This is a genomic window from Sunxiuqinia sp., from assembly GCF_055140945.1.
Window position 1 is genome coordinate 1 of record NZ_JBSQYS010000018.1, and the last position, 57,671, is coordinate 57,671.

General features: G+C 40.3%; 51 protein-coding genes (1 of these 51 running past the window's edge). 28 read left to right on the forward strand and 23 right to left on the reverse strand.

Annotated elements, in window-relative coordinates; genetic code table 11:
- Nucleotides 1-468: 468 nt before the first annotated feature.
- Both ACTB00_RS10185 and ACTB00_RS10190 read left to right on the forward strand, forming a co-directional pair.
- The gene (locus tag ACTB00_RS10185) at nucleotides 469-1,818 is read left to right on the forward strand and encodes an OmpP1/FadL family transporter (protein WP_463299813.1); all 1,350 of its coding nucleotides are present in this window, start codon (nucleotides 469-471) and stop codon (nucleotides 1,816-1,818) included.
- A 105-nt stretch (nucleotides 1,819-1,923) separates the two neighbouring features.
- Nucleotides 1,924-3,294 (forward strand): C1 family peptidase, encoded by a 1,371-nt coding sequence (locus ACTB00_RS10190; RefSeq protein ID WP_463299814.1) that lies wholly within the window; start codon nucleotides 1,924-1,926, stop codon nucleotides 3,292-3,294.
- A 97-nt stretch (nucleotides 3,295-3,391) separates the two neighbouring features.
- Here ACTB00_RS10190 and ACTB00_RS10195 read toward each other — a convergent pair whose 3' ends face one another.
- From ACTB00_RS10195 to ACTB00_RS10205, 3 genes are read right to left on the reverse strand one after another with little or no spacing between them, the layout of a single operon-like run.
- Nucleotides 3,392-3,940, reverse strand: coding sequence for a hypothetical protein (locus ACTB00_RS10195; protein WP_463299815.1), 549 nt, complete (start codon nucleotides 3,938-3,940; stop codon nucleotides 3,392-3,394).
- Nucleotides 3,933-4,409 carry a hypothetical protein gene (locus ACTB00_RS10200; protein ID WP_463299816.1) on the reverse strand — a complete coding sequence of 159 codons (477 nt, stop codon included), beginning with the start codon at nucleotides 4,407-4,409 and terminating at the stop codon, nucleotides 3,933-3,935. The genes ACTB00_RS10195 and ACTB00_RS10200 overlap by 8 nt, the downstream gene beginning before the upstream one ends.
- On the reverse strand, nucleotides 4,402-5,655 hold the full coding sequence (locus ACTB00_RS10205) for a serpin family protein (protein WP_463299817.1): 1,254 nt from the start codon (nucleotides 5,653-5,655) through the stop codon (nucleotides 4,402-4,404). The genes ACTB00_RS10200 and ACTB00_RS10205 overlap by 8 nt, the downstream gene beginning before the upstream one ends.
- Before the next feature lie 245 nt (nucleotides 5,656-5,900).
- Between ACTB00_RS10205 and ACTB00_RS10210 the strand changes: the two genes are divergently transcribed.
- Entirely contained in the window at nucleotides 5,901-6,455 is a 555-nt protein-coding gene (locus ACTB00_RS10210) for an RNA polymerase sigma factor (protein ID WP_463299818.1), read from the forward strand.
- The gene (locus tag ACTB00_RS10215) at nucleotides 6,452-7,945 is read left to right on the forward strand and encodes an outer membrane beta-barrel protein (RefSeq protein ID WP_463299819.1); all 1,494 of its coding nucleotides are present in this window, start codon (nucleotides 6,452-6,454) and stop codon (nucleotides 7,943-7,945) included. The genes ACTB00_RS10210 and ACTB00_RS10215 overlap by 4 nt, the downstream gene beginning before the upstream one ends.
- A 101-nt stretch (nucleotides 7,946-8,046) precedes the next feature.
- Here the strand turns inward: ACTB00_RS10215 and ACTB00_RS10220 are convergent, their stop codons facing one another.
- Together ACTB00_RS10220 and ACTB00_RS10225 are read right to left on the reverse strand one after the other, a co-directional pair.
- Nucleotides 8,047-9,057, reverse strand: a complete 1,011-nt coding sequence (locus ACTB00_RS10220) for a fasciclin domain-containing protein (protein WP_463299820.1) — start codon at nucleotides 9,055-9,057, stop codon at nucleotides 8,047-8,049.
- A gap of 369 nt (nucleotides 9,058-9,426) precedes the next feature.
- Nucleotides 9,427-10,374, reverse strand: coding sequence for an NmrA/HSCARG family protein (locus ACTB00_RS10225; protein WP_463299821.1), 948 nt, complete (start codon nucleotides 10,372-10,374; stop codon nucleotides 9,427-9,429).
- 240 nt (nucleotides 10,375-10,614) lie between these two features.
- On the opposite strand from ACTB00_RS10225, the gene ACTB00_RS10230 reads away from it, so the two are divergent.
- From ACTB00_RS10230 to ACTB00_RS10250, 5 genes are all read left to right on the forward strand, one after another.
- Nucleotides 10,615-12,147: a bifunctional GNAT family N-acetyltransferase/carbon-nitrogen hydrolase family protein gene (locus tag ACTB00_RS10230; RefSeq protein WP_463299822.1), complete on the forward strand. Its 1,533-nt coding sequence runs from the start codon at nucleotides 10,615-10,617 to the stop codon at nucleotides 12,145-12,147.
- 156 nt (nucleotides 12,148-12,303) lie between these two features.
- Nucleotides 12,304-13,056, forward strand: coding sequence for a hypothetical protein (locus ACTB00_RS10235; RefSeq protein ID WP_463299823.1), 753 nt, complete (start codon nucleotides 12,304-12,306; stop codon nucleotides 13,054-13,056).
- Between the two features lie 14 nt (nucleotides 13,057-13,070).
- Nucleotides 13,071-14,375: an LVIVD repeat-containing protein gene (locus ACTB00_RS10240; protein ID WP_463299824.1), complete on the forward strand. Its 1,305-nt coding sequence runs from the start codon at nucleotides 13,071-13,073 to the stop codon at nucleotides 14,373-14,375.
- A 248-nt stretch (nucleotides 14,376-14,623) separates the two neighbouring features.
- Nucleotides 14,624-14,878: a DUF4212 domain-containing protein gene (locus ACTB00_RS10245; RefSeq protein WP_159517897.1), complete on the forward strand. Its 255-nt coding sequence runs from the start codon at nucleotides 14,624-14,626 to the stop codon at nucleotides 14,876-14,878.
- Nucleotides 14,879-14,892: 14 nt separating this feature from the next.
- Nucleotides 14,893-16,593 carry a sodium:solute symporter family protein gene (locus ACTB00_RS10250; protein ID WP_463299825.1) on the forward strand — a complete coding sequence of 567 codons (1,701 nt, stop codon included), beginning with the start codon at nucleotides 14,893-14,895 and terminating at the stop codon, nucleotides 16,591-16,593.
- 268 nt (nucleotides 16,594-16,861) lie between these two features.
- On the opposite strand, the gene rbr is transcribed toward ACTB00_RS10250, so the two are convergent.
- The gene (gene rbr, locus ACTB00_RS10255; protein ID WP_463299826.1) at nucleotides 16,862-17,437 is read right to left on the reverse strand and encodes a rubrerythrin; all 576 of its coding nucleotides are present in this window, start codon (nucleotides 17,435-17,437) and stop codon (nucleotides 16,862-16,864) included.
- Nucleotides 17,438-17,654: 217 nt separating this feature from the next.
- Here rbr and ACTB00_RS10260 point away from each other — a divergent pair, with 217 nt between their 5' ends.
- Entirely contained in the window at nucleotides 17,655-18,077 is a 423-nt protein-coding gene (locus ACTB00_RS10260) for a SufE family protein (RefSeq protein ID WP_463299827.1), read from the forward strand.
- A gap of 11 nt (nucleotides 18,078-18,088) precedes the next feature.
- Nucleotides 18,089-18,394 (forward strand): iron-sulfur cluster assembly protein, encoded by a 306-nt coding sequence (locus ACTB00_RS10265; protein WP_463299828.1) that lies wholly within the window; start codon nucleotides 18,089-18,091, stop codon nucleotides 18,392-18,394.
- A gap of 90 nt (nucleotides 18,395-18,484) precedes the next feature.
- On the opposite strand, the gene ACTB00_RS10270 is transcribed toward ACTB00_RS10265, so the two are convergent.
- Nucleotides 18,485-19,777 (reverse strand): UDP-N-acetylmuramoyl-tripeptide--D-alanyl-D-alanine ligase, encoded by a 1,293-nt coding sequence (locus ACTB00_RS10270; protein WP_463299829.1) that lies wholly within the window; start codon nucleotides 19,775-19,777, stop codon nucleotides 18,485-18,487.
- A gap of 64 nt (nucleotides 19,778-19,841) precedes the next feature.
- On the reverse strand, nucleotides 19,842-21,296 hold the full coding sequence (locus ACTB00_RS10275) for an SUMF1/EgtB/PvdO family nonheme iron enzyme (protein ID WP_463299830.1): 1,455 nt from the start codon (nucleotides 21,294-21,296) through the stop codon (nucleotides 19,842-19,844).
- Nucleotides 21,297-21,519: 223 nt separating this feature from the next.
- On the opposite strand from ACTB00_RS10275, the gene porU reads away from it, so the two are divergent.
- The 9 genes from porU to ACTB00_RS10320 all read left to right on the forward strand — a co-directional run bounded on the left by porU (nucleotide 21,520) and on the right by ACTB00_RS10320 (nucleotide 32,249).
- A complete protein-coding gene (gene porU, locus ACTB00_RS10280) occupies nucleotides 21,520-25,242 on the forward strand; it encodes a type IX secretion system sortase PorU (RefSeq protein ID WP_463299831.1) in 3,723 nt (1,240 codons plus the stop codon).
- A 115-nt stretch (nucleotides 25,243-25,357) separates the two neighbouring features.
- On the forward strand, nucleotides 25,358-26,509 hold the full coding sequence (gene porV / locus ACTB00_RS10285; RefSeq protein WP_463299832.1) for a type IX secretion system outer membrane channel protein PorV: 1,152 nt from the start codon (nucleotides 25,358-25,360) through the stop codon (nucleotides 26,507-26,509).
- On the forward strand, nucleotides 26,506-26,991 hold the full coding sequence (gene ispF, locus ACTB00_RS10290) for a 2-C-methyl-D-erythritol 2,4-cyclodiphosphate synthase (protein ID WP_463299833.1): 486 nt from the start codon (nucleotides 26,506-26,508) through the stop codon (nucleotides 26,989-26,991). The genes porV and ispF overlap by 4 nt, the downstream gene beginning before the upstream one ends.
- A complete protein-coding gene (locus ACTB00_RS10295; protein ID WP_463299834.1) occupies nucleotides 26,988-27,353 on the forward strand; it encodes a CoA-binding protein in 366 nt (121 codons plus the stop codon). Before ispF ends, ACTB00_RS10295 begins: the two co-directional genes overlap by 4 nt.
- On the forward strand, nucleotides 27,354-27,686 hold the full coding sequence (locus ACTB00_RS10300) for a thioredoxin family protein (protein ID WP_463299835.1): 333 nt from the start codon (nucleotides 27,354-27,356) through the stop codon (nucleotides 27,684-27,686).
- A 59-nt stretch (nucleotides 27,687-27,745) separates the two neighbouring features.
- Nucleotides 27,746-29,911, forward strand: a complete 2,166-nt coding sequence (locus ACTB00_RS10305; RefSeq protein ID WP_463299836.1) for a tetratricopeptide repeat-containing sensor histidine kinase — start codon at nucleotides 27,746-27,748, stop codon at nucleotides 29,909-29,911.
- Between the two features lie 467 nt (nucleotides 29,912-30,378).
- Nucleotides 30,379-30,972, forward strand: a complete 594-nt coding sequence (locus ACTB00_RS10310) for a LemA family protein (protein ID WP_463299838.1) — start codon at nucleotides 30,379-30,381, stop codon at nucleotides 30,970-30,972.
- Nucleotides 30,973-30,992: 20 nt separating this feature from the next.
- The gene (locus ACTB00_RS10315) at nucleotides 30,993-31,433 is read left to right on the forward strand and encodes a TPM domain-containing protein (RefSeq protein WP_463299839.1); all 441 of its coding nucleotides are present in this window, start codon (nucleotides 30,993-30,995) and stop codon (nucleotides 31,431-31,433) included.
- Between the two features lie 6 nt (nucleotides 31,434-31,439).
- A complete protein-coding gene (locus tag ACTB00_RS10320; protein WP_463299840.1) occupies nucleotides 31,440-32,249 on the forward strand; it encodes a TPM domain-containing protein in 810 nt (269 codons plus the stop codon).
- A gap of 250 nt (nucleotides 32,250-32,499) precedes the next feature.
- On the opposite strand, the gene ACTB00_RS10325 is transcribed toward ACTB00_RS10320, so the two are convergent.
- From ACTB00_RS10325 to ACTB00_RS10340, 4 genes are all read right to left on the reverse strand, one after another.
- Complete coding sequence (locus ACTB00_RS10325) at nucleotides 32,500-33,279, reverse strand: zinc ribbon domain-containing protein (protein ID WP_463299841.1); 780 nt, start codon at nucleotides 33,277-33,279, stop codon at nucleotides 32,500-32,502.
- 24 nt (nucleotides 33,280-33,303) lie between these two features.
- Nucleotides 33,304-34,401, reverse strand: coding sequence for a Nif3-like dinuclear metal center hexameric protein (locus ACTB00_RS10330; protein WP_463299843.1), 1,098 nt, complete (start codon nucleotides 34,399-34,401; stop codon nucleotides 33,304-33,306).
- A 66-nt stretch (nucleotides 34,402-34,467) separates the two neighbouring features.
- On the reverse strand, nucleotides 34,468-34,806 hold the full coding sequence (locus tag ACTB00_RS10335; protein WP_463299844.1) for a MerR family transcriptional regulator: 339 nt from the start codon (nucleotides 34,804-34,806) through the stop codon (nucleotides 34,468-34,470).
- A 12-nt stretch (nucleotides 34,807-34,818) separates the two neighbouring features.
- Nucleotides 34,819-35,790: a M23 family metallopeptidase gene (locus ACTB00_RS10340; protein ID WP_463299845.1), complete on the reverse strand. Its 972-nt coding sequence runs from the start codon at nucleotides 35,788-35,790 to the stop codon at nucleotides 34,819-34,821.
- A 179-nt stretch (nucleotides 35,791-35,969) separates the two neighbouring features.
- Here ACTB00_RS10340 and alaS point away from each other — a divergent pair, with 179 nt between their 5' ends.
- Nucleotides 35,970-38,594: an alanine--tRNA ligase gene (gene alaS / locus ACTB00_RS10345; RefSeq protein ID WP_463299846.1), complete on the forward strand. Its 2,625-nt coding sequence runs from the start codon at nucleotides 35,970-35,972 to the stop codon at nucleotides 38,592-38,594.
- Between the two features lie 54 nt (nucleotides 38,595-38,648).
- Here the strand turns inward: alaS and ACTB00_RS10350 are convergent, their stop codons facing one another.
- Nucleotides 38,649-38,891: a putative signal transducing protein gene (locus ACTB00_RS10350; RefSeq protein ID WP_463299847.1), complete on the reverse strand. Its 243-nt coding sequence runs from the start codon at nucleotides 38,889-38,891 to the stop codon at nucleotides 38,649-38,651.
- A gap of 135 nt (nucleotides 38,892-39,026) precedes the next feature.
- Nucleotides 39,027-39,233, reverse strand: coding sequence for a YgaP family membrane protein (locus tag ACTB00_RS10355; protein ID WP_463299848.1), 207 nt, complete (start codon nucleotides 39,231-39,233; stop codon nucleotides 39,027-39,029).
- Nucleotides 39,234-39,616: 383 nt separating this feature from the next.
- Here ACTB00_RS10355 and ccsB point away from each other — a divergent pair, with 383 nt between their 5' ends.
- Together ccsB and ACTB00_RS10365 are read left to right on the forward strand one after the other, a co-directional pair.
- Nucleotides 39,617-42,664 (forward strand): c-type cytochrome biogenesis protein CcsB, encoded by a 3,048-nt coding sequence (gene ccsB / locus ACTB00_RS10360; RefSeq protein WP_463299849.1) that lies wholly within the window; start codon nucleotides 39,617-39,619, stop codon nucleotides 42,662-42,664.
- A 141-nt stretch (nucleotides 42,665-42,805) separates the two neighbouring features.
- On the forward strand, nucleotides 42,806-44,680 hold the full coding sequence (locus ACTB00_RS10365; protein ID WP_463299850.1) for an AMP-dependent synthetase/ligase: 1,875 nt from the start codon (nucleotides 42,806-42,808) through the stop codon (nucleotides 44,678-44,680).
- 8 nt (nucleotides 44,681-44,688) lie between these two features.
- On the opposite strand, the gene ACTB00_RS10370 is transcribed toward ACTB00_RS10365, so the two are convergent.
- From ACTB00_RS10370 to ACTB00_RS10390, 5 genes are all read right to left on the reverse strand, one after another.
- Nucleotides 44,689-45,477 carry an SDR family oxidoreductase gene (locus tag ACTB00_RS10370; protein ID WP_463299851.1) on the reverse strand — a complete coding sequence of 263 codons (789 nt, stop codon included), beginning with the start codon at nucleotides 45,475-45,477 and terminating at the stop codon, nucleotides 44,689-44,691.
- Nucleotides 45,478-45,514: 37 nt separating this feature from the next.
- Entirely contained in the window at nucleotides 45,515-45,955 is a 441-nt protein-coding gene (locus tag ACTB00_RS10375) for a hypothetical protein (RefSeq protein WP_463299852.1), read from the reverse strand.
- 78 nt (nucleotides 45,956-46,033) lie between these two features.
- Nucleotides 46,034-46,459, reverse strand: a complete 426-nt coding sequence (locus ACTB00_RS10380; protein WP_463299853.1) for a VOC family protein — start codon at nucleotides 46,457-46,459, stop codon at nucleotides 46,034-46,036.
- Between the two features lie 4 nt (nucleotides 46,460-46,463).
- The gene (locus ACTB00_RS10385) at nucleotides 46,464-46,730 is read right to left on the reverse strand and encodes a TfoX/Sxy family protein (protein ID WP_463299854.1); all 267 of its coding nucleotides are present in this window, start codon (nucleotides 46,728-46,730) and stop codon (nucleotides 46,464-46,466) included.
- A 23-nt stretch (nucleotides 46,731-46,753) separates the two neighbouring features.
- Nucleotides 46,754-47,194 (reverse strand): bacteriohemerythrin, encoded by a 441-nt coding sequence (locus ACTB00_RS10390; RefSeq protein WP_463299855.1) that lies wholly within the window; start codon nucleotides 47,192-47,194, stop codon nucleotides 46,754-46,756.
- 206 nt (nucleotides 47,195-47,400) lie between these two features.
- Here ACTB00_RS10390 and ACTB00_RS10395 point away from each other — a divergent pair, with 206 nt between their 5' ends.
- From ACTB00_RS10395 to ACTB00_RS10415, 5 genes are read left to right on the forward strand one after another with little or no spacing between them, the layout of a single operon-like run.
- Entirely contained in the window at nucleotides 47,401-48,171 is a 771-nt protein-coding gene (locus ACTB00_RS10395; RefSeq protein WP_463299856.1) for an ATP-binding protein, read from the forward strand.
- 1 nt (nucleotide 48,172) lies between these two features.
- On the forward strand, nucleotides 48,173-49,348 hold the full coding sequence (locus ACTB00_RS10400; protein ID WP_463299857.1) for a radical SAM protein: 1,176 nt from the start codon (nucleotides 48,173-48,175) through the stop codon (nucleotides 49,346-49,348).
- A 6-nt stretch (nucleotides 49,349-49,354) separates the two neighbouring features.
- On the forward strand, nucleotides 49,355-50,923 hold the full coding sequence (locus ACTB00_RS10405) for a polyprenyl synthetase family protein (RefSeq protein WP_463299858.1): 1,569 nt from the start codon (nucleotides 49,355-49,357) through the stop codon (nucleotides 50,921-50,923).
- 8 nt (nucleotides 50,924-50,931) lie between these two features.
- Nucleotides 50,932-51,759, forward strand: coding sequence for a hypothetical protein (locus tag ACTB00_RS10410; RefSeq protein ID WP_463299859.1), 828 nt, complete (start codon nucleotides 50,932-50,934; stop codon nucleotides 51,757-51,759).
- A 12-nt stretch (nucleotides 51,760-51,771) separates the two neighbouring features.
- Nucleotides 51,772-53,565, forward strand: a complete 1,794-nt coding sequence (locus ACTB00_RS10415; RefSeq protein WP_463299860.1) for a hypothetical protein — start codon at nucleotides 51,772-51,774, stop codon at nucleotides 53,563-53,565.
- Here ACTB00_RS10415 and ACTB00_RS10420 read toward each other — a convergent pair.
- From ACTB00_RS10420 to ACTB00_RS10435, 4 genes are all read right to left on the reverse strand, one after another.
- Nucleotides 53,562-54,665, reverse strand: a complete 1,104-nt coding sequence (locus ACTB00_RS10420) for an alanine racemase (RefSeq protein ID WP_463299861.1) — start codon at nucleotides 54,663-54,665, stop codon at nucleotides 53,562-53,564. The two genes, ACTB00_RS10415 and ACTB00_RS10420, sit on opposite strands and share 4 nt — an antisense overlap.
- Nucleotides 54,666-55,037: 372 nt before the next feature.
- On the reverse strand, nucleotides 55,038-56,312 hold the full coding sequence (locus ACTB00_RS10425; RefSeq protein ID WP_463299862.1) for an adenylosuccinate synthase: 1,275 nt from the start codon (nucleotides 56,310-56,312) through the stop codon (nucleotides 55,038-55,040).
- A gap of 187 nt (nucleotides 56,313-56,499) precedes the next feature.
- Complete coding sequence (locus ACTB00_RS10430; RefSeq protein ID WP_159523182.1) at nucleotides 56,500-56,940, reverse strand: Fur family transcriptional regulator; 441 nt, start codon at nucleotides 56,938-56,940, stop codon at nucleotides 56,500-56,502.
- A gap of 69 nt (nucleotides 56,941-57,009) precedes the next feature.
- Nucleotides 57,010-57,671, reverse strand: the end of a protein-coding gene (locus tag ACTB00_RS10435; protein WP_463299863.1) for a RelA/SpoT family protein. Its footprint extends 1,585 nt past the window's final position; only the last 662 of its 2,247 coding nucleotides appear in the window; its start codon lies beyond the right edge, outside the window; it ends in the stop codon at nucleotides 57,010-57,012.

Genomic DNA, 57,671 nt, shown 5'->3' on the forward strand with positions numbered 1-57,671 from the left:
GCGGCCATCAAGAACCTGCTGAGATTAGAATTATTTGATAAAAACATTTTGCTGGTTCCAATATCCAACTCATACGGTGTGTAGAAAATCAGCAGACCCTACTTTAGATGGTATTCAGATATGTTCTGATGCTTTCTATTCGCCCAAAAGCTAGGCACAGTAAAAAATGCACGGCTTGAAGAAATGTAAAATTACTTGCTTACGATATAAAATCAGCACACTGCTTGTCAGGGTGCTGATTTTTTGTTTCTGAATGTAGCAAATGAAATTAAACAGTAGATGATACAATTAAAACTAGTTTGGCTTTCATCTTATCTGTTATTAAAGTAATGTCGACAAATTTCTATTCGCACGGAGGAATCAAAATATCGATATTTTTCGATAAGCTGTTTTACATCAGGTATGCATTGTTTAAAAATGAAATAGTATACTTTTGTTTGCTATACTAATCTTTAAACAAAAAAGAGCATGAAAAAATCAACTTTGCTAACCGTTGTTTTTTTGGGGCTCATACAATCAGTATGGGCAGGTGGTATCTTAACAAATGCGAACCAAAGCGCGCAGTACATCAGGATGCTTTCCCGAAATGCCTCAACCGATATCGATGCGGTTTACTTCAATCCGGCAGGACTAGTAAAGCTAAACGACGGCTGGCATTTTTCGTTCAATAATCAAAGTATTTTTCAAACTCGCACGATTGAAAATAAGTATCCCCTGTTAAATGATGAAACCTATGAGGGAGGAGTAACTGTTCCGGTATTCCCGACTCTTTTCGCAGCATATAAAACTAACAAACTTGCTTTTTCGTTTGGTTTTGGAATTAATTCCGGTGGAGGTACTGCAGAATATGAAAATGGTTTGCCATCCTTTGAGATACCATTTTCAAATCTACCATCACTTATTTCTGGAATGGGAGTGCCAACCTTAAATTATTCTGCCGATCTTTTTTTTAATGGCAGTTCTGTTTTTCTTGGTTTTCAATTTGGCTGTTCATACGAAATCAGTGATTTTATGAGTATTTCCGCTGGAGGACGACTTTTAGACGCTGTAAATGATTATGAGGGTCACATACAAAATATTTTGATTAACCCTCAGCATCCGGTCGTTAACCCCGATGGGGGGTTTATTCCCGCTACATCTTTTTTTGACGCACTAGGTCAAGATGGCTATGCTCAACTAACAACAAATAAGGAAGTTGATGTGCAGCAAAAAGGGTTTGGGATTACTCCAATAATAGGATTGAATTTAAATTCTGGAGAAAAGTTAAATATTGGCATGCGGTATGAATTTAGGACAACTTTAGAAATGGAAAATGAAACCGAGATTGATGGGACTGGACAGTTTCCTGACGGGGAAAAGTTTAGGAATGATATACCGGCTATCTTGGCAGCAGGGATCGACTATCAATTGCTGGATAATTTCAAACTATCCGGATCGTTCAGTAATTATTTTGACAAAGCTGCTGACTGGTCAGGAAAGGAAAATGACATTGAGAAAAATTACTATGAGCTGGCAGGAGGTTTGGAGCTTCAACTCAACGAGGTAACCACAATCAGTGCCGGGGTAATGCATTCTGAAACCGGTGTAGGTCGGGGGTATCAGACTGATATCAGTTATAGCTTGAGTTCGAACTCTGTTGGATTGGGTGCAAAGTTTAAAGTAAGTGACGCTTTTGATATGGATTTGGGTGTGCTTAACACAGTCTACGAAAATGGTTATAAGGAAATTGAATATGCGGGAGTAGGAACTTACAAAGAGTTGTACGATAAATCGAACCTGGCCTTTTCAATTGGGTTAACCTATCATCTTTTGAAATGAGATATTGATGTTGAATAATGAAAGGCCTCTGCGAGGTCTTTTTTTTGCTAGTGAATTATTGATAATTTTGAGCCCTTACAACTGAAAACTTTAGAATAACGTTTTATGAAGAAATGGACATTTTTTATAGGCCTTATGTTGCCATTGTTTGCTGTCAGCCAATCGGTTGATCAACAGAGCCTGGATAAAATCAGGTCGTCGTTTGTTAAAGACAACTATACCACCGGAATGCAAAACGCATTATCGGCAAATCCAATTACCCAATTAGCCTGGAGTCGCGAAAATGAAGGTTCGGCCGATCATTATTTCACCTATCGGGTTGATGTCTCGGGAATAACCAACCAAAAAAAATCAGGTCGTTGCTGGCTGTTTACTTCGCTGAATGTTTTTCGTCCAATGGCGATATCTCATTTTAAAGTTAGCTCTTTTGAGTTTTCTGAAAACTACCTCTATTTCTGGGATTTGTTCGAGAAAGCCAATTTGTTTCTGAATAATATTGTGGCGACCGCTGACCGGGAAATTGATGATGAGAAAGTACGTTGGTATTTTCGTTCGCCGGTTGACGATGGCGGGCAGTGGATCAACTTTGTAAACTTGGCTAATAAGTATGGTATGGTTCCGCGCGAAGCGATGGAGGAAACCTACTCGAGCGAGAATACAGCCTGGATGACAAAACTACTCAAGCGTAAGTTGCGCGAACAGGCATTGGAACTTCGAGAATTGAAAAGCGCCGGTGAAAACAAGCAAGCCATTGAAGATCGGAAAGTAGAAATGCTTTCGGTTGTTTATCGGATGTTGGCTCTCAATTTGGGCGAACCTCCTGTAACTTTTAACTATCGCTACAAAAACAAAGATGGCGAGCTTGTTGAAGCAGGTAATTTTACGCCAAAATCGTTCATGAACGAAGTGCTTGGAGAAGTTAAACTCAACGATTATGTGATGTTAATGAACGACCCGACTCGCCCGTTCTGGAAGCACTTTGAAATTGAAAATTATCGTAATGTTGAGGAAGGCGCAAATTGGCACTATGTGAATTTGCCAAATGATGTGATTAAGGAATTCTGCATCGAATCGATCAAGAACAATCAAGCCATGTATGCCTCATGCGATGTGGGCAAACAGTTGCGTCGTGATTTTGGAGTGCTGGACGTTGATAACTTTAACTACGAAGCGGTTTATGATGTTCCGTTCTCTATGACAAAAGCCCAGCGAATTCAAAGTCGCGAAAGTGGTTCAAGTCATGGAATGGCACTGATAGCTGTTGAAGTAGATGAGGATGAGCAACCGCTGAAATGGCAATTTGAAAATAGTTGGGGTGAAAAAACCGGAGAAAAAGGGTATCTCACTTTTACCGATGAATGGTTTAACGAATACATGTTCAGAATTGTGGTGCATAAAGATTTTATTAGCGAAAAAGTATTGGGTATTTATGGCGAAAAAGCTGAAATGCTTCCGCCATGGGATCCGATGTTTTAAGTGGAAACAATACAACTAAAAACGGGCAGCTTTAAAGCTGCCCGTTTTGTCTGGATTAAATTAGAACGTGTGGGGTGAAATTGATACTGTTTCACTATTAAAAGTTGTCATCGGGGAAGCCGTCCGTCCCGCGAAAATCAATGAGCCATTCGGTGATCTCGTCGGAGGCGCTGGTTTTATTTTTTTGGTAAACATCGCCGCGTTGTTGGAGTAGATGTCTTGTTAATATATTGTCGCCGACAGTAGCAGTATAGATGGCATAAACCTCAGCTCCGGCATCAGCCATCACTGATTTCTGTTCGGTTAAATCTCCATACCTTGCTTGTTTTGCAAGCTTCGTCATTTCTTTAATGTCACTTCCATCCAATTGGGCAAGCCGGCCTTCTGCTTTGGAAAGATTGCTTTCAAAAGCACTTGTGCTAATTTCGTTATTTTCAGGCCACACCCAATCATCTGGTTTCTCATAGTCATAAACATTGCCCTGCTGATCGATAATGAATCCGTTATGTTGAAATCCCCAGGCATGGTTCACATACTCAAATTGAAAAAAGACAACAATATCATCGTCAACTGCCACATCATCGTGAATACAAGCTGCAGAAATCAGAAAAGGGAATACCAGTAGCAGTATTTTAAATTTATTCATAGCTGTAATCTAAGTTGGTTTGAAAGTATTCGTCGTTATGTTCATTTGCTGAAAAGCTGATCGTCACCGGGCTGTCTTCACTTTCTTGTAGTCGGCTGATGTTGAAGGCTAAGGTGTCTGTGATCCAAGCTTCGCATGCATCGCCGTTGGCATTGTGTTTGAGTTGAAATGTTGGTGGAGGAAGAGGCGGTGTGCCACACGAAGGATGAATTCGAGCCAGATTGAATTCGTGCTCAGCGCAACCACCACTATAACTTAAGTTGACAATGAGCAAGTCGCCTTCAATCAGCACTTCATTGATTGTAACCGGATCGTTCTCCAGACTATCGAAATTATAAAAATACAGATCGACATAATCTTTGGTTTCTGACTGAGAAATACTCTTGTATTTAAAATCATCAACCGGTGTGGCTTGTTCTTCACAACCAAGTAGGAAAACAAACAAGGCGATATAGATTAGTTTATTCATTAAGCAGCGGATTATTAACTTTTCCCATAAATAAAATAGCGTTCGTATCTTTTTCGCGGATAGCGAAAACAAAAGGTCGGTTGACATCAAAAACAGGTTCCGGACCAACAGAAGTCAAATCAAAGGTTACGCCTGTAACAGCTGCGGCCTCAGTGCCCTCTTCGTCGACTTTAATATAGCTTTTATGTTTTACTTCCGAAATATATAAATCTGGAATGTCCGAAATACCTGAGAAGTCAGAAAGAGAAGCGAAGAACGCATCATTCATGCCTAACGCTTTCAGGTTGTCAACTAAGCTATTTGCGTATGCAAATTCAAACTTGGGCAAGTATACTTTTAAATTGCGTTCGTGCAAGTTCTCAAGCAAATCATTCAAATTAGACTGATTCATTTCTGCAATAACATCATCGGTCGAATATTCGTCGGTAGGTAAAAGGATGAGCATGCTGTATTTCTCGCCTCCGTAAGGTAATTCCAGTAATTGAAATTGGTTTGTGCCGGTATAGTTTAATGTTGTCTCATCCAGCATCATCGTTGGAACTTGTAATTCGTTCCCGTTTTCAGTATAAAATGCACGGTCTGCTGTATTGTCTTTTTCAAACTGGTAGGTCCACTGACCTTTAAAATAAATGGCATTCATCAAATACATTACATCATTGGGGGAAACCTGATCGATTATTTTTTCAATCTTATTGTTGGTTTTATCTTTTACCCAACCATTTACCCGGTCGAGCGTAGCAGATGAATTGTTGAAATCCAATTCGTCAACCTCAGCATCGTAATACGTTTGGTTCGTTGAAATGAAATCAGATTTTACACTGAAATCTTTATCGTAAAAAATGGCGTTTGCAATCGATAGTTTTACTTTCGGATCATGATCGGCTAAAGACTCCACCAACGTTTGGTAAGCTGTGTTTACCTGATCGGCCGTAAAACCTGTTTTATGCAACATGGTTTCCATTTGGCTTTTGGTGTCGCCATCGGCTCCATTGTATACCATGGCCAGTGCAAGCGAAATACTCAAGGGTGAAATCATGAGGTTTTTGCCTTCATCCAACTCTGCATTTACCTCTTTAAACAGGTCAAGTCCAAAAGCGTTGTCGGCTTCAATCAGCTCTTCCGATTTCAAATCCAAGTCAATATTGGTCACTTCTCCATCTTCCACAATAATCGAACCTGAGTCGGAGCACGAATTTAGAAGTGGTGAAATCAAGAATAAGCCGCAAATAAGAATAAGGTGTTTCATCGTTCTAATGATTTATTCGAAATGATTTACGTTAATCTAGACTGACGATGGGTGGGAAAGGTTGCGTTTGAGTTTCAAAAAAATAGTTGACAAACTACGCAACCTTTCAGTGGTTTCACCCATCACCATACTGAAATCACCCATTTTGACTGTTGTCAGAGTAAATTAATTAGAACGGATTACGGAATTAATTGCAAACTATGCGGGCATTCTGTTAATTTTGATCTTAATCAATTGATAGTGTTTTGAAAGATCTCAAGCAGATTATTATCGATAGTGCTGCTGGTAAAACGAAGGCACAGGCCAGGTTGTACCAGTATCTGGCTCCAAAAATGTTTGGGGTATGTCTGCGATATTCGAAAGATGAGACTGAAGCAGAAGATAATTTGCAGGATGGCTTTTTAAAGGTCTTTGAAAAAATTGGTTCATTCAGGCACGAGGGGGCGTTTGAAGGTTGGGTGCGACGAATAATGGTAAATGTTGCCTTAGAACGTTACCGAAAAAATCATTTGATGCACCCGGTTGAAGACATGGGGATTTATGATGAGCCTGAGCTAAATGATAATATCATTGCTGAATTGTCAGCAAAGGATTTGCTAAAGATTATTAATGAATTGCCACCACGTTATCGAATGGTATTCAACCTATATGTTATTGAAGGCATGAATCATCAGGAAATAGCAGACGAAATGAAAATCTCGGTGGGAACATCTAAGTCGAATCTGGCGCGTGCCAGAGGAATATTGAAGGACAAAGTGGTGAAGGTTTTTGGAGAAACAGAAAATAATTATTCTGCATGAAAAAGAATAATGATCAATTGGATGAGTTGTTCCGTTCGAAATTAGAGAATTTTGAACAAGAGCCGCCTTCATATATTTGGAGTCGGATTCAGGAGCAGCAGGCGGGGGCGAAACGACGCACTATTTTCTTTTACTTAAAAGGAGCAGGAATCGCAGCAGCTGTTTTATTAGCCTTTTTGTTAGGTTGGCAGTTGCAGCATCCGCATGAAACGGATGTTCCGATTTTAACGGAGCAAAATGAGACGGTTGAAAAACCGTTGTCCAAACCGCTTAACAAGGCGGAAGAAGTTGTTGGAGCTGAATCGACGGATGAATTGAACGAGGAGAAGGATCCGGTTTTAAGCCAGGAGGCACCGATCTTTGCAGAATCCGACCAGAAAGATGAAAAGACCCAGATCGCAAACAACGACGAAGCGAGTATAAATACGGCGGCGAGTTATAGTGCAATCGCCGATGTCTCAAAGGATGAACGACTAATTGTAAACTCCGGAAACAGGAAACAGGAAACGAAATCATTTAGCCTCCTCCAGTTAATCGGAGTAGAGCTAGATGATTCTTTTAAGAAACAAGCTCAATTAGCAGAAACAAATAGAAATTTGCAAACTGAGTCGTTGTTAAGCCAGGTAGAGCTTTCCATGGTTGAGGAAAATGCGCGCTTGCTGGCAGCAAACAAACAGAATGTAGAGTCAGCAGGTTGGCAGGTTGGAGCTATGTTAACACCGGGTTTTGCTGTTAGTCAGAGTTCGCAAAGTAAAGAGTATGCCAGCGCAATGACCTACGACAATTCAAGTGAAGATTTAAACGTAGGAGGTGGAATTTCAGTTGAGTACAAGACCAACAAACGATGGAGTGTGCAGAGTGGGGTTTTCTATAGTAAACTCGGACAAACTTCTTCCAATCAGGCCTATCGCTCATCTGACTTGTTTTATTCTCCGGCGTCTCCCACGGAAGGGGTTCAAAATGTAGTTGAGGATGCTGGATTTTTCAATACGGCTGTTGCGGTTCGCTCAGGAGAAGTAACGATGAACACAGCTGCAGGGGTTATTGCAATAGAAAACCTACCACCCAATGCTAAGCTAAGTAGTGGTTTTGAATCAGCTGATGCAAGTCGTAATATATTGCTTACTGAAACCGAGTTTGAGCAAGATTTTGAGTATATTGAGATTCCGCTAATCTTTCGCTATCAGCTTGTTGATGCTGTTTTTAAAATGCAGTTGTTGGGAGGTTTCAATACGAGTGTGTTAATCGGAAATGAAGCTTATGCCAATAGTAAGGATGGGCGACAGCGAATTGGAGAAACAAGAGATATGAATTCGGTTAATTACAGCACCAGTTTCGGGCTGGGTTTTGGTTACGGAATTACCGATAAGATAAGTGTCCGAATTGAGCCGCAGATAAAGCATTTTTTAGGGTCGTTAAATAGTAATTCTTCAGTCGATTATAAGCCCTATACGGTTGGTGTTTTTACCGGCTTAACCTACGAGTTTTAATGCTTGATGCTCAAGAGAAATATGCTAACAAACAAGCGAGCATTCTAATTTGAATGCTCGCTTGTTTTGTATAATTTCTTATGGCGTATTTCTGTTTCCTACTATGGTATGATGACTTTGTCAATCGCATGAATCACTCCGTTTGTTGCTTGTACATTTGGTATTTCAACAGTTGCGTCATTGATCATCACTCCGCTCGATAAGTCAACTTCAATCGTTTTTCCATTTAAAGTCGGCACCATTCCGTTTGTCAGATCCATTGAGAATACGCTGCCGTCCACAACATGGTAAAGTAAAATTTGAACAAGCATGTCCGGATCAATATCGTCTAAACTGTTTACTTCGGGACCCAGATCGTTAAGTAAATCCAGAAATGCTTGATTTGTTGGAGCAAATACTGTATATGGTCCGCTATCCGCCAGTGTTTCTGCAAGTCCTGCTTTGGTAACTGCCTCAACAAGAATCGAGAATTCAGGATCAAAACTTATTGCTTTTTCAACTAAGTTCATGGACGGGGGGAGTAATACTTTATCAATAACATGGATAACACCATTCAGAGCTTTAAGGTCAGCGATTTCAACTGTCGCATCATCATTAATCATTACACCCGATGAAAGGTCAACTTCTATGTATGCGCCATTGACTGTTTCTACTAGTCCGTTGGACAGATCGCCCGACATGACGGTTCCTGAAACGACATGGTATAGTAAAATGGGTGTCAGTTGTTCTGCTGTTAAGTCATTGATGCTACCTACTCCGAGCTCGTCAAGAAGTTGTTCGAAAGCTTCGTCAGTTGGTGCAAAAACGGTAAACTCGTTTTGAGCTACAGTACTTACTAATCCAGATTTTGCCAATGCAGTAATAAGGTTTTTAAACTTCGGCCTTTGACTTTTAATACTTTGCTTTTTCAATTCAGAATTGTCTCCGTTGTAAGTATCTGGGTCGTCTGTGATTTGTTGAAGAGTTGTTGCAATATCAACAGAAACTGGTGCTTCAGGTACGACAGGATCTTCATCATCATTACAACTGGTAAAAGAGAGTGTGATTAGAGCTAAAACTACTAATGAAATGTACTTGAAAGAATTTGATTTTTTGTTCGCTTGTGTTTTCATGATATTCGTGTTTAGAATTTGTAAGTAAAACACGTAGAACTCACTTGGTGTTTACTGTTTATTTTAAAACGTTAAACAAAAAATATAAAAACACAATAAGTGTTTAATGTTTATAGGCTTTTTTATTAGTTATTTATATTTGTTAATAAATGTGAATATGGGTGGGTTTTATTTTTTTAAAGTCTGATTTGTTTCAATAGTGGGGACTGGATGGCAAGGGGAATCTTCTTAATTCAAGAGATTGTATTGTTGTAGTTGGTCGATTTACAGTAGATTGGATATTGACTCAGGAAAGGGCGAAAGTCACAAGATGTGAGAAAGCGAAATAAATTCTAAGAATAGGTTTTTTGTTTGATGTTTAGCTAAGACTTAGGCCTCAATTTTATCTTGGTTTTTGCTTAGCCATTCTTCAAAGCTCAGTATGTCCGGATTGAGCTGTTTTGAAAATCCTACATCACGCTTGCTACAAAAATCATTTTGGAAATCATGCTTAAACTGGAACATATTCCCAAGATCTTCAGCACCGGGAAAACCAAAGGTGCGATAAACTGCTGCCGGAATATCGTTGTAAACTACAGGTTTTCCTAAAAGTTTGGAGAAACCATCTGCTATTTCCTGACCTGTTAAATGCTGACCTGAAATTCCCACCGATTGGTTCTGAAACCGATCTCCTGCCTTGAAAATACCATAGGCACATTTCCCTATGTCCTCAGCAGCAATGCCTGGTAGTTTTTTATTACCCATCGGAAAAGTGATGGCTAATTTTCCGTCCTGACCTTTTTGTGGCCCCATTCCAAAATAAATGAAATTGTCCCAATAAAAAGAAGTATACAGTAAGGTGTATGGAGTACCGCTCTTCTCAAAATATGAATTGGATTCGCCCTTGGCATCAAAATGTGGAACCTTGTAGAGATCCATTAAGGTTGGCATGCGGTCATCGTCCAATGGAACCCATTTTCGGGTGTCTTCAAGGGTCGACCAAATAACATGCTTTATTCCTACTTTGTTTGCTGCTTCGGCCATGTTTTTTGCATGGGCTTTTTCTTTCTCAGGTGAAAAATGTTCCCAAAAAAAGGTGACACAGTAGGCTCCATATGCGCCTTCAAATGCTTTTGCCAGGCTCTCAATATTATTAATATCAGCCTCGACAACTTCAGCACCAAGCTCAGCTAATTCTTTTGCTTTATCCGATTTGGCATTTCGAGTAATTGCTCGGGCTTTAAATTCGCCATCCGGATCATTTAATATTGCTTTTACAAGTCCACCGCCTTGAGAGCCGGTTGCACCAACAACTGCGATTATCTTTTGATTAGTCATAAGTATGTGTGTTTATTTTAATGGTTTAATAAATAGCAAGTTAGTTTAAAAAGACTACATGGTCAATATAAAAAGATCTAAATATCCGGAAATGTAAGAATGCCCTGCTGATTTTGCTGAGAATATTGTGAAATATTGCATGAATGATGCACTTATTTTTATATTACTAAATAGCTACGATAACTTTAAATAGGGATTAGCTGTTATCTTTGTGGTTGCTATCTCAAAATAATATGGATCATGGTGAATACAAACGAAATTGAAAATATAGAACTTAGTTTTCTGCAACTGAAAGATTATCAGGAGTTGAAGAAGGCGTTGATCGAGTCTTACCCGGAAATGCCTGATTCCTATTGGTTGCGTCCGCAGTTGAAAACATTAATAAATCTGTTCCCCGAAGGTCAGGTGGTGATCCGTGTGAACGGTCAGATTGCAGGTTGTGCATTTTCTATTATTGTCGATTTAAGCAAGTATGAAACCCAGCATACCTATAAACGAATCTCGGGTAATTATTCATTCAACACGCACGACCCGGATGGCAATACACTGTACGGGATTGAGATTTTTATTCGACCTGAGTATCGTGGTTTGAGGCTGGGACGTCGTCTCTACGATTATCGAAAGGAGTTGTGCGAGCGGTTGAACCTGAAAGGAGTTGCTTTCGGTGGACGAATTCCGAGTTATCATAAGTACTCTGATCAAATGTCTCCGAAAGAGTATATTGCCAAAGTTCGTTTAAAGGAAATTGTTGATCCGGTATTGAACTTTCAAATGTCGAATGATTTTTATCCGTCTAAAATTTTAAAGAACTATTTAGAAGGTGACGAGGAGTCAAATGATTATGCGGTGTTGCTTAAATGGGACAACATATACTATGAGAAAGAAACCACGAAGCAACCGGTACTAACGAAAAAAATTGTCCGTCTGGGGTTAATACAATGGCAGATGCGACCATATAATAATCTGGATGACTTGATGAACCAGGCAGAGTATTTTGTTGATGCGGTATCGGGGTATCGTTCTGATTTTGCGTTGTTTCCTGAGTTTTTCATGGCTCCGTTGATGGCGGAAAACAACCACTTGAGCGAGCCGGAAGCAATTCGTGAGCTAGCGAGCCACACCGAAGAAATTACCCAGCGGTTTTCGGAGCTGGCCATTTCTTACAACATCAATATTATTACAGGGAGCATGCCTGAAATAATAAACGACCGTTTGTATAATGCCGGTTTTGTTTGTAAGCGAGATGGATCGGTTGAACGATTTGAAAAATTGCATGTAACACCTGATGAGGCCAAAGTGTGGGGGATGCAGGGCGGTTCAAAATTGAAGGCTATTGAAACTGACTGTGGAAAAATTGGGGTGTTGATCTGCTATGATATTGAATTTCCGGAGCTGAGTCGCCTGCTGGCAGACGAAGGCGTGGATATTATTTTTGTGCCTTTCCTGACCGATACTCAAAATGGTTATTCCCGGGTTCGCAATTGTGCGATGGCGCGAGCAATTGAAAATGAATGTTATGTAGTAATTGCCGGAGGAGTAGGGAACTTGCCCAAAGTGCATAACATGGATATTCAGTTTGCCCAGTCGATGGTTTTTACTCCGTGCGACTTCGCTTTCCCGGTAAACGGAATCAAAGCCGAGGCAACACCCAATACCGAAATGATACTGATTGCTGATGTTGATCTGGACTTGCTTCGGGAACTCAATCAGTTTGGAAGTGTGCGGAACCTAAAAGATCGACGAAAAGATATTTTTCAGCTAAAACGACTGTAGTAAAAGTGTCTCCGTTTTAGGGGGTTAAAAAGAAGAGAATTGGAATAATCGCACGGTTGTTCCAATTTTTTTTGCGCATAATACTACTAATTTATGTTATTCACGCAACCCTTAATGGAAGTGTGCATCATAGGTCAGTAACCAACCTCAAAAAAAATGAAAAAAATCATTTATCTTTTAACACTCTTGTTACTTGCCGGCAGTGGTTTTGCCCAAAAAAGTAAGCGAGAGGTGATTTACCTCAAAAATGGATCGGTCTTAAAAGGGCAGCAAACCAGAGTTGACGATGAAAAAATTGTTGTCCGTTCCGGAAAGAATCTCTGGGTAATCAAGGAATCAGAAATTGATACAATAGCTGGTAGTTGGATTCCAGGCACCTACGAAGACACGGGGGATTCTTATTTCTTCAAGGCCACTATTGGCTTGCTGGCCGGTAGTCCGAACAGTGCAAAACCGAGTCCTTTTTCGTTTGATGCATCGGTAAATTTTCGTGTTCAGTCCAATTGGTACGCCGGAGTGGGACTCGGCATCGATTTTTTGGAAGAGTCGTATTTACCCGTTTTTGGCAATTTGGAATATCATTTTAGAGAGTCGCGTTTTACCCCATTTTTAGGTTTGAAAGCCGGTTATATGATTCCATTGGATGACGGTTTTTATACCAACAGCGGTATTTATTACGACGTGATGCCCTGGTCTTCGTACTATTACTCTCAGGATTTTGTGGATGCGAAAGGTGGCGTAATGATTAATCCATCCTTTGGTTTTGTTAGTCAGCTGAGTCCAGACCTTGGGTTGATGCTTTCATTTGGCTATCGCTTCCATCAAAATCAATTTGAAGGAGAAGATGAATATGAATTGGAGCGGGAATACAATCGTTTGACAATTCGTTTAGGCATTCTTTTCAACTAAAAAAAACGATAGAAATGAAAACAACTTATACAACTGTTATTTTGCTGTTTATTGCAGTAGTGTTCTCGGGCTGTGAAGATAAATACTACGAAACTTTTGTAGGAAATTCTCCGGTGTACATGTCTTATGAAGATTTACGCTCGGCAGTCTTGCTTAGTCCCAGTCAGGAAATCGAAAAACCGGGAAAGATCTATTTCAAAGATAATTATATATTTATCAATGAAATCATGAAAGGCATTCATGTGTTGGATGTTAGTGATCCGGCAAGCCCTGATAATATTGGCTTTATTAAGGTCCCGGGAAATGTTGATATTGCCATTAAGGAAGATGTACTTTATGCCGATAGCTACATTGATTTGGTAGCCATTGATGTATCAGATTTGACCGATATTCATGAAGTTGGTCGGGTTGAGGATATTTTCCCATATACTCTTCCGGAATACGACACTGGCTACCGTATTGGGGAAATTGACGAAGATCAGGGCGTTGTCATTGGTTGGGAGGTTGAAAAGATAAAACAAGAAATCGAGCAGTATCATTATCCGGTTTATTATGGCAGAAGTTATGCTGAAGATGTATTTATGGACGGTGGTTTTGCGACAACAAATACTTCAGGAGGCGTTGGTGGTGGTTCAGGGACAACTTTTGGAGTCGGAGGATCGATGGCTCGATTTGGACTCTACAAAGATTACCTGTACACGGTAGACAATAGCAGTCTTTATACGTTTCGGATTTCAGATTTGACTAATCCGACTGAAATTGGGTCGAAGAATATTGGTTGGAATATTGAAACGATGTTTATTTATGATGATCACTTGTTTTTTGGGACAAGATCCGGCATGTTGGTTTTTGATCTGGAAATTGAAGTGAATCCCACTTATGTCAATCAGTATTCTCACATTACAAGTTGCGACCCGGTGGTTATCCAGGATGATTTGGCCTATGTTACTTTACACGATGGTGGTTCATGTGGTCGAGCGGTCAATCGCTTGGATGTTATTAAAATGAATGACGATTATTCCGAATTGAACTTACTGGCCAGCCATTCGATGGCCAATCCTCACGGGCTCGGCATTGACGACGACATTCTGTTTATTTGCGATGGAGCTGCCGGCTTAAAAGTTTTCGATGCGTCTGACCCACTAACGATCAACCAACATAAACTGGCGGAATTCCCTGATATCAATACTTACGATGTTATTCCACTTAATGACTACCTGTTTATGATTGGCGATGGTGGATTCTATTTATACGATTATTCAGATATTCAAAATATTGCCTTGCTTTCGACAATTCCCATTTCAACAGCAGGTAATTAAGCAGTTAATTCAGCAAAAAATCCGGCTTCTCCAGCCGGATTTTTTTTTGTTTCAGTCTATCCGGTTCAGGGAACTATTTGTAATTTTTTCGAAAAGGATGAGGTTAATCTCGTCCTTTTTTTCCTCTGTCAAACTCGGCAAGAATAGCTGGATTGCATATTAGGAAAAAAAGATAAAAATATCTAAATTGACATCTGTTTGAAATGCTAACACTAACACAATCCGAATAATAACTAAACGAATACAGCATGGAGAAAACAAAAAAGAAGTACTGGCAACGGAATTTAACCTACCTGGCCTACTTACTTTGCATTTGGTTTATTGTGTCATTTGGCGCAGGCATTTTATTTGCCGATTTCCTCAATAACTTTCACATGGCAGGCTTTCCGCTTGGTTTTTGGTTTGCCCAGCAAGGGGCGATCTACGTATTTGTAGCCATCATCTTTATCTACGTTTTTCTGATGAACCGGCTAGACAAGGAATTTGATCTTGATGAACAATAAAACTTAAATCAATTATGGATTCTCAAATCTGGACCTATGTCATCGTCGGGGTGACCTTTGTTTTGTATATCATTATAGCAGGTCTGTCGAAGGCTGGCTCGACAAAAGAATTTTATGTGGCGGGTGGCGGTGTCCATCCAATTGCAAACGGAATGGCAACCGCTGCCGATTGGATGTCGGCAGCTTCTTTCTTGTCTATGGCCGGCTTAATTTCTTTTATGGGTTATGGCGGATCGCAGTATTTATTGGGCTGGACCGGTGGCTATGTTTTACTGGCTCTTATGCTAGCTCCGTATTTGCGGAAGTTTGGAAAGTTTACGGTACCCGATTTTATTGGCGAACGGTATTATTCGAAGAATGCCCGATTGGTCGCTTTAATTTGTGCGCTATTTGTTTCTTTCACTTATGTGGTTGGGCAGATGAAAGGAGTGGGAGTGGCGTTTGCTCGTTTTCTCGATGTGTCCTTTGAGTCGGGAGTATTAATTGGCATCGGCATTGTATTTATTTATGCAGTTTTGGGTGGAATGAAAGGAATTACCAACACTCAAATTGCTCAATATTGTGTAATCATTTTCGCATTTACAGTACCTGCAGTTTTCATTTCCTTGCAAATGACCGGAAATCCTATTCCGCAGCTTGGATTTGGTGGAAAAACAGCAGATGGAACCTATCTACTGGAGAAACTGAATCAACTTTCAGTGGATCTCGGCTTTGACGAATATACCAAGGTTGATAAGGGAAATACGGTAAATATGTTTTTTATTACGGCTGCTTTAATGTTTGGAACTGCGGGATTACCACACGTGATTGTTCGCTTTTTTACCGTTCCGAGAGTGAAAGATGCGCGAATTTCGGCGGGCTGGGCTTTGTTGTTTATCGCTTTGTTGTATACAACTGCTCCAACGGTGGCGGTATTTGCCCGTACAAACTTAATCAATACGCTTTCTGAAAGAGAATATGCTGATGTTCCGCAGTGGTTTACCAACTGGGAGAACACCGGGTTACTGGCCTTTGATGATAAAAATAATGATGGTAAAATTCAATATTTGGCGGACAAAGAAAAGAACGAATTAATTATTGATCGGGATATTGTTGTGTTGGCCAACCCCGAAATTGCGAACCTCCCCGGTTGGGTAATTGCCTTGGTGGTGGCAGGCGGTTTGGCTGCTGCCTTGTCAACTGCTGCCGGATTGTTGCTCGTAATTTCCACGTCGATTTCGCATGATCTGCTTAAGAATTACTTAATGCCTGGAATTTCGGAACGAAATGAGCTTTGGGCTGCCCGGATTAGCATTGCTGTGGCAGTTGTTGCGGCCGGACTTGCCGGGTTGAATCCGCCTGGTTTTGTTGCACAGGTAGTTGCGCTTGCATTTGGGTTGGCTGCTTCTTCGTTTTTTCCAGCTATTATTTTGGGAATTTTCGATAAACGAATGAACAGACAGGGCGCAATAAGTGGGATGATTGTAGGAATTGTATTTACAGCAATTTACATCATTTATTTCAAGCCGCAACTGGGAGGGCCGGGCACGCCCGAGGGCTACTGGTTTGGCATTGCTCCTGAAGGAATTGGAACCTTGGGAATGATACTGAATTTTGTGGTCGCGATGGTTGTTTCACGAATAACTGCTGCACCTCCGAAATTAGTTCAGGATTTGACAGAAAGCATTCGCTACCCAAGAGGTTCCGGGCAGGTTCATGAGATTCACATTCATTAAATGAAACGAGCATGTAAAAATATTTACACACAGGAGCATGATTATTTAAAGCGAGTTCCATGTGTTGCAAAAAATAAACAATTATAAACACATGAAATAGGCTGTTCAAAACGTAGGTGAAAAAGTCATTCCGAACTTGTTTCGGAATCAGTCTCTAGAGGAGTTTTTCTTTAATCTACACAGATCCTGAAACAAGTTCAGGAGGACGGACAGAAACGTTTTGAACAGCCTATTATTAATCTGCTGCTTGCAAATTCAGCTTCAAAGCCTAGTAGTTTGTTGCTTCAATTTCAAAATATTCTTGAGCGTGTTCGCAAGATGGGCATTTAACCGGTGGCTTGCTTGATTCGTGAAGAAAACCACAAACACGACATTTCCAGGTTACTTTACCTTCTCGCTCAAACACTTTACCTTCTTCCAGATTTTTGCACAATTTGCGGTAGCGCTCTTCGTGGTGTTTTTCAATTTTTGCAATGGTTCTAAAAACCACTGCGATGAGTTTAAAACCTTCCTCTTCGGCAGCTCGGGCAAACTCAGGATAAAGATCACTCCACTCTTCGTTTTCACCGTCTGCCGCTGCTGTCAGGTTTTCCATGGTGGTTCCAATTACTCCAGCTGGGTAGCTGGCTGTAATTTCAACCACGCCACCTTCTAAAAAGCGAAAGAAACGTTTGGCGTGCGCCTGCTCGTTGATGGCTGTTTCTTCAAAGATTGATGCAATCTGGTGCAGTCCTTCTTTGCGTGCTTGTTTGGCGAAAAATTCGTAGCGGTTTTTTGCTTGAGATTCACCGGCAAATGCTTTTAGCAGGTTCTTTTCTGTTTGTGTTCCAACTATTGAAGTCATGATTTTTTTATTTAAATAATTACTATTGTTGATTTTTGGTAATGTGAAGATAAGCAATTGCCAATGGATAAGCTGATTCTGGGTGGAATTTAGAATCATTCAAAGAAACTCAAAACTGCTTTTTAAATTAAGTATAATTCTTTGGTCGAGGTGGAAGTGAATTTTGTGTGATTCGTAAAAAAATTACGACCTTTACGTCTTTTAAAAAGAAAGATTCATGACGATAGAAAATATACAACAAGAAATTGTAGAAGAATTCTCGCTTTACGAGGACTGGATGGACAAATACGGTTACTTGATTGAACTGGGAAATGACTTGAAAGAGTTGGACCCAAAATTAAAAAATGATCAACATCTGATAAAAGGATGTCAGTCGCGTGTGTGGTTGGCTCCTGAATTTAAAGATGGAAAAATTTTTTTCCAGGGAGAGAGTGATGCCGTGATTGTGAAGGGCTTAGTTGCCCTTTTGCTGCGTGTTGTTTCGGGGCGTACGCCAGAAGAGTTAATGAATAACGAACTCCATTTTGTCGACGATATTGGTTTGAAACAACATTTATCACCAACACGATCAAACGGACTGGTCGCAATGATCAAACAAATTAAGTTATATGCTGTTGCTTATAACAAGATTTCTAGTTAGGAGGAGAAGCCATGGATGCAAGAATAGATTTAATTATAGACAATTTAAAGGAAGTTTATGACCCGGAGATTCCGGTAAACATATACGATTTAGGCCTGATTTATAACATCGATATTGATGAAAATAATAAGGCTAGTGTGATTATGACCCTTACTGCTCCCGGTTGTCCGGTTGCCGATATGCTGGTGGAAGACACCCGGCAGGCAGCTATAACAGCCGAAGGAGTAGATGATGCCCACGTGGAGTTAACATTTGATCCGCCTTGGGAAAAATCGATGATGAGTGAAGAAGCCCGCCTGGAGTTGGGTTTCTTTTAAGAAGATTTAATTTTCGTGCAGCTATACTCCACAACTAACGGTTTTGGTAAATTGGTAAAGGGGAAGCCCAATTGCCGCCTTGGGGTGATATTAAAGTGTTTCGAGGATTCGTTCGAGCTTAATTCCGCGAGATCCCTTAATTAAGGTCAAATTAATTCCTGTTGGTTTGTTTTGATCGAGGTAGTCAGAAAGAAGTTCGACAGTATCAAACTTCTTTATTTTTGCATCAGCCGAAGTTTTTGCAAACTCTTTTCCTACCAAAAATATTTTATCCAAATCCATCGTACCTATAATGTCAACAATATTTTGGTGTTCAAAATCAGTTTGATTTCCAAGTTCCAACATATCTCCTAAAATCACCATCTTCCCTTTTTGATTGATTGCATCAAAATTTGATAAGGACGCAGCCATACTTGTTGGATTCGCATTATAGGCATCCATGATAATCTTATTTTTGCCTTTTACAACCAATTGCGATCGGTTATTCGTCGGAGAATAGTTCGCAACAGCATCCTGTATGGCTATTGGGTCGACTTTAAAATGTAAGCCTACACGAGCAGCAGCCAATATATTTTCAAAGTTGTAGGCACCAATTAGTTTTGATTTTAGATAGAGCCAGCCTTTGGGGAAGAGAGCTTTTACGGTAAGGTAATAGGCAGACTCCTGCAGTTCTCCACGAAGCTGAGCCTGCTCTGATTGTCCGTAAGTCAACAGTTCAATTCCTTTGGCTTGATTTAGCAGTATTTCGTTGTCAATATGTATAAAAGCCGAGCCTGATTTTTGTTTTAGGTGCTTGTATAGTTCCGATTTCGTTTTGATGACACCTTCAAACGATCCAAAGCCTTCTAAATGAGCTTTCCCAATGTTGGTAATTAAACCGAAATCAGGATCTGCAATTTGACAAAGCTCTGCAATTTCTCCCGGGTGATTCGCTCCCATCTCCACAACACCAACGTCGGTGTTTTTATTCATCTTTAATAGTGTCAGTGGGACTCCGATGTGGTTGTTTAAATTCCCTTTGGTGGAACTTACATTGTATTTTTTATGGAGGATTGCAACGATCAGTTCTTTTGTTGTTGTTTTGCCGTTGCTACCTGTGATTCCCAAAATCGGAATCCCGAGCGATTTACGATGATAGGATGCTAGTTTTTGTAGCGTTTGCAGAACATCTTCTACCAGAATGAAATTTGAATTTTCGGGTAGCTTATTATCATCCACGATCGAAAAAGCTGCTCCTTTGTTCAATGCATCAGCAGCATATTTGTTCCCGTCGAAGTTCGGACCTTTTAGTGCAAAAAAGAGACAGTCATTTTCAATATTCCGACTATCAGTTGAAACTGCAGGATGGTTTAAGAATAGCTCATAAAGTAGTTCTATCTTCATATTCTGGAAAAAAATAAAACCCCATTTTTACAAATGAGGTTTAGGTGTTGAAATAAATATCTTTTTAGAATCCTTTCGGACTTCCAACTCGTGTCATTGCACAGCGGAACCCAAGGTCGTTGGTGGCTTTATCCTGCTCCAAATATCTCCTTGTTCCAGGAATCAACCAATAAGGACGATCTCTCCATGATCCACCTTTATAAACACGCACATTGTCTGAGATAAGCGAAGTAAATTCTCCTGATTCTTCTCCTTTTATATACATATCTTCAGTTGACAATTGATCTTCCATAGCTTCCCAGTCCGGGCCTTCAATAATTTGAGACCGATAGTCGCCGTCTTCGTAATTTCTGTAGTCTGCTATTGTATCTGCGATAAGCTCACCGAATTCATTTCGAATTAAGTTTCCATCACCATCTCTTTTGTATTCGGTATATACTGTACCTCGAAATGGTTGGAATTCTTCCACATCTTGTTGGCTTAAAGGACGATATACATCGGCAACCCATTCGTTGACATTGCCAGCCATACAATATAGCCCGAAATCGTTCGGATTGTATGAATTGACAGGTGCCGTGATATCTGCATTGTCATTTAATGCACCAGCCATACCCATCATGTCACCACGTCCGCGAACAAAGTTAGCCATCATTTGTCCACGATCTTTTTTCGAATCATCTCTCAAGTAGCTTCCGTTCCACGGGTATAATTTACGTTCGGTGAGTAGTTCACCTTCTGTATTTCCAATGAGGCCATAAGCAGCATACTCCCATTCTGCTTCGGTCGGTAACCGATAGCTTGGCAGTAAAGCTCCATCTTCCCATTTTAATCTTCTTGGATTTCCAGCTGCATCTTCAATTGGGTCGTCGCCTTCAGTACCTTGATAAAGTCCGGCCAGGTATGTGTTCGAAGTGAAAACATTCTGTCCTCCTTGTGTATTGTCATGTTGCAATACGCCACGGTCGACCAGTATTTTTTCGTTTACACGATCGGTTCTCCACTTACAATAAGCTTCTGCTTGTTCCCAGCTAACGCCAACAACAGGATAATCGCTGTAGGCAGGATGCCTGAAATAGTTTTGAATGTAAGGTTCGTTATAAGCCAATTCTTTTCGCCAAACGAGAGTGTCGGGCAGTGCTTGCTCAATTTTTTCCTTATTTTCAGGATAAACACGATTAAGCCAAAAAATATATTCGCGGTAATCAAGGTTGGAGACTTCGGTTTCATCCATGTAGAATGAAGCAACTGTTACCCTGCGAGGCATGTTGTTCCAGTCGTACATAACATCTTGTTCAACTCGTCCCATGGTAAAAGTACCGCCCTCTATAAATGTTAAGCCAGGTCCGGTTACTTGGTTAAAGTCCCCATCAGCTTGGAAACCTCCATTGTCTGGATTGTTGTATTCCCATCCCGTTTTACTGGAAGCTTCATTGCCTCCTTTTCCACCTTTGCCCAACATTCCGCAGCTTGCCACCAAGACAGCCAAACCTAAAAATAATATGGCTTTAAATTTCATCATCAGTATTTTCAGTTTGTTTTAATATGCACAAATATAACTAAATTGTTCTATTCTTATTGTTTGGACAGAACAACTTTTTAATATGAAATAATCCATTAGTCTTTGTACTTTTGCTTTCTTTCGAGAAGAAGTATTGTTGTCTGAAGTCGGGAAATCGCTGTCCTTTAGTTGCAATATTGTAAGAATTGAAGCGTTTATCATTATAATTTGAGAGTTTATTTTAATGAAAAATAGTTTACTTTTTATTTTGGTTTTTTCGTTGTCAGCCGCTGTTTTTGGTCAAAAACAGAGTCGTTATATATCATGGGTTGACTCTGTTCGTAGCAACACCAATGCTCCTTTCGGGCAGTTTGCAGATGCTATTTTGGATGACAATAGTGTTCCCCATTATCAGGAGGTTATTGAGTTGGATGATGCGAACGAACGTGTTGAGATTACTGATTTAGTTTTTTCAGTATTTCAAGGTGCGAACGATATCGCTGAGCTTTCAATAAATGATCAGCTTGATATTTCCATTGAATATATTGGGTCAAAATCTGGTTTTCAGGCAATACTCGATTTTGTTCCAATCGTGGTTGATAACGAAGGTACGGCAAGACGATTGGTTTCTTTCACTATTAAAGTTCGTTCGGTGAATGAAAAGAAGTCTGTCCTTTTAAGCCAGGAAGACTGGAAAAACTCTTCAGTTTTGGCATCGGGTCAGTGGGTGAAGCTCAGAACTTCGGAAGCGGGAATTCATAAAATCACCTATTCACAACTTCAAAGTTGGGGTTTCTCGAATCCCGGCAGTGTGCATTTATATGGCAATGGTGGATATATGTTGCCGAAAATGAACGATGACTTCTACTATGACGATTTACAACAGAATGCCATTTATCATGGTAAAGACGGGAGCGGGAATGACTGCATTTTCTTTTACTCAACAGGCACTGTTCACTGGAGTTTAGATGAAGTAAAAGGTCAGTTTTTTCAAGAGTTAAATGACTATTCAGACTATGCGTATTATTTTTTGAGCGACCAAGGGAGTGAAAAGAACGTTGAGGAAGCACAAGTTGTGAGTGCAGCGGTAACAAATCAGGTTAATTATTCTGATGACCATGTATTTCACGAGTCGGAAGAGCATAACCTGATAAAATCAGGAAGGCGATGGTTTGGAGAAAAGTTCATCAATGGTCAAACTAAATCAGTTACACTGAAATTAGAAAATATTGTTAATGGAGAATCAGCAAAGATAGATATTGAGGCTGCCGGTCGTTCGGGTAGTAGCTCCAAGATGGAGGTGAAGATGAATAATTCTTCGGTTGATGCGCTAAACTTTTCACCGGTTAATACGACTGATCCGTTAGTTCTTTATGCAGACCTGGGAAGTAATGAATATGAGCTTAGCAATCCGACAAATTCGCTGAAAGTGGATTTAAAGTATGTGGCAGCTAGTAGCAACACCAATGCATGGTTGGATTACATTACTATAAATTATAAACGAACGCTTGACGTTGATGATCAATTATTGTTTAGGGATATTGAAAGTGTTGGAGAAAATGGGGTGGCTCAGTTTAATCTGTCGGCTTCCGGCACCAACCTTAAAATTTGGGATGTCACTGACTATACGAATCCTGTATCGATGCCTTTTTCGATTAGTGGAAATCAAACATCTTTTAAAATTGAAACTGAATCTTTGCATGAGTTTGTAGCGTTTAAAACCGATGGAAACCTGCCCGAACCTGAATATGTTGCAGCGGTTGACAATCAGAACTTACACCAACTTTCCGGGATGGATATGATGATTGTTTCACATCCTGACTTTTTGAATGAAGCTAATGAGTTGGCACAATTTCATCAAGCAACGGATCAGTTATCAACTCAAATCGTAACGCCTTCAAAAATATACAATGAATTTTCAGGTGGAGCGCCTGATGTTGCGGGAATCCGGAATTTTCTGAAAATGCTCTATGATAAACCAGGATCATCGCTGAAATATGTTTTGTTATTTGGCGACGGAAGTTTTGATAATAAAAATGTAAGTGGTGAAGCAAATAATTTCATTCTAACCTACCAATCGCCGAACTCGTTAGTGCCAACTTCGTCATTTGTGACAGACGATTTCTTTGTATTGTTGGACGATGGCGAAGGCGAATATAGTGGAAAAATTGATTTGGGAATTGGGCGACTTCCGGTTAAAACAGCTACTGAAGCCCAGATTGTGGTTTCAAAAATAAAAAGTTACGCAAGCACTGCTGCTTTAGGGGAGTGGCGAAATGTAGTTTGTTTAATTGGTGATGATGAAGATAACAACACACACATGAGGCAGACCAATCAATTGGCTGATATTGTTAATGGAATGAACCCCGCATTTTATACCGACAAAATATATTTTGATGCTTTTGAGGAAAAGTCTACAACTGCTGGCGATCGTTATCCCGGGGTTACCGAAGCAATCAACAATCGGGTAAAAGAAGGAGCTTTGATTTTAAATTATACCGGGCATGCCAGTGAAACATCGTTGGCTCATGAAAAAGTTCTTGGAATAACAGACATTGATAAGTGGTCGAATTACAATAGGCTGCCAATTTTTGTGACTGCTACTTGCGAAATTAGTCGATTCGATGATGAAGAAAATTCGGGAGGTGAGCATATCCTTTTTAATCCTAATGGTGGAGGTGTCGGATTGTTTAGTACCACTCGGGTAGTGTACTCAGGGCCTAATTTTATTATAAATAAGGAATTCTATGAGCATGTATTTAGCCAGGATGAAAATGGGGAAAAACTCCGGATGGGAGATGTGTTACGACTTTCAAAAAATGGAATTAATACCGGGATTAATAAACGAAATTTCACACTACTTGCCGATCCTGCGTTGAGTTTGGCTTTCCCGAAATATCAGGTTCAAACGAAAACAATTAATGGCGCCCCGGTTGATCAGATGACAGATACGATTGGTTCATTGTCTACAGTTACAATCACTGGTCAGGTGGCCGATCAGACCGGCGCTTTACTGGCCGATTTTGAAGGCGATTTAGTTATTGACGTTTACGACAAAGAATATGATGTTGAAACATTTGGTAATGGAGGAGAGCAACCATTCAATTTTAAGGTTCAGGATCGTATCATTTATAAAGGAGTAACTACAGTGTCCGGTGGAGAATTTGAATTTACTTTCATTGTTCCAAAGGATATCTCGTATGCTGTGGGCGAAGGGAAGATTTCTTATTATGCCAATAATGGAGAGGTCGATGCTCAGGGCGTTTTGAAGGATTTTTATATTGGGGGTGCTTCAAATAATACAATTAATGACAGCCAGGGGCCGAATATCAATTTGTATTTAAATGATGAACATTTTCAGTCAGGAGACGAGGTTGGCAAAAACTCAATTCTAATAGCTGATGTCGAAGATGAAAACGGAATCAATACGATTGGTGTGGGCATTGGACATGATATCACGGCTATTTTGGATAATGATTACTCAAACATTCAGGTGCTGAATGATTATTATTTAAGCGAAAAGGATAGTTATAAAAAAGGACAGATCATCTATCCTCTTAATGGCTTGTCAGTAGGTGAGCACACCTTGAAACTTAAAGTTTGGGATGTACTCAATAATTCAACGGAGGTTGAAATTCAATTTGTGGTTGATGAAAAGCTTGAAATTGTGGAAGTGGAAGCCTATCCGAATCCGGCTACCGAATTTACAAATATTGTTTTTACACATAACCGACCAGACGAATCCTTCGATGCCAAGTTGGAGATTTTTAATTTCTCGGGGAGTCTCGTCGAAGTGTTGGAGCAGCAATTGGCGTCAAATGGTGCCAAAAGTTTACCCATGAAATGGCAAATCAACGAGAACCAATTATTAATCAGAAATGGCGCTTATTTATATCGCGTAACTATTATTGCCAACGACGGATATTCTGCCAGTAAATCAGGTAAAATTATTATTTCCAGATATTAGTATTGACAAATACATACTTTTTAAGAATTTTTTACGTTCTCAATCTTGTGCTTGCAGCTTGGTAACTCTGCTGCAATGATATATATTTGCAACTCAATTTTTTGAAACAGAAATAATGGAAAGACGATTCGCGGTTCTTATAACCTTAATTGGACTAGGTTTATTGACAAACAAAACTTTTGCTCAAACAAATTCGACAACAGGTGCTAATACAATTTTAACGGGGGTGCCATTTCTACAAATTGCTCCCGACTCGCGTGCTGGTGCTATGGGAGATGTTGGTGCTGCCACCACACCTGATATGAACTCTCAGCACTGGAATGCTGCAAAATATGCTTTCATCGAAAGTGAAATGGGTGTTGCCTTATCATACACTCCTTGGTTGCGAAATTTGGTTGATGATATTAATGTGGCATACCTGGTTGGTCATAAAAAGTTAGATGACTTGCAATCGTTTAGTGCATCTCTTCGTTATTTTTCGTTGGGTGATATTTCTTTTATGAGCAATGAAGGTACATTTCAGGGAACACAAAGTCCGAACGAATTTGCATTTGATGTTGCCTATACCCGTTTGTTATCCGACTACTTTTCAGGATCTGTTGCCTTGAGGTATATTCATTCTGATTTGGCTCCCGGACAGGAAGGAATTACACCGGGAAATTCATATGCTGCCGATATCTCTTTTTATTACCAAAATGAAATGAGAGTGAATCGCAAAGAATCAACTATTTCAGCAGGTGTTGCAATCACTAATATTGGTAGTAAGATATCGTATACTGATGGTGAACAGAAAGATTTCATTCCTACAAACTTAAGGTTAGGGGTTGGTTATAAAACCGAAATGGACAGGTATAATACCATTGGTTTTTATTTTGACATTAATAAACTACTTGTTCCAACGCCAGCGTTGGATACTGTCGGTATTTTCGGCGATCGTTATGGTGAAGATAAGTCTCCTATTGCGGGTATATTTAGTTCATTTAATGATGCTCCGGGCGGATTTTCTGAAGAACTTCAGGAAGTTAACCTATCCTTTGGTGCTGAATACTGGTACAACAAGCAATTTGCCTTACGTGCAGGATATTTCTATGAGCATGAGAATAAGGGTAACAGAAAATATTTTTCTGCCGGAGCAGGACTAAAGTTGAATGTATTTGCATTGGACTTTTCGTACCTCATGCCTACGGAGCAAAATCATCCGCTGGCAAATACCCTGAGATTTACGCTTTCGTTTGATTTCGAATCGTTTAGTAATCAACGACGATGAACCCTTTTCGTATCGGTTATGGCTACGATGTGCACCAAATGGCAGATGGAGAAAGCCTTTGGCTAGGTGGTGTTCAAATTAAGCATGACAAAGGGACTGTTGCTCATTCAGATGGCGATGTGCTGATTCATGCGCTTTGCGATGCCATGTTGGGGGCTGTAAAACTTCGCGACATTGGGTTTCATTTTCCGGATAACTCGGCAGACTACAAAAATATTGATAGTAAAAAGCTGTTGGCTAAAGTAAAGGATCTGATTGAATCAAAGGGTTATGTGCTAGGCAATGCCGACATTACAATTGCTGCTCAAAAACCCAAGTTGATGAATCATATTCCGGCAATGGAAAAAACACTTACAGATGTGCTTCAATCCGATGCTGAAGCAATTTCAATAAAAGCCACCACCACTGAAAAATTAGGTTTTGAAGGGCGTGAAGAAGGAATCTCTGCTCATGCGGTTGTTTTACTAATGAAAAAGACATGATGAAAAAAAAGACATTGGTAATTGGTGCGAGTGAGAAACCTGAAAGATATTCCAACAAAGCGATCAGGGCTTTGAGAAAGCATCAGCATCCGGTAGTTGCCATTGCTCCGAGAGCTGGCCATGTTGATGATGTTGAGTTTGATACCGACAAGTTATTGTATGATGATATAGATACGGTAACACTTTATGTAGGGTCTCGGCATCAGTCCGGCTACTACGATTACTTGATCGACTTAAAACCCCGGCGTGTGATTTTTAATCCGGGAACTGAGAACGATGAACTTGCTGGTCGATTGTCCGACAATGGCATCGAAGTTCAGGAAGCTTGTACCTTGGTGTTGTTGAGTATCGGAGCCTATTAAATGTACACGCCTGTTAAAACACTCGAACAATATAACGATCTGCTTCGAAAAGAGCAGGCGTTATTGTTTTACTTTTCTACCGACGAATGTCAGGTTTGCAAAGTTATAAAGCCCAAAATTGAAAAATTGTTGAGTGCCAATTTCCCGAAAATCAAATTGTTTTACATCAACTTAAACACTTCTCCTGAACTATCGGCACAAAATAGGATATTTGCAGTGCCAACGATTCAGCTTGTATTCGGAGGACGTGAATACTTTCGCAAAAGCCGTAGTTTTAGCCTTGCCGAACTGGAGGATGAGATTGCCCGTCCGTATCGTTTAATGTTTACATAAATAATTTTGACAAACTCATAAATAAGGCTATTTTTACTTATCAAACAAAAGCCTTTGCATTGAGACATATATTGTTACTTGTTATTCTTCTCACTGGCGTTTTTCATAATGCTCAGTCAGAAAAATCAAAAATCGATAGTTTAGAGGCTTTGGTTCCCCAATTTGAAGGAGCTGAGCTGGTAGATGTATACCTTACTCTTGCCGAAGAGTACATGTATGTCGTTCCGGTTAAGTCAATAGAATATGCCGAGCGTTCATTAGTCATCTTGGGTGATTCTGTTCAGAATGATCAATCTTGTTATGCCAATTTGTTAATTGGAACCGGATATATTTTTACCGGGGAGTTTCAAAAAGGGAAAAAGCATTTAACTCCGGGGTTAGAACTTGCCAGGAAGTTAAATAATCAGAAATACATTAGTATTGGCTTGAGCTCCTTAGCGGCCTACCACATGAATACGGGAGATTACGAAGAAGCACTAAGCTTGTTCAAACAAACCTTGCAGGTCGCAACGGAAGCCGGCTTGCCGGGATGGAAAGCAAGAGCAAAGTTTAATATCGGTTCAATTTTAACGAATAAAGGAGATCGGGCTGGTGGGCTCCAAAATATGATTGAAGCACTGAAGTATTTTGAATCGACCGACAATGTATCCGTTGCTGCAAGAATATTGAACAACATTGCCGTGAATTATCATTCCTGGAAAGAGTATGATTTAGCGTTGGAATATTACCGAAAAACCCTTCGTAAACACGAGTTGAGTGGAGATATTTTGGGGAAAGTCGTGGTGCTCAACAATATTGCAGAGATTTATAAAGATAAGAGCCAGTACAAAATGGCTTTCAAATATTATAACCAAATATTTGAGTTGGCAAAAACCAATGAAATTAGTGAGTTTTATCTTGCTGTTGGAAAGGTTGGGTATGCTGAAACCTACTCAAAAGTCGAAAAATTAGATTCGGCCAGACGATATGCCAATGAATCTCTGGAAGTATTTCAAAGCGCAGAAATGGAAGAAGGTGTTATCAATGCAAAGCTCATTCTTGGTTATGTCGACATGAAAGAAGGCAAACTGCGAAATGCCAGAAAGCATGCTGAATATTGCATCGAAAAGTCGGTACAAGTAGGATTAAAAGAGCTTAGTTTAAAAGCTTATTTGTTGCAGGCTCAGATCTTGGAACGGATGAACCTTTATGCTGAATCACTTAAAAATTATAAAAGCTATGTTGCAATAAGTGATTCATTGAGCAAAGAAAATCAGGCTCATCAGTTAGCATTGCATCGTGCAGAGTTGGATATCGCAGATAAAGAAAATGAAATTGCACTTCTTCAGAAAAACAATGAGATAAAGGACTTGCAGTTAATTAAGCAAAAGTCTCAGGCTCGTACATTAATAGTTGCTATTGCCCTGTTGGTCATTGTTATCGCATTGTCGTTAGTTTATAATGGATCAAGGAAAAAAGCAAATTTATTGTTGCAACAGAAAAATGAGCAGATCCTCAGTCAGCATGAAGAACTCATACGGGTAAATCAGACAAAAGATAGATTTTTATCAATAATCGGTCATGATTTAAGAAACCCAATTGGCGCGTTTAAAGACATGATTAGCCAGCTTGCTGAATTTCCTGATATGTTTACTGAAGAGCTTCGAACGCAAATACTGGAGGAGTTAAGAGATGAAGCTGAGGGCACCTATTTTTTGCTTGATAACTTATTACTTTGGGCTAAAACACAAAAAGAAAGTATTCAGTTTAAGCCCGAAAAGCTGAAGCTTAGTCTGATTATAAAAAATAACATCATACTAAATACCCGTATTGCCGAGCAAAAATCGATTGATTTGAGTTCTGAAGTATCGGATCGTGTTTTTGTTTTTGCGGATCAAAATATGGTTGACCTTATTATTCGGAATTTGCTATCAAACGCTTTGAAATTTACCCCCAAAGAGGGCAAAATATGGGTGAGAGTTCAACAGAAGGATGATGATTTTTATGAAGTGAGCATTACCGATACGGGGGTTGGTATTAAAAAAGACGATATTCCCCGAATACTTGATGGGAACGATCTTTTATCAACCTATGGAACAAATAACGAAAAAGGCTCCGGCTTAGGGTTGATTCTGTGTAAAGAGTTTGTTGAGATAAATGGTGGGAATATTCAAGTCCAATCGGTTGTTGAAAAAGGTAGTAGATTCTCTTTTACCTTGAAGAAATATCAGTCGCCTCAGGCTTAAAACGATAATTATTCTCGATAGATCTCGATGCCAAAATGGCACAATCTGATGGGTCGGCATAGAACAGAATTTTGTGATTAAGAATTTCGGTCAGTTGAATTTTGTTTTTTTTGTATCGTATTGCTATCCATTGGTTTAAGTCTGGCTGAAACTGAGCTCCTCTTTTTTATGGCTCCCAGGGGTATCTGTTTTTCTTCATTTCTGCCAAAACACGTGTTTTTGGTTCACCATTTGAGGGAACAAGCCTATCGACAAAAATGTAACATTCCCCGATAATGGGAAGCTATTTTTGACCGATTTTATCATATTTGTGAAACATTAAATTTTTAGATAGATGAAAACCATGATCAAAGTTTTGCTCACACAGGAGGATGATTATTGGGGAGTTCCATGCGTTGGTGCACGACATGAAAGCACTACATTGGAATGCGGAAATTGTACGAACTTAAAGTAAAAAATATAAACACATGAAGAAGATTTGGATTGTTCTAGCTGTAATTGCAGTAGTTATTTTGATTATTTACTCTTCCTTTAAAGGGACTTATAATACGATGGTATCGAAAGATGAATCGGTTAATGCTGCCTGGGCTCAGGTAGAAAACGTTTACCAACGGCGTGCTGATCTGATTCCTAACTTGGTGAATACTGTAAAGGGTTATGCATCCCACGAAAGGGAGACATTAGAATCGGTAATTGAAGCCCGTTCGAAAGCAACCTCGGTAAATGTAAATCCTGAAAACCTGAATGAACAAAGTTTGCAGCAGTTTCAACAGGCACAATCGGGTTTAAGCTCGGCCTTAAGTCGATTGATGGTGGTGGTTGAGCGCTACCCAGATCTGAAAGCTAATCAGAACTTTTTGGATTTACAGGCTCAGCTGGAAGGAACGGAAAACCGGATAGCAGTAGAGCGTCGGAAATTTAATGAGAGTGCCCGCTCGTTTAATACCTACATACGTTCGTTTCCAAAAAATATTTATGCCAATATGTTCGGCTTCGAAAAGAAAGCTTATTTTGAAGCAGAACAGGGTGCCGAAAATGCTCCAGAGGTAAGTTTTGAATAGAAGTTAAAAAAGGAAAAACGATGTCAGCACAATCATTTTTTACCGAAGAAGAAAAGAAACAGATCACCGATGCGATCAAAAAAGCGGAGTTAAATACCTCCGGTGAAGTTCGTTTACATGTAGAGGGAAAATGTCCTGAAGATGTGCTTGATCGGGCCGCCTATTGGTTTGAAAAACTGGAGATGCACAAAACAGAACTGCGCAACGGTGTTTTGTTTTATCTGGCAGTGAAAGATCAAAAGTTTGCCATTTTGGGCGATGCAGGACTTAATGCCAAAGTTCCTGGCGACTTTTGGGAAAAGATCAAAACACATATGCTTTCAAAGTTCAAGGAGGGGCTGTTTGCCGCTGGTTTAGCCGAAGGTATTTTAATGGCAGGCGAACAACTCAAATCGCATTTCCCTCACCAAACAGATGATGTTAACGAATTGTCCGATGAAATTTCATTTGGAAAAAAATAGAGCAGCATGTTTAAAAAAATCACAATAATACTAGCACTTTTTATTTCACTGAGTTCTTTCGCGCAGGATATTCCTGAGCGACCCAATCCTCCGCAGTTGGTCAACGACATGGCCGACGTGCTTTCTAATGGACAGGAGCAACAATTGGAGATGGAGTTGGAGCAATTTGCCCGCGAAACTTCTAACCAAATTGCGATTGTAACCGTTCCTGATCTGGGGGGCTATCCGGCATCAGAATTTGCTTTTCGATTAGGTGAAGAGTGGGGCGTTGGACAAAAGGACAAAGGCAACGGAGTAGTGGTGCTGTTCAAACCCAAAACCAGCGATTCGAAAGGACAGGTTTTTGTTGCTGTAGGATATGGTCTGGAAGGGGCAATTCCGGATGCTGTCGCTAATCGCGACATCGTCGATTATGAAATGATTCCGCACTTTAAACAAGGTGATGTTTATGGTGGGTTGCATGCAGGAACACAAGTGATCAAGTCATTGGCTAAAGGAGAATTTTCAGCAGCTGAATACCATGAGAAAGCCAGTGGTGGAGGTGGCGGCGGTCTGGGCGTTATTATCTTCCTCTTTGTGATCTTCTTTTTCGTGGTTCCAATTCTTCGCGGACGAAAGCGATATTACGGTGCGACCAGTCGTGGTAGCAGTTTGCCATTTTGGTTATTAATGGGTGGCATGATGGGCTCCGGTCGTAGTCATGGCGGGTCGTTTGGTAATTTCTCCAGTGGCGGCGGCAGCTTTGGCGGCGGTGGTGGTTTCGGCGGATTTGGCGGCGGTGGCTTCGGCGGCGGCGGTGCCGGTGGAAGTTGGTAAACAAACGAAGCAATAAAATATTTTCAATAGATAAAAAATCCGACCTTTTCGAAAAATATCGGATTTTTCTTTTTGGTACACTGGATTCCGATCCGCTGATGGTCGAATAAGTAGAGGAACGGAATTCCTGGCACTTGGATTTTAGTTAAATTGAGCGGATGACTTGAAAGTCACACTCAATAACATGACATAAAAAAACCTTTAGAAATCAATCTAAAGGTTTTTTAGTATCGTTGAATAAGCGATTGGCTTATTTGCTTTCTTCACTTAGTTGTTCTGGTTCAAGGATGTCTTTGTCAACCAAAATACGTCCGCAGTATTCGCAAACAATAATTTTCTTGCGGTTGGCAATATCCATCTGACGTTGCGGCGGAATTTTCGCAAAACAACCACCACAAGCATCACGCTGTACGGTAACCACTGAAAGTCCGTTGCGGGCATTTTTGCGGATACGTTTAAAAGCAGTTAGTAAACGTGGCTCAATGATGCCTTCAATTTTTTCTGCTTTATTTTTCAGCTTTTCTTCTTCAATTTTCGTTTCAGCTGTAATTTCTTCCAATTCTCTTTTCTTACGTTCAAGGTCTTCCTGACGCTCTGATAATTGAGTTTTAGAAGAATCAACTGCTTCTTTTTTTGTAGCTAAATCAGTCGTAAATTCTTTGATTCTCTTATCTGAAAGCTCAATTTCCAGTTTTTGGAATTCAATTTCCTTGCTCAACGAGTCGTACTCACGGTTGTTGCGAACATTGTTTTGTTGTTCGGTGTACTTGGCAATTAAAGCTTCCGATTCCTTGATGGCAGCTTTACGGTTGGCAATTGATGTTTCCAGCGTTTTAATGTCGTCGCTGTAATTACCCACACGAGTTGTCAATCCGGCAATGTCATCTTCCAAATCTTGAACCTCTAAAGGAAGCTCACCACGAAGGGTTTTAATTTTGTCAATGTCAGAAACAACAGTTTGTAACTCGTAAAGTGCTTTTAGCTTCTCGCTAATTGGAACTGATTTGTCTTCTTGATGCTGTGTATTCATATTTTGAATGCTCTAATTTTCTTTTTAAACCAGATAATTTACCGGGTTGGTATTTACCTCCGATAAACGGACTGCAAATTTAGGGAATTTTTTTGTAAGTAATTCATAAAAAACTTCTTTAGTGAATTGCTCACTTTCAAAATGACCGATGTCAGCTAGTACAATTTTGCCGTCAGCCTCAAAGAATTGGTGATATTTCAGGTCTCCGGTAACAAATACATCTGCTTTGGAGTTAATGGCCTGACGAATTAAAAAGCTACCTGAGCCCCCACAAACGGCGACTTTTTTAACTTTTCTTCCGATCAACGGACTGTGTTTCACCGCGCCGGATCCAAATATTTTTTTTGTTTGTTGCAAAAATTTCTTCTCTTCAATTGGTGTCGCGAGTTCCCCAATCATCCCAATCCCAACTTGCGGGTTTTCATTATCCAGCGAATAAATATCGTAAGCGACTTCTTCGTATGGGTGAGCCTCAATTAATGCACGGATCACTTGCCCTTGGATATGTGCTGGGAAGATTGTTTCAAAACGAATTTCATTCTCATAATGAATTTCCCCGGGTTTCCCCACAAATGGTTTAGTTTTTTCTTCTCCCCGAAAACTCCCTTTGCCGGGAATTGAGTAAGCGCAGGAATCGTAATTTCCAATGTGTCCCGCACCTACCTTAAAGATTGCCTGCTGCACATTTGCAGCATGGTCAAACGGAATAAAGGTGACCAGTTTTTTTAGCTGACCGGAAACCGGAGCTAAAATCTGAACATTCTCGAGTCCTAATTTCTCGCATATTTTACTGTTTACTCCTCCGAGTACGCTGTCCAAATTGGTATGAGAAGCATAGATGGCAATGTCGTTTTTAATTGCTTTAATCACGCATCGCTCAACCTCATTTTTACCGGTTATTTTTTTCAATCCAGCAAAGATGAGCGGATGATGGGCGACAATCAAATCGCTTTTTGTTTCGATGGCCTCGTCCAAAATGGCTTCGGTAACATCCAGTGTTATTAGCGTTTGGTTGATTTCTTTTTGGGGATCACCTACCAATAGTCCGGCATTATCGTATGATTCTTGATAAGCCAGTGGGGCAATCGACTCGAGGTATGTTGTAATTTCGCTTAATTTCATTTGCTCAGTTTCGAATTTCGAGTTCAAAATTTTAAATTTCATCAACTACCATGTTCCCGCCAATTCTTATCCCATCTTATCTTTGATGTCGATTAGCATTTGCTTAATGGTTTGCAATCGATCCACCAATTCGTGCTTATTCAACGTATCTTCTTTATTGTCTTTTAATTTTTGCTTGGCACCTTTAATGGTTAATCCGCGTTCGTTGGTCAAATGATTGATTAACTTGATGTTTTCAATATCTTCCTTCGTAAACAGGCGGTTGCCTTTTTTGTTTTTTTGAGGTTTTAGAATGTCAAATTCATTTTCCCAATAGCGAATTTTTGATTTGTTGACCTGAAACATCTCCGCTACCTCGCCAATGGGATAAAAGACTTTTTCTATTTTGGGCTTTTTGTATGGCACACTTTTAATGGGTTAGTCGTACGATTGCCCCATGTTCGACGAAATCGCGATCATCTTTTCGTATTCCTGTGGTGTCAGGTCTTTAAAGTAGTAATATTGCGGATTCACTGCCTTGCCGTTTTTGTGTACTTCGTAATGCAGGTGTGGTCCGGAAGAAGTTCCTTTACTTCCAACGTAACCAATGACATTTCCGCGCTTCACTTTTTGGCCTCTTTTAACATTGAACTCATTTAAGTGACCGTACAAGGTTTCGTAACCAAATCCATGGTCGATCACAATCCACTGTCCAAAACCGGTATGGGATCTTTTTACCTCTTTTACAGTTCCGTCACCTGTTGCATAAACTTCGGTGCCAATTGGTGCGGTAAAGTCCATTCCGTAGTGAAAGCGGCGAATTTTATATATCGGGTGAATGCGAAATCCCCAGCCCGACGCCGTTCGTTTCATGTCTTTATTGGACACCGGCATGACAGCTGGAATGCTTGATAGCATTTCTTCTTTATCCAGGGCCAGCTTTAAAACTTCATCGTATGATTTGGATTGAATGTAGGCTTCTTTTGCTATTACATCAAGCTTTCGGGCTGTGTTAATCACCAGTTCCGAATTGTCCATGCTTTCGAGTCTTGCATACTTGTTTACTCCACCAAATCCAGTTTTTCTGATCGAGTTTGGTATTGGATCAGCTTCAAAAACAACACGATATAAATTGTCATCTCGTTGCTGGATATCTGCAAGAACATCTTCAATGCTTTCCAGATTCTTGTACATAAATTCGTATTGCGTGAGCAGCCGTCGGTTTTCCTGCTTTAAGTTGCGCATTTTAGGTGTTTCGTAAAATTGTAGAAAAATAACAACCAAAATAATACTCATAACCAAGCTGGCGGCGAATAACAATAAAAAGCGGTTGACTTTAGATTTTAAGTTGCGTTCAACCTTATCGTAACTGAGGGTTTCGGGGTTGAATTTATACTTAACTTTTGCCATAAAAAAACAATTTCTTTTTCTGAAGTATAACAAATTTAAGTAATTAATCTAACTTTGCAAGACTTTAAAATCAGGCAGATTGACTACTCAATGCAAAAGTAATTGAATTATTGGTTTAATCAGTTTGATTAGTTGGCTGTGAAGCACTTTTTAACAAATTTTAAACGTATTAAGGAACGATGGAGATGAATTCCAAAGCGATCAGAAAGGCCTTTCTGGACTTTTTTATTTCAAAGCAACATACCATAGTCGATTCAGCCCCAATGGTGGTGAAAAATGATCCAACACTCATGTTTACCAACGCCGGGATGAACCAATTCAAAGATATTTTTCTGGGCAATCAGCCGGCGAAATCAGTGCGGGTAGCCGATACCCAAAAATGCCTCCGGGTTTCCGGAAAGCATAACGACTTGGAAGAGGTTGGTCATGATACTTACCACCATACCATGTTTGAGATGCTCGGAAACTGGTCGTTTGGCGACTATTTCAAGGAAGATGCGATCAACTGGGCCTGGGAATTTTTGCACGACAAAATGGGGATTCATCCTGACCGGATGTATGCGACTGTTTTCGAAGGCAGTGCTGATGACAAGTTAGGTTTGGATGAAGAAGCCAAGCATCTGTGGTTGCAACATTTACCTGCTCATCATGTTTTGAACGGAAATAAGAAAGATAACTTTTGGGAAATGGGTGACACCGGTCCTTGTGGTCCTTGCTCGGAGCTTCATGTGGATTTGCGTGATGACCAGGAACGGTCAACAGTGCCGGGAGCTGAGTTGGTGAATAAAGATCATCCGTTGGTGATTGAAATCTGGAACCTGGTATTTATTCAATTTAACCGGAGAGCAAATGGCAGTCTGGAAGAGTTGCCGGCAAAACATGTGGATACCGGGATGGGCTTTGAGCGCTTGTGTATGGTATTGCAAAATAAAAAGTCGAACTACGACACCGACGTTTTTCAAACGGTAATTAGTAAATTGGCTGAACTTTGTGGCAAAAAGTACGGCGAGAGTGAGAAGGAAGACATAGCTATGCGCGTAATTGCTGACCACTTGAGAGCTATTGCGTTTGCAATTGCTGATGGACAGTTGCCTTCGAACAATAAAGCCGGGTATGTGATTCGCCGAATTTTGCGTCGTGCGGTGCGTTATGGTTATACTTTCCTGAATTTCCGTGAAGCTTTTATTCATAAGCTGGTTAAAGCATTGAAAGAGAATATGGGAGAAGCATTCCCTGAGTTACAGTCGCAGCAGGAGTTGATCGAGAAAGTAATTAAAGAGGAAGAAGAAAGCTTTTTGCGTACCCTTGAAACCGGTATTCGACTGCTGGACGATGTGATGGGTAAGGCCAAAAAAGAAAAGCTTTCGGTTGTTTCAGGCAAAAGCGCTTTTGAACTTTACGATACATTTGGATTCCCACTGGATTTAACGGAGCTGATCTTACGTGAGAATGGTTTGTCGGTTAATCGTGCTGAGTTTGATGTGGAAATGAAAAAGCAGAAAGATCGCTCGCGAAACGCTGCGGCTCAGGAAACCAGCGATTGGGTCGAATTAAAGAAAATTGATGAAGTGAAGTTTCTGGGTTACACAACACTTGAAGCAGACATTCAAATTGCCCGTTATCGGAAAGTGAAACAAAAAGATAAAGAGTTTTATCATCTGGTTTTCGACCAAACACCATTTTATGGTGAGTCAGGAGGTCAGGCTGGGGACACTGGTTATATTGAAGCCAATGGTGCTAAAACAAGCATCATCGACACACAAAAGGAAAATAACCTGACGGTACATATTGCAAAGGAACTGCCATCTGATCCGGAAGCAACTTTTAAAGCAATTGTTAGTAATCAGAAACGTAAGTTAACCGCGAATAACCACACCGCAACGCATTTGCTCGATCAAGCTTTGCGCGAGGTATTGGGGACCCATGTGGAGCAAAAAGGTTCGTTGGTGAATGCCGATTACTTACGATTTGACTTCTCGCATTTTCAGAAAGTAAGCAAGGCCGAATTGGATAAAATTCAGGCTCGGGTGAATGAGCTGATTCGCCAAAACGATAAGCAAGAAGAAAAGCAGGATGTGCCTTTTGCTGAAGCTCAGAAAATGGGTGCCATTGCTTTGTTTGGTGAAAAATATGGCGACAATGTACGGGTAATTAAGTTTGGCGACTCAGTGGAGCTTTGTGGCGGAACACACGTTCCGGCAACCGGGCAAATTGGCTATTTTGTGATTACTTCGGAAAGTGCTATTTCTGCCGGTGTACGTCGTATTGAGGCAATTACAGCTGATAAAGCAGAAAGCTACATCAATAAAAATATGGATGAGCTTCATGAGTTGAGGGGCTTGTTCAACAACACCAAAAACCTGACAAAATCGGTTGACGATTTGATGCAGGAGAATGCCGCACTGAAGAAGCAATTGGAGGCATTTGAGAAGCAGGCTGCTGCCGGAGTGAAAGATGAATTGAAGAAAAAAATTAAGTCACTTGACGGGGTAAATGTTATTGCGGCCAAGGTCAATTTAGATTCCCCACAGGCCATTAAAGATTTAGCGTTCCAGTTGAAAGGCGAAGTTGATAATCTTTTCCTGGTGTTAGGAGCTGAAATAAAGGGAAAACCAAGTTTGAGCATTATGATTGCTGACAACCTGGTGAAAGAAAAAGGCTTAAATGCCGGGCAGATTGTTCGCGAAGCTGCCAAAGAAATGAAAGGCGGCGGTGGCGGTCAACCATTTTATGCGACAGCAGGTGGGAAGGATGTTGCCGGAATTGAAGCAGCGATTGCCAAAGCAGAATCATTTGTAGGTTAAAAGCTACAATAACAATATTTTAAGCTCCACCTGATGTTTTCTGGTGGAGCTTTTTTATGTCGCCGACTGAAATTCTTCAATTAAAGAAATGGCTTTCTGCTCATCTTTTTTATTGATGACAATCTCGACAGGTTGGAATCCACCTGCTGATACTTGCCAAGGCGCAATGCTTCCCATAAGTTCGTTGTTTATGAAACTTATTATTTCGTGGTCTTTTAAGAGCTCATTGACCATTTCAGCTTTCATGGGATTGCCTCTAAAGACGACAACTGTTTCCCTGTCCGGTGTTCGAATCATGGATGAAGATTATAGTTTTAAGCATTCAAATTAAGGAATTGTCTCGACTTGACATATCTTCCGCTGAAGAAGAAAATTGAAAGAGCAAAAAGAAAACCGACCCAGGTTAATCAAGGTAGATCTTTATATGCTTATTTAATTCTCTTTTTTACAGGTTCTCAATCCAAATGGCATGTATAGCGGGCAAAAACTAACCACACTGGTAAGTAGCAGAATGCAAGCGAAAATTAGCAGAACAATTGCAAGTGTGCCCGTAATAATATTGGCAAAATATAAAATAGCAATTAGTACGGCAACGATTGCCCGAATGACCCGATCAGCGATTCCCATGTTCTTTTTCATTGTTCTTGTTTTTAGGTTTAATAATAAAGGTTTATACTGAGAATGGTGAATTTTGTTACTTTTCAGGTGTGATTTGAAAATTACCAGCGATAACAGGTTCTGCTGAGCTCGGTGTTTGAATTTTGATATTCACAGAATACCAGACCGCACTTTTTTTTGATGATTTTTGATGAAACTTTTGTTGATCCAATAGCTTAGTAGTTATTGCAATATTAAGACAAGTAGGTCGTTATTTCGATGTGCAAAACTTCGGAGACTTTTTTTCAGCATAAAAACCAAGCTAAACTAAATATCTAAAAATGTGTTTATCTGACTAACATTAATATTGCTGCGCTTTTGCATTATGCTTTTATATTGACTTTAGTAATTCAAAGACACTTCTGATGAAGAAAATATATCAATTTCTGGTTTCCACTTCTTTTATGGGTTTTTTATTGTTGGTACTTGCTTTTTCAATGGCTATAGCCACGTTCGTCGAAAGTAGTTATGGCACTCCGGCAGCAAAAGCACTGATATATAACACACATTGGTTCGAGCTTGTATTCTTATTGTTGGGAGTTAACTTGGTGCATAATCTTTTGCGCTATCGTTTATACACCAAAAAGAAGCTGACCATCGGATTGTTTCACTTGTCATTCATCGTTATCATTCTGGGAGCAGCCGTTACTCGTTACATTAGTTTTGAAGGGGTAATGCATATTCGCGAAGGAAGTTCAAACAACTATATTGTTTCAACTGACTCTTATTTCACCCTAAAAACACCGGAGAAGGAAATTGAAAAGAAAGTTATTTTTTCGGAGCTAACACCAAATCAGTTTAGCAAAAGTATCGACCTTGAAGGTCAATCGGTGAGTGTTAAGTCTGTTGGCTTTGTGAAGCATGCTGTTAAAACTCCTGTGGAAAGTCCAAATGGGGTGCCATTGGTGGATTTTGTGGTTTCAGCAGGACAAGGTATGCAGAGCTTTACTTTTGGGAAAGGAGAAACAATAAATCTGGGGGCGGCCGTTGTTGGCTTCGAAGGCAATGCCGATATTCGTTTTGAGCAGGAAGGTTCAGCTTTTTTCATAGTGACCGACCGGGATTTGGAGCTACGTTCGATGACTGGAGGTGAATCAAAACTAATTCCTGCCGGATCGCGCACCGAATTACAAACCATGCAGTTATATGCCTTTGGTAATTATATGTTACTAGTGAAGAAGTATTATGAGACAGCTAGTTTGCGAGTTAGTAAAGATGAAACGGGAAATGCTCAGGAAGATGCGGTTATTGTTGAAATTTCGGATGGAGAACGACAGGCTGTTATTAATGTTTTCGGGCGTGCCGGGCAAATTGGAGACCCCGTAACCTATATGGTTGGAAATACAGCGATTGAACTTACTTATGGTTCACAGCCGGTTTATTTGCCATTTAGTTTGGGGTTGAAAGATTTTCAATTGGAACGGTATATCGGTTCAGAAAGTCCATCGTCATTTGCGAGCGAAATTGAATTAGTTGATCCCGAGAAAAATGTCAGGCGGGATGTGCGGATTTTCATGAATAACACATTGCAATATCGCGGCTACCGTTTTTACCAATCTTCATACGATCAGGATGAGTTGGGAACAGTACTTTCTGTGAACAAGGATTTTTGGGGAACATTGGTGACTTATATAGGCTATTTGCTGCTGACGGTGGCGCTTATCTTATCATTATTCAATAAAAATTCGTATTTCCAGTTTTTAGTACGTCATCTAAAGTCATCGGCTAATACAAAAATGGCCATATTACTTTTGGGTTTTACGATGGTCGGAAGTCAAAGCTTTGCTCAGGAGAGTCCTGCTAATATAATTCCTCCGCTGAATGAGCAACTGGTCGAAGATTTTTCAGAGCTGTGGGTTCATGGGCGTGACGGACGTATTGAGCCCATGTCAACGTTGTCGAGCGAAATCTTACGAAAATTGAGCCGGAGATCATCATTGAATGGCATGTCGTCAGACGAAGTTGTGCTGAGCATGAATCTTTATCCGGATTATTGGAAAACAGTTCCATTTATTAAGATTGATCCGGAGATTGCGAAGGCTCTTGGCGTCACTCAGAAGTATGCTAGAATCCTTGATTTGTTTGATGAAAGCGGACAATATCAAATTACCGACGAGGTGAAGGCGGCTTTTGCAAAGGCACCGGCTTTAAGGAACAAGTTGGAAAAAGAATACATCTATTTGGACGAACGACTGAATATCAGCTTTATGATATTCAGTGGCAACTTGTTTACTTTTTTTCCTCCCGAAAATCAAACCGATGCCTGGTGGCCGGCGGGTAGCAACCCAACGGGATACCCTTCAGCCGACTCCCTGTTTGTGAACCGCAGCTTTCATTTGCTGGCCGAGTCTATCAAAACAGAGTCGGATATTCAGCCACGGCAAATTATAGCTACGATCGCTTCGTTTCAGCAAAAGTTTGGAGCTGATATTTTACCATCCGAACAGCGAAAATCTGCCGAAATATTCTACAATAGTTATCAGCCTTTTAAACGCATTTTCCCGTGGTATTTACTAATCGGATTTACGCTGTTAACAGTACTTTTTGTGAATATCTTTCGTAGAAAAACGATTGGCAATATCACCAAATATACTTTTACCGGTTTGATCTTTCTTATTTTTCTGCTTCATACCGGAGGACTAATTTTACGCTGGTACATTGCCGGTCATGCGCCATGGAGTAACGGTTACGAATCGATGATTTACGTGGCGTGGGCAGTGATGCTGGCCGGTGTTATTTTTGGCCGGAAATATCCGATGGTTCTCGGAACAGGCGCTTTTTTAACCGGTATCACCTTGTTTGTAGCTCATTTGAACTGGATGAATCCTGAAATTACTCATTTGGTGCCGGTGCTCAAATCATACTGGCTGCTCATTCATGTTGCTGTTATTACAGCGAGCTATGGTTTTATCGGATTAAGTTCATTCTTGGGTATTTTGGTTCTGATTTTATATGTGCTTATTAAAGAAAGTAACAAAGAAAATGTCGCCTACTTTATCGATCAGCTAACAACCATCAGCGAGTTGTCGGCAACTATAGGGCTTTACATGCTAACCATTGGAACCTTTTTGGGAGGTGTTTGGGCTAACGAAAGCTGGGGGCGTTACTGGGGATGGGATCCAAAGGAAACCTGGGCTTTAATTACTGCAGTCATATTTGCCTTCATTGTTCATATGCGGATGATTCCTTCCTTGAAAGGCCGTTATAATTATAACCTGGCAACGGTAATCGGCTTTACCTCTGTGCTGATGACTTACTTTGGTGTTAACTACTTTTTGTCGGGTATGCACTCTTATGGTAAAGGATCGGCCAATGGTGTTCATTGGGCTGTTTACGTTGCTTTTGGAGTGATAGCTATTCTGGCTGTTTGGTCATACATCAAATATAAAAAATATGAAGAGGTGATCGAATAACTTGATATAGAGTCAGCAAGGCACTTGAAAAGTTTTTTTTCTCCCAACATCGGTTTTTTTCAGAAGTTGTAAAACACAAATATTTAAAAGTTTGAAATATTAACTTTGCGAGGTTGATTGGAAAAAACGAAACACTTTATTATGGGAAAAGGCGTTACTAGAACCTTTGATATTCTTGATTATTGTGAAAAGAATTATCCTCGCGAAGATGCCCTTGGAGGTAAGGCCAATGGAAAATGGTATACTTATTCTACGACAGAGTATAAACAAAAATCAGATGAGTTTGCAAAAGGGATTTTATCCTTTGGCTTAAATAAAGGTGATAAAGTTGCTACGGTAACAACTAATTGCCCGGAGTGGAACTTTGTGGATATGGGACTTGCAATGGCAGGCTTGGTTCATGTCCCGATTTATCCGACAATCGGAGAAGACGAGTATCAATATATTTTGGAGCACGCTGAAGTCAAATACCTGATTGTTGGGGATAAAAAGCTATTCGATAAAATTTACCCTGTAGCGAAAGCAATCAAGTCAATTCAGGGAATTTACGCTTTTGAAGATTTTGAAGGCTGTGCTCATTTCAGAGAAATTTTGGAGATCGGCAAGAATAAAAAGGATGAGTTGACCGATCAGTTAGAACATATAAAGCAGTCCGTAAGTCCCGAAGAGATTGCAACGCTGATTTATACTTCAGGAACTACCGGAGTTCCCAAGGGAGTGATGCTGACTCATCGAAACCTGGTTTCAAATTTCTTATCGCACGTTAATGTGCACCACTTGGGAGCTGAACATCGGGTGATTAGCTTTCTTCCGCTTTGCCATGTTTATGAGCGTAGTGTGAACTATCATTTTCAGTACAAAGGAATGGGCGTATACTACGTTGGTAACCTTGGACAGATCGTGCCTGCCATTAAGGAAATTAAACCTCATATTTTTAACTCGGTGCCACGCCTGCTCGAACGTATTTACGATGGGTTTGTGTCGAAAGGGAAGGAGTTGACAGGAGTCAAAAAGGTGATATACTTTTGGGCATTGCACTTGACTCGCCATTTTGAGTACAATAAAAAGTACTCTGTTTTTCTAAAGTTGAGGATCCGGTTAGCCGATAAACTTGTTTATTCCAAATGGCGTGAAGCGCTGGGAAATAATATTACTTATATCGTTTCTGGTGGAGCTGCTTTGCAACCCCGAATTGCCCGTGTTCTTGGCATGGCTGGCATGCAGGTTCTTGAAGGTTATGGTTTGACTGAAACATCGCCGGTTATTGCTGTTAATAACCCGGCTACCGGAGAAATGAAAATTGGCACTGTTGGCGGAGTGTTAGACTGTGTGGAGGTTAAAATTGCTGATGACGGGGAAATTCTTTGTAAAGGACCATCAGTTATGAAAGGTTACTATAAAGCACCCGATTTAACCGATGAGGTTATTGACGAGGAAGGATGGTTTCACACAGGGGATATTGGCATTTTAGACGAAGGAACCTTTTTAAAGATTACCGATCGGAAAAAGGAAATGTTTAAGATGTCGGGTGGAAAATATATTGCCCCACAAATGATTGAAAATAAGTTAAAAGAGTCTTTCTTTATTGAGCAGGCCATGGTGATTGGCGAAAATGAAAAGTTTGCCAGTGCTTTAATTTCTCCCAACTTTGAGTATTTGCATGACTGGTGTTCTCAGCACAAAATCCATTTTCGTGACAACGAGGAATTGGTGCAAAAAAAGGAAGTTAACTCCCAGTTTTTCAAGGAGGTTTCAACCATCAATAAATCATTGGGGCAGCATGAGGAAATTAAGCGTTTTCGCTTGGTGTGTGAAGAATGGACACCGCAAAGTGGCGAGCTTTCGCCAACACTCAAGTTGAAGCGCAATTTCGTAACGAAGAAGTATCAACACATTATCGATGAGGTCTATTCCAGTTCGAAATCGAACAATGGAGGAGGTGGGCTGAAATTGCCTAAGATGAAAGTTAATCTTCGGTTTGACTCAAATGAACTACTCAAAAAACTAAGGTTTTAAGAGAGAGTCTACCAAACGGTTTTTATTAGTCCGCCATCTACTTGCAAGCTTGCTCCGGTAATGTATGATGCTGCCTCGGAAAGCAAAAAAGCACCGACCTTTCCAAATTCATCCGTACTGCCATAGCGTCCCAAAGGAATGGTTTTGCAATTTGCCTTCTGAATGTCTTCAACAGGAAGGTCACCTTGTTGCGCCTTAATTTGATCGAGTGAGCGCACCCGATCGGTATCAATTCGACCGGGCATCAAATTGTTGACACGGATTTGGTGGGGAGCAAATTCTTTCGCGAGTGATTTTACCAAACTGGTTACTCCAGAACGAAACACATTGGACAAAAGCAGAGTCTCGATTGGTTCTTTCACCGACATGGATGTAATTGTCAGAATACTTCCGCCATTTTCTTTCATTGATGGTAAAACTGCATTTATCATCCGAACCGCACTCATCAAGGTTAGCTCAAAAGCTTTTTGCCAGTCATTGTCTGTAAAATCCTGAAATCCGCCAGCCGGAGGTCCGCCAGCATTCACTAAAAGCCCGTCAATGCGTCCAAAACGGTTTATCACCGCTTTTGTCCAATTCAAAATAGAATCAGGTGATGCTGCGTCCATAACAAAAGGGAAAACCTCCGCTCCTGTTTCCTGATGCAATTTTTTAGCAGCTTGCTCCAGCTCTGTCTTTGTTCTGCTTGCCAAACATACAATCGCACCATCCTTTGCCAGTTCGCGGGCAATTCCATATCCCAAGCCTTTGCTGGACGCAGCGAGCATGAAAACTTTATCTTTTACCTGTAGTTCCATTTTTCAAAATATAGGCAATCTTAAACTGGTCGTTAGCCTATGCAATTACCCTGCTCCATGGTATCGCAGCCAAAATGATGATGTATGCAATTCCAAAAAATACGAGTGAAAGACCAAACTTCCTTCGCGCTGAAATTGCTTTTTTAGTCTTGCTTCTTCCGATATGCACTAAAGCAAGGGCAATTAGCATCATGATGAAGTGTTCGACTGCGTAGAAACGTAAGTCGGCATTTTTCATTGCTGCACCAAAATCCTGAAAAGCAGCTTTGGTAATTGGACTGTAACCAAAATAAAGAACGAGTCCAACGATTAACTGAATGTCTATGATTGCTGTAAACAAAATCCCCAGAATGTTGTCTGATTTCATCCAACCTTTCTGGCTGAACCAGCCCATGAAATATTTCACCAAGGTCACCAAGGCCACCAATAAAATCAACCAACGTAAGGAGTTATGCAAGTGTAATAAACCTGTGTACATAGTTTCTGTATTTATTTATTCTATCAAAACGTTTTCGAGGGCTTTTGGTTGAGAATATTTAGCTGTTACGGTTTTGTGCTATTCCAAAATCAAACTCCCATTGTTGTCAAACTTCCAAAACGGAGCCCAGGCTATTTCCCACGAATGACCATCAGGGTCAGCAAAGTAGCAATCGTATCCGCCCCAGAAAGTTTTTCTGGGTTCGACCAATGATTTTCCTCCATTTTCAATGACTTGTTTGTAAAGCTGGTCTACAGCTTCTTTTGATTCCAGATTGATAGCCAAAGTAACGCCGGAAAATCCGCTTCGATCGGCGGAGGTTTCTGCATCTTCTGCTAATTTATCCAGCGGGTACAAGGCGAATACGATTCCGCTTTGGTTATAGAAAACAATGTTTTCGTCACTGCCTTTCGCGGGCTCCCAGCCCAAAGCTGTTCGGTAAAATTCACGTGATTGTTTTAGCTTGTTCACGCCAATGGTAACGATGTTTAAACGTGGTTTCATGATTCTATTTTTGTATATTCCGTATGTTCAGGAATTCTTTCAACTCTTGCTTTCGCTCTTTAGGTAACTGGTGCCACCGAATTCCCAATATTGCTCCTTCCAGCGCACACAACATACTTAAACAGGCTCCTTTGTCAACTGTTTTTAAACGAGTAAGTACTTGTTCCGCTCCAATTGCCTTCAGTTGTTCAGGCGTTTCAATTCCAACTTCCCTTAATTTGTTTTCAACTACTTTCCCGATGTTGGGTAGATCTCGTAATTGTTGCATCATTTTTAGCGTAAATAGTTGGTCAATTAGAACTTCAATGTTTGGTATCGAACCTTAAGGTGGTTTGATTTTTTGAAGTATTCGTATTCAGGATCGAGCTTTTGAATATGATTTTTCCACCATTTTTCCAAAAACTGCATCATGTCAAGCGCACTTGGAGGATTGTTAGTGGCGAAATTCGCGTTGAAGTAGGATATTTCCAAAATGTATGCGCGGTGTTCTTTTTTGTGCATGGTTAGGTCAGGATACATCATTTTTTCCATGTAGGTTTCTTCCTTTTTAAAATGATAGATGCTGTAGTCAGTCATCTTCGAAAGTGCTTCAGTAAAAGTAGACTTGTTGTAACCCGTATTTACCAACTCAGCCAATTGGTTATATATTTCAAATAATTTGATGTGATCTGAATCGATGGAGTCATTTCCAATAGAGTATTTATCTTTCCAATGAATCGTATTTACAGTGGCCATAAGACAGGTTTAGATTGATGATTTTTATACTATAATAGTACTGATATTTGACTGAGATTGCAAGGACATAATGACATAATAAATATATTCAACGAGTTATAATTCTACCTTTTGTAAAAACTTGTTAATGCTGTCATAGAATTCATGTTTGGATTTCCCGGTTGCAAAGATTTTAATTTACTTAGTTCATTCAATTGACAAAGAGTATGATTGCAAAAACATGTATCCTTTTTTGCCGATGTGGAGCAAATGTCATTTCATCATCAAAAACAGACCAATTAGCAGATCGTTTTAGTAAGCTGGATGTTGATGTGTTTGAATTGAAGGATCTGTGTGCCTTTTCAGTTCGTGAAAAGGATGTACTTCAGACTATCGGGAAAAATTACACCCACAAAATAGTTATTGCTTGCTACCCCAGAGCCGTTAAGAACATGCTCAGACAAGGGGGGGTAGACCTTGGTCGTTATGAAGTGCTGAACTTTAAAGAACTTTCGGTGGATGAAATTCTTGAGCAGTTGTACGGTGAATTTCAATTGAGTGCTGGAGAGGCTCGCTATCAGGTTCAAGTGTCCGATTTGGACGTACCAGCGTGGTATCCGGTTATTGATGAGTCTCGATGTACGCTTTGTGGCCAGTGTGCCCGGTTTTGCTTATTTGGTGTTTACAGTTATAACAAAAAGGCCTTAAAAGTAATTAGTCCGCTGGCTTGTAAGAATAATTGCCCGGCATGTGGACGAACTTGTCCAACATCGGCCATCATGTTTCCACGGTTGGCAGAACAGTCAACTTTGGCTGGAGCAGAACCCGGAGCAGAAAGCAAGTCGGGAGCCGGTAAGCAGAGTAGTTTGTTTGTCCGGTTAAATGAACGGAATCAAGTTCGAAAAAATATTTTCAAGCAGGGGGTTGTTCAAATGGCTGAGGAAGAAAGACGCAAAGCGTTAGAACAGTTTAGAAAGAGTGAAGGAAAAACGGAGTAGTATGCTGAAACAATTGCTGTTTAAAACCGATAGGAAATGCTTATATAAGTTCATCTACAACATGGGCGTGAAGGGAATTATGAGCTTTAATCGTTATCAGAAACGGTTAAAAAGGGGCGAGTTTTTTCCGGCTTTCCATTTCATTTCGGTAACCGATGATTGCAACCTGAATTGCCAGGGATGTTGGGTGATGGGGAAAAAGAAAAACAGCCGGATGTCAGCCGGGCAATTGGATCAAATTATTACTGAAACGAAAGCTCAGGGATCTTATTTCTTCGGGATTCTGGGCGGAGAACCTCTGCTATATAAGCCCTTGTTTGATATTTTTCAAAAACATCAGGATTGCTATTTTCAGTTGTTTACCAACGGAACTTTATTGTCAGAGGAAGTTGCTGAAAAGCTTCGGAAGTGTGCGAATGTAACACCACTGATTAGTTTTGAAGGCGATGAACAAGTCGCAGATGTGCGTCGTGGCGGAAACGATATTTTTCATCGTACGCAAGAAGCCATCCAACACGCTACCAATGCCGGTTTAGTTACTGGTGTGGCGATGAGTGTGTGTAAATCAAATTTGAAATTGGCTTTGTCTGAAAAATTTATCCGGTCGCTGATTGACAAAGGAGTGCTCTATTTGTGGTACTATGTTTATCGCCCGGTTGGCGAGAATGCGACCATCGAATTAAGTTTGAGCAAAGAAGAAATACAACAGCTACGTTTGCACATGGTTGAAGCGCGAACAAAATACAACATCGCTATTATTGATGCTTACTGGGATGGTGATGGGAATGGACTATGTCCGGCTGCTTCCGGATTGAGTCACCATATCAACGCATCGGGAGATATTGAGCCTTGTCCCGTGATTCAATTTGCTAAAGACCATGTTGACGACAAACCATTGGCTGAAATTTACCAGTCGTCGGAGTTTTTAAAAGAGTTGAAAGTTGAGATACCCGGGAAAACTTCAGGCTGCATTATTATGGAAGACCCGCAATGGTTGGCCAATTTCGTTGAAAAGCATGAGGCCAATGACACTTCAGGAAGAGAGAATGAACTTGAACGATTGAGGAGGATGACTCCGGTTTCCAGTCACGGGTCAGGAAAGCCAATTCCGGAGAAAAAATGGATTTATAAATTTGCAAAGAACCGGGCTTTTTTCGGTTTAGGTGCATACGGATAAACAACGATGATAAAAACACAACGTTTATTAAAAGTTCCACAAGATATTAAGCTTCGAAATCTTCTTCGAAAGGAGGCCAAACGCTTGATTATGCAGAAAGGAATGCTTCCGCCTGCTGATTTTTCGCTGTTGGAAGAAATGGCTTTGGAGGTACTCGCAAATTTGTCTGCTGATCAGGAATTTTTGGATTTTACCATTGTGCTATGTGGAAATGAATTGTGGCGAGACGTTATTGCAGCCACCCCATTTGAGCGTCGCTTGTTGTTGTTGCCTCAATGTCTGAAAAATTCGAAATCCTGCGAGGGCGACATGGATTCACTTGGCTTAATTTGTGCCGGATGTAAAGGTTGTCAGATTGACAGCGTATTGAGTAAGGCGGAAGCTTTGGGATACACAACCTTGGTGGCCGAAGGAACTACTGTTGCCGTGGGTTTGGTTGAGGAAGGAGCTATTGATGCCGTGATTGGTGTGAGTTGTATGCCGGTTTTGCAGCGTTCGTTTGAGCCTGTTTCACGAGCAGCAGTTCCGGTTATGGGATTGCCACTTTTGCACAATGGCTGCGAAAATACGAATGTGGATTATGGTTGGCTGTTTGAAGAGATGCATCTTTTGAAACCCGATGATGAAAAGCAGCCGCTATCAGTTTCACTGCTGAAAGACCAGGTGCAAGATTATTTTACTGAATTTACGCTTCAACATTACTTCAATTCGAATGATGAAACGGAGAAACTGGCGAAGCGTATGTTGATTATGGGAGGACAGCGTATTCGACCGTTGCTGACTGTTTTAGCCTATCGCTCCTACGCGAGTGAGTCGAACGATGAGCTTCAGGCTGCATTGGCATTAATCATTGAATGCTTTCATAAAGCCTCTCTTATTCATGATGACATCGAGGATGATGACGATTTTCGGTATGATCAGGAAACACTGCACCGTTCGCATGGAATTCCGCTAGCCATTAATGTGGGTGACTTTTTAATCGGAAAAGGTTACCAGTTGCTATCCAGTTTACAGGTAAATTCTGGCGTATTAGCCAAATCACTGCAAGTCGTTTCTTCATCGCATGTAAATCTATCAAAAGGGCAGGGGGCTGACTTGAATCTTGACGGTCAATTGAAATCGTATGCAGTCGATAATTTACTACATATATTTACACAAAAGACAGGGGAAGCTGTAAAGGTCGCGTTGTTGCTCGGTGCGATTAACGGAGGGGCATCAAAAGAAGATTTAAGGTGTCTGGAGACTTTTTCTGATTGGTTTGGTATTACCTACCAGATTCGTGATGATCTCAACGAATTCCGAGACGATCATCAGCCTGAGCATACTCACCATTTTCCGTTTCTATTGGCTTTGTTGAACGAGAAATTGGTAGCAGATGGTGAAACAGACCGATTTGTTTCAATCGAGCAATTGGGTTCAGAGCAATTGCACCAAGTATTGCGTGAGGAGGAAATCGATCGGCGTGCGGATGCTTTCTTAAAGCTGTACGTGGATAAATGTTATTACGAATTAAACCAGCTTCGGAACCTAAAACTTAAGTTGAGTTTATACGGAGTGATGGGCAAAATATTCTGAAAATAGCGATGGGATTTCGAGAAAACCATACTCCCGTTTACGCTGACTTTGTCCAGATTTTGAGAAAAGCCTTTAGCCTGCTTGAACCTGAAGTAAAAGAAGAAATCAAACTATTTGTAAATAGCCGGCAAGATGCAACAGGAGCATTTGTCGACCGTGGAGGGCAGGGCGATTTGTATTACTCGCTTTTCGGATATTGGTTATCATCGGCCTTGCAGTTATCTGAAAACCTGGAAAAACTAAGCAATTTTATCGCCGATAATGAGCAGCAAAAGCCGCAACAGCTTGTCGATAAATATTGTGCGTCATTGCTGAAGAAAGCTCTAGATATTAAGACAAAACCGCCTAAATTAAAGTCTTTGTTCTCTGACAGAGATTTCCAGACTAATTTTTCGTATCGGTTGTTTTTATTTCTGTTGGTTTTTGATGCGTGGTTTGGCCGAAAACGGTGGCTCATATTGATTGGGAAAATAGGTCTTTGGTTTTATCGACCACCCGCTGGAGCTCCCAGTAGCTTATGGGCTGCGACTACTGTAGCGACTTTTGAGCTCGGCGGAAATGTAAGCCGTAAACAACAACATTTGCTTAGCTATTTTGATGATTCATCGGGCTTTAAAGCTTTTCAACAAACAGCAAGTGCTGATACACTTTCAACGGGAGTTGCTTTATATGCGCTTCAGAAAACGGGATTCGATAACCGCATCATTGCTCCGGTGTGTTTTGATTTTATTCAGCAAAATTATGAACGAGGAGCTTTCTTGTCTGGTGATGGAGACCTCACCCGGGATTTGGAGTATACCTTTTATGGTCTACTGGCGTTGGGTAGTTTAGCTTAATCAATTGGTTATATGGAAAAACAAGAGCTGCAAAATAGGTTTGATGAGTTAGCTGAAATTCTGGTGAAGGATATGAATCCGCAGGGTTTTTGGTCCGGTGAATTATCATCCAGCGCACTTGGTGTGGCTGTCGCTATTGCCGCTTTTCATTTTTATGATGCAGAACAATTTAAACTTGAAATTGCTAAGGGTTTTGAGTGGTTGAAAAACAATATAAACGCCGATGGTAGTTTTGGTGATTCTCCCCAAAGTCCGGGAAATGTAAGCACCAGTTTGTTGGTTTATGCCGCAACAAATCTGTACTCAACTTCAAAGGCCGATGTGGCCCTGTTGCAGTCCAAAGTTGGACAGTATTTATTGACTGAGGGGATCGATACAAAATCATCGCAGGTTGGCGACTATATTTTAGAGCACTATCGAAAAGATTATACTTTTTCGGTTCCAATTTTAACGATGTGCGGCTTGTGTGGAGTGCCTGATGAACGAGCATTTGATCGTGTTCCACAACTGCCGTTTGAAATGGCTTTGTTGCCAAGAGGCCTTTATCGATTTTTAAATTTAAGCGTGGTGAGCTATGCTATTCCTGCTTTGATCGCAGTTGGCATTGTAATCTTCAAGAAGAAGAAATCGAGTGCTTTTGGTCGCTTCGTAAGAAATCGCTCAGTCAGGAAATCACTTGAGTTACTTGATCGTTTGGCACCTGCCAGCGGAGGTTTTTTGGAGGCAATACCATTGACGGCTTTTGTGTGCTTAAGTTTAATTGAAGCAGGCTATGGAGACTTGGAGGTTGTAAGAAATGGGATCGGTTTTTTGAAACAGACGCAACGTGATGATGGAAGCTGGCCTATTGATGTGGATTTGTCGACTTGGGTAACCGGACTGTCAGTTAGGGCTTTACGGAATCAAAAGGACAAAGTGCTTGCTCTGGAAGTGCAGGATCAGATCGCAAACCATTTGTTGCGGATTCAAAATAAGCAAGTTCATCCATTTAATGGGAGTCTGCCAGGTGGTTGGGGATGGACGAACCATTCTGGCGCGGTTCCTGATGGTGATGATACTCCCGGGGCAATTCTGACCTTGTTAAAGCTAAAACCAATTGGCGAGATTCAGGCGCCTGTTGTTGCTGGTTGCGATTGGCTGGTAGGCCTGCAAAACCACGATGGAGGCTTTCCGACTTTCTCAAGAGGATGGGGTAAATTGCCTTTTGATCAAAGTTGTGCTGATTTGACGGGGCATGCTCTATTGGCGCTCTCCGCAACAATAGAGGCGGTTGGTGATGGGTTGAATCGTAAACAATCAAAAGAATTTTGTGCTTCAATTTCAGGAGCGATAAAGTATTTAGAGAAAAACCAACAAGCAAATGGCAGTTGGACTCCTCTTTGGTTTGGCAATCAATTAACCAGCGATCATTCGAATCCGGTTTACGGAACGGCTCGCGTATTAACTTATTTAGGGGATGCCAATAATCATCAATGGATAAATTCGAGTTTAAAAAGCAGAATAAGTGAATTGATTAGTCGTGGCGAGCAATTTTTAGTTCATGCCCGGAATGAAGATGGAAGCTGGGGTGGTGACAAAGGTGTTGTTGGCACAATGGAAGAGACTGCCTTGGCTGTTGCGGCATTGACGGGGAGCGAACATCAAAAAGCTTGTGACGATGGATTGATGTGGTTGAATCTTTCTTTTAAACGAAATGGGTTGAGGCCATCTCCCATAGGTCTTTATTTTGCATCGCTTTGGTACGATGAAAAATTATATCCATTAAGCTTTTACCTGGAAGCACTGAGCAGAGCGATTGAAAATTAAAGCATTTTTTGTTGGATGGTCGTTATTTCTTCTCCGTCAGTTGTAATGTATTTACCCATCAGGTTCGCAGTCAGGCAGCTGTGAACAGGAATGATCTCAACCAAATCACCAACTTTTATTAAGTCAAAATCTTTGTAAGTCATTTTTAAAATGCCATGTTCTTGCGACATATCCCAGAGGTAATTTTTCTCGTTCAGCAAAATCTTTTCATTTCCCTTTCTGATAACGATTTGGCCATATAAATTTTTCCCGTCAATGTTGATAATTGAATCTTTTGAAATATGGATGGCTCCGCCATATATGGTGATTTCGTTTCTCGATCCGTGTTTGGCGATAACCGGGCAAACCAGCCGGATGGCAATATCGTTGAAATTACAACTCCCTAAATTATACTGCATTAAATCATAAAAGACAAAATTGCCTGGTCGCAATTCATCAACTCCGTCAAAATTATCGCAAATGCTAGCTGAAGGAGTATCGCCCAGAGAAGCCATCAAGTCTGGATAATCCTTGAGATAGCGGTTTTTTAGTGAACGCATTTTTAACAAGGCATCAAAATGAAGGTTGAAAATTTCATATTTGGATTTCGTTCTATACGTGTGCCCACCGTGCGTCAAAAAACCTTTGAAATTGAGGTTTTTGTTTTTGGAAATAATTTGGATTAAAGCATCAATCTGGTTTGTTTTACTGGCCATTATGCCTGTTCGGTTGTGTCCGGTGTCAATTTCAATGAACATTCCAACAGGCGATTTTATAAACTTATCAACCTGAATGAGCATATCTTTATTCTCAATTAGTAAGTTGAGTTTTATTTTTTTTGCCAGCGAATTTATTTGATTGATTTCATAAATATTTATTGGAATTGCAATGGTAATATCATCCCACCCCTGATCGGCAAAGTATTCAGCCATTTCCACTGATGATACCGTGATGGCTTGAACACCAAAATTGCGAAACCACGCTCCAATTTCTGCTGATTGGTGGGTTTTAAAATGTGGCCTGAAAAATACACCTTTGGATGAAGCTTTGTCAACCATCCGTTTAATGTTGTTTAAGCAAACCTCTTTATCGAGAATCAGCGTCGGTCGAACTATTTCCATAAACGTCTCTGATTTTTTTATAGTAAGTATTTGTATATCAAGTTACTTGTTGTGATGACGCTTTTGAAAGTACTCAAAATAAAACAAACCGTCTTGTTTGCATTGTAATCAAACCGCATGTATTTATCACTGATATATTCATATATCAATTGGTTTGTTTTTAATTCGATCAAAATAATTAAGTTATCCGCACAATGATAACTCATTATTTGAGGTTTAAATTCAATCTCTTTTCAAGCAATCTGAATAAGTAGGCTAAATGTAACATTTAAACTTCAAAATTGAAAGTCTGAAAAATGAATTTAAGATCAATTTAAAATACAAAAGAGCCCCTTTGGGAGGCTCTTTTAACTATCGGAAGAAAATTCTTGTTTACTTTTCAATATGAATTGTTTGTGCCCTGTTTGGACCAACAGATGCAATGGTGATTGGAAGCCCTGTTTCATCTTCAATAAAACTGATGTAGTTGTTTAGTTCTTCCGGGAACTCATTCTGGTGAGTCAGTTTTGTTAAATCTGTTTCCCAGCCGGGAAGTTCAACATAAATTGGCCTTACGTTGTCGTCCAGTTCAAAAGGGAATTTGTCAATCACTTCACCATTAATCTCGTACCCAACACATATCTTAATGGTTTCGAAGGTATCCAATACGTCTCCTTTCATCATGAAAAGCTGGGTTACGCCATTAATCATGATCGAATATTTTAGAGCGACTAAATCTAACCAGCCACAACGACGCGGACGGCCTGTTGTTGATCCATATTCGTTTCCGGCATCACGCAGCTTTTGTCCGGTTTCGCAGTGTAATTCGGTCGGAAATGGTCCCATTCCAACCCGGGTGCAGTATGCTTTAAAGATCCCAAACACTTCTCCAATTTTTTGCGGTGCAATCCCTAGTCCGGTACATGCTCCGGCGCAAATGGTGTTTGATGAGGTTACAAATGGGTAAGAACCAAAGTCGATATCAAGCAAGGTTCCCTGTGCACCCTCTGCCAGTACTGATTTACCATCCTGAATCAGGTCGTCAATCATGTGCTCGCTGTCAACAAAGGTGAATTCTTTCAATACTTTAATGCCTTCGAACCATTCTTTTTCTACTTCTTCAAGTAGCTGTTTATAATCGAATTGGTAAAGTTTTTCCAGAATTACTTTGTGCGCATCAATGCGAGCTTTGTATTTTTCGTCAAAGTTCTCAATCAAATCACCAACCCGAAGGCCATCCCGTCCAATTTTATCTTTGTACGTTGGACCGATACCTTTTAAGGTTGAACCAATTTTGGTGTCCCCTTTTGCGGCTTCCGAAGCAGCGTCGAGCAATTTATGGGTTGGCAAAATCAGGTGTGCCTTTTTCGAAATGTATAGATTTTTATGCAGGTCGATACCATGTTTTTTTATCGACTCAATTTCGTTCTTAAAAACAAGCGGATCAAGAACAACTCCATTTCCAATAATGTTAGCTTTATTTTCGTGGAAAATTCCCGATGGAATTGAGTGTAAAACTTGTTTGAAATCGTTGATTTCAAGTGTGTGTCCAGCGTTTGGTCCTCCTTGAAACCTTGAAATGGCATCATATTTAGGGGTTAAGACATCAACAATTTTTCCTTTTCCTTCATCTCCCCACTGGAGACCTAAGATAACATCTACTTTCATTTTATGTAGTTTACAATATTTCAAACATAATGAACCGCAGAAATAAAGCCTGAAATTAGACTGATTTCCACGGTGCCAAAATGAAAATTATTTGGCCAATAAAATTACAAATTATTTTTTCATTTAGGCATAAAAAAACCTCCGATTCATCAGAGGCGATTTATTTATAATGAGTTTACAATATATTTTAAGAGTCGAGGCTTTCGCCATAGATGTATAACGTGTGGTGCGAAAGTTTAAAATTATACTTTAAACAAGCTTCTTCTATGATTTCCCGGATTCGTGGATCGTAGAACTCTTTTACTATTCCGGTGCTTGTATCAATGAGGTGATCGTGTTGAAGAGTTGCGAAAGCTTTTTCAAATTGAGCGATGTTTTTACCAAATTGATGTTTTACGACCAATTTACATTCCAGTAACAAGTCAATGGTATTGTAGAGGGTTGCCCGACTTACCCGGTAATTTTTATTTTTCATTGAAATATAAAGTGACTCAATATCGAAATGACCTTCGCGGGAATAAATTTCATCAAGAATAGCGAATCGCTCGGGGGTTTTCCGGTGACCATTTTTCTCCAAGTATTCTGTGAACATATTTTTCACAGTATCTTTTGTCTTATGGCTATTCATACTCAAAACAGTTTTGCGTTGTAGCCTCAAAAATAGTAAAAAATTAAGATTGTTTAGACTAAATAAAAATTAATTTTCAATATTCTCGATCCGTTCAATCGTATCTATCCCTTTGATTTTCATTAGTCGTGCGATCAATTTGTTTAAATCACCGAGATTGTGAATGTATATATATAGGTCGCCTTCAAAGATACCGTCATGGGTGTCAAACATCACCGTTCGCATGTTGATGTTACTTTGTTTCGAGATAATATTAGTTACCTCGTTCACGATTCCAATTCGGTCGAATCCACTCACTTTGATGCGGGTAAGGTAAGAGCGCTTTTTAAAATTAGTCCATTCGGCAGTGATAATCCGATCGCCATGTTGCGACATTAATTTATTGGCTTCCGGGCATTTTGTTTTATGAATAATTACGTGGTTATTCGAGGTCATGTAACCCAAAACATCGTCACCCGGAATTGGCTGGCAACATTTAGCCAGCGTGTAATTGCGTTCATCAGGATCTTCTTTGAGTAAGAATGTATTTTTCTTGTTGATTTGAGTTTTGGGTAGCATGAGCTCCAACTCGCCCCCCTTATTGTTTTTATTTTTCCCGAATGAAATTTTCCAATACTTTGCTAATTTGTTTTCCCGTCGCGTTTTGAGGATACTTTCTAAATCGTCGATCTGGATAAATCCCATTCCCACATGAGCGTAAAGCTGGTCTTTATTAGATAAATTGTAGTGTG

Coding starts and splice junctions, on each gene's coding strand:
- ACTB00_RS10185 (WP_463299813.1), top strand. CDS start 469: ATGAAAAAATCAACTTTGCTAACCGTTGTTTTTTTGGGGCTCATACAA.
- ACTB00_RS10240 (WP_463299824.1), top strand. CDS start 13,071: ATGAAAACAACTTATACAACTGTTATTTTGCTGTTTATTGCAGTAGTG.
- ACTB00_RS10370 (WP_463299851.1), bottom strand. CDS start 45,477: ATGGAACTACAGGTAAAAGATAAAGTTTTCATGCTCGCTGCGTCCAGC.
- ACTB00_RS10195 (WP_463299815.1), bottom strand. CDS start 3,940: ATGAATAAATTTAAAATACTGCTACTGGTATTCCCTTTTCTGATTTCT.
- ACTB00_RS10315 (WP_463299839.1), top strand. CDS start 30,993: ATGTCAGCACAATCATTTTTTACCGAAGAAGAAAAGAAACAGATCACC.
- ACTB00_RS10410 (WP_463299859.1), top strand. CDS start 50,932: ATGGGATTTCGAGAAAACCATACTCCCGTTTACGCTGACTTTGTCCAG.
- ispF (WP_463299833.1), top strand. CDS start 26,506: ATGAACCCTTTTCGTATCGGTTATGGCTACGATGTGCACCAAATGGCA.
- ACTB00_RS10385 (WP_463299854.1), bottom strand. CDS start 46,730: ATGATGCAACAATTACGAGATCTACCCAACATCGGGAAAGTAGTTGAA.
- ACTB00_RS10420 (WP_463299861.1), bottom strand. CDS start 54,665: ATGGAAATAGTTCGACCGACGCTGATTCTCGATAAAGAGGTTTGCTTA.
- ACTB00_RS10300 (WP_463299835.1), top strand. CDS start 27,354: ATGTACACGCCTGTTAAAACACTCGAACAATATAACGATCTGCTTCGA.
- ACTB00_RS10205 (WP_463299817.1), bottom strand. CDS start 5,655: ATGAAACACCTTATTCTTATTTGCGGCTTATTCTTGATTTCACCACTT.
- ACTB00_RS10415 (WP_463299860.1), top strand. CDS start 51,772: ATGGAAAAACAAGAGCTGCAAAATAGGTTTGATGAGTTAGCTGAAATT.
- ACTB00_RS10405 (WP_463299858.1), top strand. CDS start 49,355: ATGATAAAAACACAACGTTTATTAAAAGTTCCACAAGATATTAAGCTT.
- ACTB00_RS10215 (WP_463299819.1), top strand. CDS start 6,452: ATGAAAAAGAATAATGATCAATTGGATGAGTTGTTCCGTTCGAAATTA.
- ACTB00_RS10310 (WP_463299838.1), top strand. CDS start 30,379: ATGAAGAAGATTTGGATTGTTCTAGCTGTAATTGCAGTAGTTATTTTG.
- ACTB00_RS10400 (WP_463299857.1), top strand. CDS start 48,173: ATGCTGAAACAATTGCTGTTTAAAACCGATAGGAAATGCTTATATAAG.
- ACTB00_RS10425 (WP_463299862.1), bottom strand. CDS start 56,312: ATGAAAGTAGATGTTATCTTAGGTCTCCAGTGGGGAGATGAAGGAAAA.
- ACTB00_RS10265 (WP_463299828.1), top strand. CDS start 18,089: ATGGATGCAAGAATAGATTTAATTATAGACAATTTAAAGGAAGTTTAT.
- ACTB00_RS10330 (WP_463299843.1), bottom strand. CDS start 34,401: ATGAAATTAAGCGAAATTACAACATACCTCGAGTCGATTGCCCCACTG.
- ACTB00_RS10245 (WP_159517897.1), top strand. CDS start 14,624: ATGGAGAAAACAAAAAAGAAGTACTGGCAACGGAATTTAACCTACCTG.
- ACTB00_RS10275 (WP_463299830.1), bottom strand. CDS start 21,296: ATGATGAAATTTAAAGCCATATTATTTTTAGGTTTGGCTGTCTTGGTG.
- ACTB00_RS10220 (WP_463299820.1), bottom strand. CDS start 9,057: ATGAAAACACAAGCGAACAAAAAATCAAATTCTTTCAAGTACATTTCA.
- ACTB00_RS10230 (WP_463299822.1), top strand. CDS start 10,615: ATGGTGAATACAAACGAAATTGAAAATATAGAACTTAGTTTTCTGCAA.
- porV (WP_463299832.1), top strand. CDS start 25,358: ATGGAAAGACGATTCGCGGTTCTTATAACCTTAATTGGACTAGGTTTA.
- porU (WP_463299831.1), top strand. CDS start 21,520: ATGAAAAATAGTTTACTTTTTATTTTGGTTTTTTCGTTGTCAGCCGCT.
- ACTB00_RS10250 (WP_463299825.1), top strand. CDS start 14,893: ATGGATTCTCAAATCTGGACCTATGTCATCGTCGGGGTGACCTTTGTT.
- ACTB00_RS10390 (WP_463299855.1), bottom strand. CDS start 47,194: ATGGCCACTGTAAATACGATTCATTGGAAAGATAAATACTCTATTGGA.
- ACTB00_RS10355 (WP_463299848.1), bottom strand. CDS start 39,233: ATGAAAAAGAACATGGGAATCGCTGATCGGGTCATTCGGGCAATCGTT.
- ACTB00_RS10340 (WP_463299845.1), bottom strand. CDS start 35,790: ATGGCAAAAGTTAAGTATAAATTCAACCCCGAAACCCTCAGTTACGAT.
- ACTB00_RS10235 (WP_463299823.1), top strand. CDS start 12,304: ATGAAAAAAATCATTTATCTTTTAACACTCTTGTTACTTGCCGGCAGT.
- rbr (WP_463299826.1), bottom strand. CDS start 17,437: ATGACTTCAATAGTTGGAACACAAACAGAAAAGAACCTGCTAAAAGCA.
- ACTB00_RS10225 (WP_463299821.1), bottom strand. CDS start 10,374: ATGACTAATCAAAAGATAATCGCAGTTGTTGGTGCAACCGGCTCTCAA.
- ACTB00_RS10375 (WP_463299852.1), bottom strand. CDS start 45,955: ATGTACACAGGTTTATTACACTTGCATAACTCCTTACGTTGGTTGATT.
- ACTB00_RS10350 (WP_463299847.1), bottom strand. CDS start 38,891: ATGATTCGAACACCGGACAGGGAAACAGTTGTCGTCTTTAGAGGCAAT.
- ACTB00_RS10295 (WP_463299834.1), top strand. CDS start 26,988: ATGATGAAAAAAAAGACATTGGTAATTGGTGCGAGTGAGAAACCTGAA.
- ACTB00_RS10260 (WP_463299827.1), top strand. CDS start 17,655: ATGACGATAGAAAATATACAACAAGAAATTGTAGAAGAATTCTCGCTT.
- ACTB00_RS10365 (WP_463299850.1), top strand. CDS start 42,806: ATGGGAAAAGGCGTTACTAGAACCTTTGATATTCTTGATTATTGTGAA.
- ACTB00_RS10190 (WP_463299814.1), top strand. CDS start 1,924: ATGAAGAAATGGACATTTTTTATAGGCCTTATGTTGCCATTGTTTGCT.
- alaS (WP_463299846.1), top strand. CDS start 35,970: ATGGAGATGAATTCCAAAGCGATCAGAAAGGCCTTTCTGGACTTTTTT.
- ACTB00_RS10325 (WP_463299841.1), bottom strand. CDS start 33,279: ATGAATACACAGCATCAAGAAGACAAATCAGTTCCAATTAGCGAGAAG.
- ACTB00_RS10320 (WP_463299840.1), top strand. CDS start 31,440: ATGTTTAAAAAAATCACAATAATACTAGCACTTTTTATTTCACTGAGT.
- ACTB00_RS10395 (WP_463299856.1), top strand. CDS start 47,401: ATGATTGCAAAAACATGTATCCTTTTTTGCCGATGTGGAGCAAATGTC.
- ACTB00_RS10270 (WP_463299829.1), bottom strand. CDS start 19,777: ATGAAGATAGAACTACTTTATGAGCTATTCTTAAACCATCCTGCAGTT.
- ACTB00_RS10380 (WP_463299853.1), bottom strand. CDS start 46,459: ATGAAACCACGTTTAAACATCGTTACCATTGGCGTGAACAAGCTAAAA.
- ACTB00_RS10430 (WP_159523182.1), bottom strand. CDS start 56,940: ATGAATAGCCATAAGACAAAAGATACTGTGAAAAATATGTTCACAGAA.
- ccsB (WP_463299849.1), top strand. CDS start 39,617: ATGAAGAAAATATATCAATTTCTGGTTTCCACTTCTTTTATGGGTTTT.
- ACTB00_RS10200 (WP_463299816.1), bottom strand. CDS start 4,409: ATGAATAAACTAATCTATATCGCCTTGTTTGTTTTCCTACTTGGTTGT.